Genomic DNA, 55,493 nt, shown 5'->3' with positions numbered 1-55,493 from the left:
ACATCCAGGACCCGAAGCAGCGCCGCTGGATCCAGGACCGCATCGAGCGCCCGCACACCAAGCCGGAGCGCGAGGAGCAGCTGCGCATCCTGCGCCGCCTGAACGCGGCGGAGGCCTTCGAGACCTTCCTGCAGACGAAGTACGTCGGCCAGAAGCGCTTCTCCCTGGAGGGCGGCGAGTCCGTCATCCCGCTGCTCGACGCCGTCATCGACTCGGCCGCCGAGGCCCGCCTCGAAGAGGTCGTCATCGGCATGGCCCACCGCGGCCGCCTGAACGTCCTCGCGAACATCGTCGGCAAGTCGTACGCGCAGATCTTCCGCGAGTTCGAGGGCAACCTCGACCCGAAGTCCATGCACGGCTCCGGCGACGTCAAGTACCACCTGGGCGCCGAGGGCACCTTCACGGGCCTCGACGGGGAGCAGATCAAGGTCTCGCTCGTCGCGAACCCCTCCCACCTGGAGGCCGTCGACCCGGTCCTGGAGGGTGTCGCCCGCGCCAAGCAGGACGTCATCAACAAGGGCGGCACGGACTTCACGGTCCTGCCCCTCGCGCTCCACGGCGACGCGGCCTTCGCCGGCCAGGGCGTCGTCGCCGAGACGCTGAACATGTCGCAGCTGCGCGGCTACCGCACCGGCGGCACGGTCCACGTCGTCATCAACAACCAGGTCGGCTTCACGGCGGCGCCGGAGTCCTCGCGTTCGTCCATGTACGCGACCGACGTGGCCCGCATGATCGAGGCGCCGATCTTCCACGTGAACGGCGACGACCCGGAAGCGGTCGTCCGCGTTGCCCGCCTGGCCTTCGAATTCCGCCAGGCGTTCAACAAGGACGTGGTCATCGACCTCATCTGCTACCGCCGCCGCGGCCACAACGAGTCCGACAACCCGGCCTTCACGCAGCCGCTGATGTACGACCTGATCGACAAGAAGCGCTCGGTGCGCAAGCTGTACACCGAGTCCCTCATCGGTCGCGGCGACATCACCCTCGAAGAGGCGGAGCAGGCGCTCCAGGACTTCCAGGGCCAGCTGGAGAAGGTCTTCGCGGAGGTCCGCGAGGCCGCCACGCAGCCCGTGATCACCCCGCCGGTGGCCCCGGCCGCGCAGGCCGACTTCCCGGTCGCGGTGAGCACCGCGATCTCCCAGGACGTCGTCAAGCGCATCGCCGAGTCCCAGGTCAACATCCCCGAGGGCGTCACCGTCCACCCGCGTCTGCTGCCGCAGCTGCAGCGCCGCGCGGCGATGATCGACGAGGGCACCATCGACTGGGGCATGGGCGAGACCCTCGCCTTCGGCTCGCTGCTGATGGAGGGCACCCCGGTCCGGCTGTCCGGCCAGGACTCCCGCCGCGGCACGTTCGGCCAGCGCCACGCGGTCCTCATCGACCGGGAGACGGGCGAGGACTACACCCCGCTCCTGTACCTGTCGGACGACCAGGCCCGCTACAACGTCTACGACTCGCTGCTCTCCGAGTACGCGGCCATGGGCTTCGAGTACGGCTACTCGCTGGCCCGCCCGGACGCGCTGGTCCTCTGGGAGGCCCAGTTCGGTGACTTCGTCAACGGCGCGCAGACCGTCGTCGACGAGTTCATCTCGTCCGCGGAGCAGAAGTGGGGCCAGACGAGCGGCGTCACCCTCCTCCTCCCCCACGGCTACGAGGGCCAGGGCCCGGACCACTCGTCCGCCCGCCCGGAGCGCTTCCTCCAGCTGTGCGCGCAGAACAACATGACGGTCGCGATGCCGACGCTCCCGTCGAACTACTTCCACCTCCTGCGCTGGCAGGTCCACAACCCGCACCACAAGCCGCTCATCGTCTTCACCCCGAAGTCGATGCTGCGTCTGAAGGCCGCGGCGTCGAAGGCGGAGGAGTTCACGAGCGGCGCGTTCCGCCCGGTCATCGGCGACTCGACGGTGGACCCGAACGCGGTCCGCAAGGTCGTCTTCTGCGCGGGCAAGGTCTACTACGACCTGGAGGCCGAGCGCGAGAAGCGCGGCATCACGGACACCGCGATCATCCGCATCGAGCGCCTCTACCCGCTCCCGGGTGCGGAGCTCCAGGCGGAGATCGCCAAGTTCCCGAACGCGGCGAAGTACATCTGGGCCCAGGAGGAGCCGGCGAACCAGGGCGCGTGGCCCTTCATCGCCCTCAACCTGATCGACCACCTCGACCTGGCGGTCGGCGCCGACGTCCCGGCCGGCGAGCGCCTGCGCCGCATCTCCCGCCCGCACGGCTCGTCCCCGGCGGTCGGCTCGGCCAAGCGCCACCAGGCGGAGCAGCAGCTCCTCCTGAACGAGGTCTTCGAGGCCTGACCGCTGCGCTGACCTGACGCCGAGAGGCCCGGGCCCCGAAGGGGTTCGGGCCTCTCGGCATGTACGAAGCTTCGCGCGGGCGGCGTATTCCCCCCTCGCACCCCACCGGGACGCGGCGGTTGCCCACCCACCCCCACGGCGGTGCGGTGGCTGCGGGACAGTCGGCAGCAGCAGGTTGTCCGTTCTGCTTTCGCGGCCGGTGAGGGGCTGCGAAACCCATTGGCAAGTGGGATCAACCCTCAGGCGGGCAACACGCACCACACTGGATGTTTCGAGGTGTACGCGTTTCCAGATCGACCATGAGGGTCACGCCGGACCCGTGGGGGCAGACTCGGCGGGGTCGCTTCCCTGGGTGGCGCTCAACTCGAATCTTGTCCCAACTCGCCGCTACGTCGCGGAACCGAGGGTCGATCCACACTCCTCGCGCTTCTTCGCTCACTGCAACCCCTTCCTCGCGGAACGTAGCCGACTGTAGTAGAGCGGAAGGGGCGTGAAAGCTGGTCTGACCGAATGGCGTCAGACGGACGGCGGGGCGGCGCACCCTGACCCGCCCTCCGTGCACTCGCTGTGCATGCAATCCCCAGCGTGAACCTCCGTATCCGCCAGCGGTCCCCATAGGTAGGCGTCCGGCTCGTACCCGGCCTCCCGGATCGCCTCCATCGTGAGGTTCAGTGTGTCGGCGTCACGTCGCAACGACTCCGGGCCCTCCGGTCGGTGGTCGACGAACCTACCTCGACCGGTGCACAGCTCCCGGTACAGGGCCGTGTGCAGGATGAGGGCGTGCCAGCCCAGGTCCACGGCCTTGGAGGGGCGCAGGTGCCTGCCCCTGGCCTGGGTCGCGGCAGCGACGAACTTGAGGGCCTCGTCGACGATCCGGACTGCAAGCGCCTCCTCCACGCCGTCGTTGTCGCGCTGCACGAGGTGCACGACTCGGGTAAACCCCTCATCGGACAGTAGGTGTCGGGCGGAGGTCTTCAGAGCGGTGGGAGTTGCCATCTCGTCTTTCCTTTCGGTTGGGAAGGTACGGTGCCCAGAGCTGGGGTCAGTGGGCACTCGGTCACCGGATCGCCGCGATGTTTGCTACGGCGGTTGTGAGCTCCAGACCGGACGGCATCCGAATGTGCGCGATGGGGGCGTAGGTGCGGACCCCGTTCATGCGACCTACCTCGGCGTGCACGACGGCCGTGAGTTCGCCCTCGGCGCCGGAGGCGATGTCGCGTACCTGCTTCCGCAACAGCGGGTGGGCGAGGTGCTCGAACGGCTCAGGCATCGGGCTGGTCCCAGGCCGAGCGCATGAACCTCGCCCACCCGGCCGCCGCGCGGGCGAGGAGTTCGGGGCTTGGTCCCGCAGGCGGCGCGGGCAACTCAGCACGTCCCTGGTCTCGTTCATCTGCGCTGGTCGTCGTCATAGGAGGATGATGGGCTGGCCCGCAGATGGCCGGATAGGCCATCACGTGGCCATCGGTGGCCACGTAGCGGCCACGGCCGGAGACAGACGCGATGACAGCTCACACTGGGGCAATGGGCCACCGCAATGACGCTCTCAGGGCCGCCCGCATCAAGGCGGGCTGGCGCAGCATGGACCAGGCCGCCCGCGCGCTACAGGCCCACGGGCAACGATTCCTCGATGACCCCCACTTCACCGTAAGCGCGCGCACTTGGCGCCGGTGGGAGGGCACCGAGCCCGGCTGGCCACCGGAGGAAACCGCAACCGTGCTGCACGATGCGCTCGGCCGGTACCCCGAAGAGCTTGGGTTCACGGTGCCCGCCGGTTGGATCCGACCTGAGGCACACCAAGAGGGAGACGTGAAGCGCCGCACCTTCGTATCTGTCACCGTGGCCGCCCTCATGCCCGGCCCCGTCGCTCGTCAGCATGTCGACCCAGCGCTCATCGACTACTTTCAGCAGCAGCTGGAGGGCCATTACAGGGCCGATATGCTCCTCGGCCCGCACGACCTCATCGGCACGGTGTCCGCTCAGTACCAGCTCATCGACAAGCTCCTCCGCTCCGCGAAGGGCGAGACCCGACGCAGCCTGCTGCGCGTCGGGGCCGCATACGCCGCGCTCGTCGGCTGGCTCTACCAGGATGCTGGAGACGTCGGTGCCGCCAGTTTCTGGAGGGGGGTGACGCAGGAGATCGCGGTACGGTCCCGCGACCCGCACCTCATCGGCTACTCACTCGTCAATCAGGCCCAGGTCCGCACCGACCTCGGTGACGGGTACGGCGTCATCGACCTGTGCGAGGCCGCCCTCGACGACGACCGGATCTTCCCGAAGGTGAGGGTCATGGCCATGCAGCAGCACGCCCACGGAGCCAGCCTCACCGGGGACCGGGCCACCGTCGACCGGCTCATCGATGCGGCGGGCGGGCTCATCTCCCGGGTCGATGATGACCTGCCCTGGGGCAACGCCTGCCGCAGGACCCCGGGCTACCTGGAGGTACAGCGGGCCACCTGCTACGGGCGGCTCGGCCTCGGCCGGGAAGCCGAGAACCTGTGGTCGCAGGTCCTCGACGCCGTGCCCGCGACCGCCCGCCGGGACCGCGGGGTCTACCTCGCCCGGCACGCCACCGCCGCGGCCGGCGCGCGGGAACCGGAGCAGGCCGTCGAGATCGCCCGTGCGGCTGCGGAGATCGCGGCAGAAACCCGCTCAGCGCGCATGCTCCGTGAACTGCGCGGCCTGGAGCGGGCCATGCGGCCGTGGCAGGATGCGCCCGTAGGCCGGGACCTCGTCGAGATCCTGGCGCCCGTGACCGAGGGGAGCTGACATGGGCGTACCGCACCCGCTGACGCATGAGCAGATCGCCGAACATCTGGCGAAGCTGCCCGGCTGGGAGCAGAGCGGAAACGCGATCACCCGCACCTACCCGATCCGCTACCACGCGGCGGTGGCTGCCATCGTGACAATCGCCGACCGGTCCCGGCGGATCCAGCACCACGCCGACCTCGACCTGCGCATCGACCACCTGCGCGCCTCCATCACCACCCACGACGCGGGCAACCGGCTGACCGCCGCCGACTTCGACCTCGCTGAACGCATCGACGCGATCGTCGCCGCGCACCAGGCCCTCCCGCTCGGCTGACCCCGGACACCCGACTGTGCCCCCTCCCAGCCCGCGGGCTGGGAGGGGGCACAGTGCCGTTGAGCCGCTCAACCTCACACTCCGCCAGACCCCTAGACCACACCCATCTTCCGCCAAATAGGCATAAACCGGCCGCTGTCGCCGCCGTAGGGTCGCTTGTAGCGATCTTGGGCGGCCTATGTCCAGCCCTAAACGGCCGCCGGACGCCGAGACATGCGAAGCGCGTAGCTATCTGCCGCGTCTGGCGGCTCCCGATGGGCCCCTAGCCGCTGTCTCGTGCGGGTAGGGCCGCCCCGGCCCGGGATCTGATGCCCATGCGCCCCGGCTGGGTGTCTCCCTTGTGCCCGGGCCCCCGGCGCCGCCCGGGCTGGCGGGTGTGGCTTGGCTGACCCAGAGAACGGGCCCGCGCCTCCCTGGCCTCCCCATGCCCGTGTCTCTGACCCGTGACCGTTCTTTTGGGGGCTTCCCGTCGGTCTTCGGATTTCCGGTTCGGGACGGCCTGTCAAGGGGGGCCGAAGGCCATCGCGTAAGCGACGCGACGAAGGAGCGCCCTTTACAGGACGGCCCGAACCGGAGAGACGATGAGACTGACGGGAAACCCCCAAACCCTCCCTGATACAGAGTCGGTGGGCCCCGAACCCCGAAGCTGCCGACTCACTGGTCGACTTGCCCGAGCGAAATACCGATGGGGCCGACCCCGATCACCGGATTGCCGAGTCTCGGTCTCGCTACCGAGGGGGGGCGGGTGGGCAACCGCCGCCCCGCTGCGGAGGTGAGAGGGGGGCGAAGGCCCCGACCGAGCGCACAATCCACCGCGCCCCCACCAAACGCACCTGCGCCGAAGCCCCGTAAGCCTCGTAAGCCCCCGCCCCCACCCCTACGGCTGCGGTTCGAAGTCCCAGTACGGCCTCGTCTGTTGTTTCGCCGCGATCGTGTGGACGTGCTGCGGGCCCAGTGTGCGGGTCAGGGACCTGATGCCCGCGTCCTCGTGTTTGCCCGCCTCCACGTCCTCCCGTACGGAACGCAGGTCCGCCGCCAGGGCGATCTGGGCGCTCAGTGTCATCGGGTGGTCCGGGCCCAGTACCTGCTCGCAGGCGCGCAGGGTCTCCCGGCTCAGGTCCAGCGCGTCCTCCAGGCGTCCGGTGATGTTCCGGTGCCCGGTGGCGTTCAGGGCGCAGCCCAGGGTCCAGGGGTGGCGGTTGCCGAGGGCGCCCCGCATGCCGACGAGGGCCTGCTCGGCCAGGTTCAGCGCCTCCACCCGCTCGCCCTGGGCGCGCAGCACCAGGCCGAGGTTGCCGACCGTGCCGATGCTGTACGGGTGGGCGAGGCCGAGTTGCGACTGGTAGCCGCGGACCACGTCCTCGGAGATCCGGCGAGCCTCGCCGATGTCCCCGTACTCCCTGAGGTAGGTGGCGTAGTCCGAGGCCACCATCAAGGTCCACGGGTAGTCGACCCCGAGCACCCGGGTGGCCCGCTCCCACACGCTCCGCAGCCGCTGCCCCGCACCGGGGATGTCCCCGGAGCGGCGCAGGCACATCCCGAGGTTGTGCTCGGCGCGCAGGGTCTGCGGGTGGCTGGGGCCCAGCACCTGGGTGTTGAGTTTGACGCCCTGCTCCTGCCGGGTCTGGGCCTCCCGGTAGCGGCCCATGAGCCGCAGCCCCATCGCGCAGGCGATCCCCGACGAGAGGGTGGAGATGTGCTGGGCGCGCAGGACGCGCTCGCGGCGGCGCAGGGTGTCCAGGTCGAGGTCGTAGGAGTCCTGGTAGCGGCCGAGGAGGCGGTAGGTGGCGGCCAGGTTGTTCTGGGCGCCGAGGGTGGTGGAGTCGTCCTCGCCGAGGAGTTCGCGGTACGTGGCGAGGCAGTGCTCGAAGATCTCGCGGGCCGGCTCGAACTTGGCGATGCACAGCAGGACCCCGCCGTACGCGCTGGTGGCGCGCAGGGTCTCCAGGTCGCGCTCGCCCCGCTCCCGGACGATCTGGTCGGCGACGGCCTTCGTCAGGGTCTCGGCGCGGCGGAAGATCCCGAGGTTGCGCAGGGCGCTGCCGTACTGGTAGCTGAGCTCCCGCAGTTTGGGGTGGTCCTCGCCCAGCATTCCGCGCCAGGCCTGGTCGGTTTCCTCGCTGAGCCGCAGGCAGGTGCGGTACTCCCCGGCGAGGATCAGGTAGCGCAGGCAGTGCAGCAGGAAGGTCTGGATCCGCGGGTTGCCACTGGTCAGCACCCCGGAGGTGGTGAGGTGCGGGATGAGTTCGGCGTACCGGGGCCAGAGCCGGGAGTCGGAGGGCCGGCCGGGGTCTGCGGCGGCCAGCACCTGGCGGACGGCGCGGGCGAGCGGTTCGGCCTCGTCCTCGGAGAGGTTCTCGCGGACGATGCCGTGGACCATGCGGTGCAGCTGTACGGTCTCCAGCCCGCCGCCGCCCTCCTCCACGGGCAGGTCGGAGTACTCCAGGCGGACGACGGAGAACTGGACGAGCTTGTTGAGGGCGGCGTTCCAGCGGATCTGGTCGTTGATGAGCCCGGCGAGCTGTTCGGGCACGTCGTCGACGGGGAATTCGCGCAGCAGCCGCAGCGGCACGGGACCCGGGGCGAAGAAGACGAACAGCCGCAGCAGGGCGAGGGCGTCGGGGAAGTTCTCCCGGACGTTGTTGAGCAGTATCGCCAGGGCGGTCGGGAAGGGCAGCGGGTAGTCGTCGGAGACGGTGACGGCCTCGCGGGAGTCCAGCCGGCGCTGGAGCAGCGCCAGGTAGTCGCCGACGGTCAGCGGCGAGTCGGCGAGCCAGCCGGCGGTCTGGTCGAGGGCGAGCGGGTAGTCCTCCAGGGCCTCGGCGAGCTGGTCGGCCTCATCGGAGGTGAGCCGCAGGGCCCGGCGGCGGATGAAGGTGATGGACTCGGGCCTGGCGTAGAGGGGGACCTCCACGAGGCTGGTGTGCCGGGAGGCCCATTCGCGGTTGCGCGAGGTGATGATGACGTCGCCCGCGCCCGAGGGCAGCAGGTCGGTGAGGTCGTCGGGGTTGTCGCAGCCGTCGAAGACCATCAGCCAGCGGTTGTACGGGGTTCCGCGCCGCAGCGCTTCGAGGACGGCCCGGATCTGCTCGCCGTAGCTGCCCGCGCCGCGCGGCAGTCCGAGGGCGGGGGCCAGGTCGGCGAGGCGTTCGCGCAGGGTGGGCCGGTCCTCGGCGGGGACCCACCACACGACGTCGTACTCGGAGGCGAAGCGGTAGGCGTACTCGGTGGCGACCTGGGTCTTGCCGACGCCCGAAAGCCCCAGCAGGGTGACGGTGGAGGCGCCGGGCGGGGCCTCGGCCAGGGCGGCGCGCAGGGTGCCGATGACGTCGTTGCGGCCGGTGAAGCGGGGGTTGCGGCGCGGGACGCGGCCCCAGATCTCGGGCGGGTCGTTGGGGAAGCGGGGGCCGCGCCGGCCGGTCTCGGTGCCGATGCGGTCGGTGGGCAGCTCCAGGCGGCGCAGCACGCGGTATTCCGCCTCGTACGCGTCCAGCCCCCACAGGTCGGTCTTCTCCAGGACGGCGACGGCGCTGGGCAGCGGGGCGTCGGTGAGGCAGACGGCGGCGAACCGGTCGGGGTGGCGGTCGGTGACCGTGCGCAGGGCGGTGTTCCACTCCTCGTCGCTGTGGGTGCCGGCGGAGAAGTAGCGTTCGCTGAGGATGAGCAGGACCCGGCTGCCGGAGCGGGCGAGGTCGTCGAGGGCCTGGCCGAGGCCGGGGCTGTTCTGCGGGTCCCAGCGTTGGAGGGCGACGCGGTGGCCGTGCTCCTCCAGGCGGTGGGCGATCCACACGGCCCAGGGGCGGTTGAACCCCGCGAAGCTGATGACGAAGCGCTGCGGCTGGGCGGTGCCGTCGCGGTCCTGCCGACTACCGGTGGTCATGCGGCCGTCTCCCTGAATCCGGGCGGTGGACGGGTTTGAAAAGGTACCGCAGCGGACGCCCCGTCAGACTGCCGCGAACGGCGCGAGTTCGGGGTGTTCCTCGCACCAGGCGCGGCGCTCGCGGTCGACGGCCCGGCGGGCGGTGGCGTGCTGGTCGCCGGGGGGCGGGAGGTCGTCCATGGCCCGCTCGGCGGCGCTCATGGCGTCGGTGAACTCCCGGCCCGCCGCGGTCAGTCGGTCGTGTGCGCGCAGGACGGGCAGGACGGCCGCCACCTGGGCCCGGATCCGGGCGTGCTGGGCCCAGGCGCCGCGGGCCCCGTAGAGGGCGGCGCGCTGCCAGTACCCGGCCAGGGCCAGGTGGGCGTAGGCGCCGTGCAGGAGTCCCTCCAGGGGGCGGGGGTCGCTGCGCCAGGGGGCCCAGTGGCGGGGGGTGCGGTCGGCGGTGTGCAGGGTCAGGACGTCGGCGAGGGCGGTGAGTTTGCCGTGCTGGACCTCGTGGACGAGGGTGGCGGCGAGCGCGGGCGGGGCCTGTGCGCGGGCCAGGACGGAGCCGGCGGCCGCGGGCAGGGTGGCGCCGCTGGAGCGGGAGCCGCCGGCCAGGGGGACGACGGAGCGCAGCAGTTGGACGGTCTCCTCCGCGCGGGCGGTGTCGTACCGCTGGAGCAGGGTGAGCGCGCCGGTCCACTGGGTGTCCCAGCGCTTGTGCCCCTTGGCGGTGAGCCGGCGGGCGGGGCGTACGGGTGCCGGCCGGTCGGGGCCGGGTGCCCGGTAGGGGTCGAGGTCGTCGAGGGCGGTCCTGCCTCCGGGGAGGGTGTGCAGGGGCAGGGTGGCGGGGTCCTGGGGGTCCCAGGAGCGTTCGGTGACGGCGAGCCGGCCGGGGCGTTCGGGGCGCAGCAGTCCGAGGGTGGGCAGGACGAGCCGGCCGTGCAGGGGCCGCAGGGTGTGGGTGAAGGCGATCCCGGCGCGCAGGGCGGCGGCGACGGCGAGGGCGCCGAGGTGGCCGAGGTCGGGCGGGGGCCCGTACGGGGCGTGCAGTCGGCGCAGGGTCTCCTCGGCCCAGACCCCGGTGGCGGGGTAGTGCAGTACGTCGCGCACGGCGCCGGGGGCGTGCCGTTCGGCCTCCTCCAGCAGGGCCCAGTGGTCGGCGGTCTCGCCGGACCGGCCGCCGGGGGCGGCGTCGAGTACGGCGCGCAGCAGGACCAGGCGCTTGGAGCGGCGTACGGCGCGCACGAGGCGGGTGCCGTCGGCGGAGGGCTCGGTGGAGGCGAGGGCGCGCAGGGTCGGGGAGTCGACGCTGAAGGCGGCGAGGGCGACGGCGGTCACGAGGCGACCGCCGGGTGGGCGGGACCCCCGCCCGCGGCCGCGGGGCAGGCCGGGGCGGGAACGGCGGCGGACGGGTGGGCCGGGGCCGCAGAGGCGGCGGACGGGTGGGCCAGGGCGGCAGAGGCGGCCGACGGGTGGGCCAGGGCCGCAGAGGCGGCCGACGGGTGGGCCAGGGCCGCAGAGGCGGCCGACGGGCGGGCCAGGGCGACCGGGACGGCCGACGGATGGGCCAGGGCCGCAGGGACGGCCGACGGGTGGGTCGAGGCGGTGGGGGCGGCGGACGGCAGGGCCTCGGGCGGCGGGCCCGGGTGCCGGGTCGCCGTGGCGAGGGCCGCTGCGATGTGGCGGATCAGGGCCTGGAGGTCGGCGCAGTAGACGGAGGGTCGGTGGAAGCCCTCGGCGGCGCGGTAGCGGTGCGGGTAGTGGCCGCCGCCGCACACCTCCACCAGCTCGCAGGCCCGGCAGCCGGCGGCGAGCGCGTCGCGCCCGAGCTGGCGGGCGGCGAGCCCGGGGTGGTCGAGGAGCTGGTCGAAGCTGTGGGTGGCCACGGTCATCCCGGTGGCGGCGGCGCCCTCGTAGGCGGACTTGAGCGAGTCGGCCTGTTCGAGGGAGCCGTCGGTCTCGATGACGGCGGTGGCGGCGGGTGCGAGCCCGAGGGTCTCGGTGGCGGCGGGCAGGCCGAGCAGCAGGGCGATGATCTCCTCGAAGGTGCGGATCCGGGTGCGCCGCACCCCGTCGTGCCACCAGCGTTCGAAGACGGCGAGGAGCCAGTCGGCGTACGGGGTCGCACCGGGCCGGTGGCCGGCCGGCGGGGAGCTCCAGTTGGCCAGCGGCAGGAGCAGGCCGACGCTGGGCGGGGCGAAGGCGAGCAGGGACTCGTACGTCTCCAGGGGGTCCTGGTCGAGGTCGATGACGCACAGGACCCCGGCGTAGCTGTCGGGATGCCGGGCCAGGAGGCGCAGGCCGCGGGCGGCGGCGCCGAATCCGGGGCGTCCGGCGTGGTCGACGCGCCGGGTGTTGTGCGCGGGCAGGCCCCCGTCGAGGCTGACGCCGACGCGGATCCCGGCGGCGGCGAGCGCGGCGAGGCGGCCGCGGGTGAGCAGGGTGCCGTTGGTCTGGACGGTGGCGGTGACCCGGGTGCGCGGGGCGGCGGCGGCCACGGCGGCCCGTACGGCGTCGACGGGTTCGGCCAGCCGGGCGGGCGCGGTGAGCAGGGGTTCGCCGCCGTGCAGGACGAGGTCGACGCGGGGCAGTGCGTGGGCGGCGGCGTGCTCGGCGATCCGCTCGGCGGCGCGGGCGGCGGTGGCCTCGGCCATGGCGGCGGGCTGGTCGCGCCAGCCCTGGTCGGCCATCTCGTAGACGTAGCAGTAGGTGCAGGCGAGGTTGCAGCGGCTGCGGGTCTTGAGCACGAACTGGCGTATCGGATGGGGCCGGTGTCCGGCGGCGCGCAAGGCGGGGACGTCGAGCCGGGTGTAGGGCCAGGGGGCGTGGCGGGCGTGGCGGTCCTGGACGGAGCGCGGCGGCGCCGTCCGGTGCGCGGGCAGCACGGCGTCACTCGTGTGCGTGTGCCTCATCGCTCCACCTCCACCCTCCCCTGCGGACGGTCCATCCCTGCCCTCCGGACGGTCCCGGCTAACGGCGGAAAGTGGTCAACTCCGGCCGCACCGCGTGTGGTCAGGCGACTCCCGAGTCGAAGGCGTTGAGGATCTCGGCGGGGTGGGTGACCCGCTCCACCATGTTCTCGATCACCTGGGCCAGCACGGGATGGTCGATCCCGCGCAGCGCGGCCAGGTCGAGCCCGGAGAGGTCCGGGAGCCGGCCGGGGCACGCGGGGGCCTCCGCCGCCACTTCCTGATGTTTCGTCACCATGAGCCGCCCGTCCCCCCGTTGCTTCGCGAGTTCGATGGTCCACTGCCCTTTCCCTCCGGCCGGTACGCGGAAACAAGACCGGCGCCGCCGTCAGAGTCCCGCTTCCAGGGCCCGGACCCGCTCGCGGAGCGCTTCGGACCGCTCGCCCGAGCCCGCGTCGAGCCGCGCCCACAGTTCCAGCGCCGAGCGGTACGCGTCCAGGGCCGCCCGGGGCCGGGCCAGGCGCTCCAGCACCTCCCCGCGCAATTCCTGTACGCGGGCGGCCAGTTCGACAGCGGTGCCCTGCCGCTCCTCGCGGTCGGCCTCCAGGGCGGACCGCCAGGCCCGCCGGTAGGAGTCCGCCGCCCGGTCGAGGCGGTCGGCGGCCCGGGTGTGGCCGTGGATCTCCTGCTGTACGTCGCCGTGGTCCCGCCAGGCGCGGGCCCGCTCCAGCGGGTCCCGGCTGTGCCGGACGGCCAGCTCCAGCAGGTACTCCGCCTCCCGCAGGTCCACCGGGTCCCCCTCGTAGGCGTGCCGCAGCCGCAGCCCGGTGGCCAGCCGCAGCAGCCGGCGCGCCGCGTCGGGGTCGGACTGCGGGACCGCGGCCCGGCTCTCGCGCAGGACGCGGACGGCGGTTCCGGTGAACCGCCGTCCGTCGGCGGCCCGCGCCCGGTCCAGGAGTACGTCGCCCCACTCGGGCAGCAGTTCCCCGAAGGCCTCCCCGTCCCGGGGGATCAGCCGCCGGGCCCGCCCGTAGGCCTCGGCGGCGTCCTCCAGGGCCGCCGGGTCGGCGTCCCGCCCGTGGCGGGCCCGGTGCACCCGGGCCAGGCACAGCAGGGCGGCCACCCGCAGTTCGGGGTCCCCGCCGGCCTCGGTGAGGGCCTCCTCCAGCTGGGCGGCGGCTTCCTCCAGCCGCCCGGGCAGGTGGCGCAGGGCGCCGGCGAGTTCCACCCGGGCCCGGGCGCGGGCCCCGCGTCCGGCGGCGGGGTCCAGGGCGAGGCGGGCCGCGGCCTGTTCGGCCAGGGCGGTGCGCTCGGCCGGGTCGGGGGTGCGGGGCAGCAGGGCCAGCAGGACACGGCCGAGGGCCCGCCCGGGCTCCGGGTGGGGCGCCGTCCCGTCGGCGGGGCCGGCCAGGGGTTCCAGGGCGGCGCGCGCCTCGCGCAGCGGGCCCGGGTCGTCGCGCAGGGCGCTCAGCCGGATCAGGGTCTCGGCCCGCCGCACGGCGCAGTCCCGCCGCACAGCGGGGTCCGAGGCTGCGGCGCCCGCCGTGGCGAACTCCCGGTCCGCGGCGGCGAGCAGCTCTGCGTCGGGCTCCGCGACCAGGGCCCGCTCGTGGTACACCCGGCCGAGCAAGGCCCGCGCCGGGGCCGTGCCCAGGCCGGTGAGGGCCCGCTCGGCCTCGGCGAGGAGTTCGGGGTCGTGCTGTGCCGCCCACAGCCGCAGCAGCGCGCCCGCCAGCTCGGTCTCGGCCTCCTCCGGGGGGTCGCCGGGCCCGGCGGGGGCCGCCACGGCCCGGCGCAGCACCGCCACGGCCTCGTACAGGGCCCGGGCGTCGCCGTCCCCGTCCCCGTCGGCGAGCCGGTCGCGGGCGGCCTGGACCGCTCCGGCCCGGCCGGGCACCGGGGGTGCGGGCTCCCGGACGGCCGGGCCCTCGTCCGGCATCCCGGGCAGGTAGCGCCGTACGACTTTGGCCGAGACCTGCGCGAAGGCCTGCGGGAGCCGCCCGGCGGGGGCCCGTTCGGGATCGCCGGGCCCGGGGCCGGCCGCCGTCGGGGGCGTCCCGGTCAGCTGCGAGACGGCGAGTGCCGGGAAGTTGCGCACGCCCCGGCCGAAGTGGGCCAGTACGTATTCGGAGCAGTGCTTGAGCACCAGCGCGGCCTCGTCCCGCCCCAGCGGCCCCAGCAGTACGTCCTGCACCCCGGGCACGAACTCGTACCACTGCCCGGGCACTTCGGCGCTGCGCCGCAGCAGCCCGCCGAGCAGGACCTCCGCCAGGTCCGAGGGCTCGGAGTCCGGCAGCATCGTGCGCTGGACGAGCCGCATCACGGGCAGGGTCAGCGGGGCGGCCGACAGGTACACCGCGAGCTGTACGGCCCGGGGCGCGGCCTGGGAGCGGAACCGGGCCACCAGTTCGCGCGGCGGCCGTACGGCGCGCGGCGGGGGCGGCGGCGCGGCCGGGTGGGCGGCCAGGACCCGGCCCACCTCGGCCGGTACCGGCCCGGTGCCGAGTCCGGCGACGAGCCGGGCCCAGGCCCCGAGCGCGGTGGCGTTCGGCGGCAGCACCGGCACGGTCAGCCCGCCGGTGGGCCGCCCGGGCAACGGCGGCCGGTCGGACCGGAACTTCAGCTTCACCCCGCTTCCGCCGATGCCCCCCTCGGCCCGGGAGAGCGTGCCCCGCTCGGTCGGCAGCCAGCTGCGCCCCCACAGCCGCTGCGGCAGCGGCTGGACGACCACGCACGGGGTGCACTCGACCCACCGGTGCAGCAGCCGCTGGGCGGTGCCCTCGCGCCACAGCGGTCCGGCGCAGTCGGAGACCACCATGGTCAGGGCCCGGCCGGTGGGGTCGCGCAGCTGGTCCCCGGAGCGCAGTCCGGGCCCGGGGACGGGGCTGCGCCCGAGGGCGGCCGTGCCGTCGGCGAGCCGGTGCAGGTAGTGCACCTGGACGTCCCGGAAGGCACCGAGCCGCTCGCACACGGACCGCAGTTCCTCGAACATGTCCTGCCACACCGCCATCGACGGCGACGCGTCCATCACCAGGCGTACGGTCGCCTCGCGCCGGCTCTCCGGCCGGAGCACCGGGATGACCGGTCCCAGGGCCCGGGCGGTGGCCTCGGCGGTGGCCTCCTCGTCGAGCACCATGCGGGTGGGCGGGCCGGGCGGCCGGTGCCGCTGGAGGGCGCGCAGGGCCCGCTGGATCTCCAGGATGCGGGGCAGCGCGGCCGCCCCGGGGACCCGTACGGGCACGGCGCGCTCCCCGGGCGGCTCCCCGGACGGTTCGGCCTCGGTCCCGTCGGCGCGGCGCGCCCCGGGAACGTGCAGCCTGACCGGGTCCTCGGGCTCCGCCTCCGGCCGTACTGGCTCCTCGGGCGGGCCGGCCCGCTCCTCGGTCTCCCGCTCCGGCTCCGGGGCCTGCTCGCGCGTACCCGGCTCGGCCGGTCCGGGGCGGCGGATCCGCCCGGCCAGCCACAGGGCGTCGGCGAGCTCCTCGGCGGACGGGTCGAGCCCGGCGCGGCGCAGCAGCGCGGCCAGTTCCCGGATGCCGGGCGGCAGTGCGGGGGGCAGGTCGGGCGGTTCGGCGCGTGGTGGCACGGTCCGTCACCTCGGGCGGTCGAGGCGCTGGATGAGCAGGTCCGCGAGGTCCTCCCGGGTGGGCGGCGCGGCGTAGTGGGTCAGGTAGACGGCGTTGAGCAGCTGGTCGGCGGCGACCAGTTCGGACTGGGAGCGGCTGAGGAACTCCCGGATCAGGTCGGCCCCGAGCTGGGCGGCCTCCTCGCCGAGGTGGGCGCGGACCATGGTGGCGAGCCGTTTCTCGCCGGGCTGGCCCAGCTTGAGCTGGATGCAGCGGCGCAGCAGGGCGGCGGGGAAGTCCCGTTCGCCGTTGCTGGTCAGGATGATGAAGGGGAAGGCCCGGCAGCGCACCCGGCCGCCCCGGACGGTCACCTTCGTGCCGTCGTCGGTGAGGACCTGCACCTCGGGCTCGGTGTCGGCGACCCGCTCCAGCTCGGGGAGGGTGAACTCCCCTTCCTCCAGTACGTTCAGCAGGTCGTTGGGCAGGTCGATGTCGCTCTTGTCGAGCTCGTCGATGAGCAGGACGCGGGGCCGCCCGGTGGGCAGCAGGGCGGTGCCGAGCGGCCCGAGCCGGATGTACTTCCCGATGCCGGGCACCCCGCCGGCGGCCTCGGCCCGCGCCCCGCCGCTCGCCGCGAGCTGCACGTCCTGCAGCCGGGCCAGGGCGTCGTAGCGGTACAGCCCGTCCTGGAGCACGGTCCGCGAGACCACCGGCCAGCGCAGCACCCGCCCGAGCTTGAGCTCGTGGGCGACGGCGTGCGCGAGCGTGGACTTCCCCGTCCCCGGGAAGCCCGTCACCAGCAGCGGCCGCCGCAGGTACAGCGCGGCGTTGATGGCCTCCAGTTCCTCCGGCTCGGGGCGGTGCAGCTCCGCGGCCTGGCGGTGCGCGCCGAGCCGCCGGGCGATGTTGCCGTCGGCGGGGCCCGCGGCCGCGGCCGGGCCGCCCTCCTCCCCCACCGGACCGCCGTCGAAGTCCCGCCACGGCGGCGGGTCGGGCAGGGCGTCGATCCCGTCGTGGGGTTCGCCGACACCCCGGTAGATGAGCCATTCGTCGTTCACGGTTGCTGCTCCCTCCTGCCGGTCACAGGTCCCCCTGCAGCGGCTCTTCCTCGGGCAGGGCCCGTGCGGGGTCGTCCCAGACGAGCGCGATCCCCGCAGCCCAGTACGCGTCCGGGTCCGCCCCGTACGCCCGCCCCCGCAGGGCCTGGAACCGCAGGGGCAGCGCCTCCCCCCGGCCGGCCTCGACCAGCTCCTCCCGCAGCCCGCGGTGGAAGGGCGCGCAGGACACCCCCGGATCCGCCGGGGGCCGCCTGCACACCACCACCCCGAACCCGGCGTCCCGTACGGCGTGCAGCGCTCCGCGCGTCGGCTCGTGCCCGGGGGCCCGGCAGTGCACCGGGACGGTGGTGTCCGGGAGCCCGGCCAGCCAGGGCGCCGCCGGACTGCGCGGGCGCCCGCGGATGCAGTCGGACCGTTCGTCCAGCAGGGGTCCCGCCTGGACGCGGGCCCACCGGGCGGCCGCGGCGGGGCTCGCGGTGCCGCGGGCGTGACGCAGCACCACCGGCCGCTGCACCCCCAGCGGCACGCCGCCCGCCATCACCCACTCGTCCACCGCGAGTCCGAACAGCTCGGGGTCGACGGCCACTTCGAGCAGGGCCGCCGCCTCGTGGGTGTCGCAGCGCCGGAAGCCCTCGGCGAGCGGGGCCCGCAGCGCTTCGCGCAGGGCGCGCGGGGGGACCCGTACGCCCGAGTCCACGGGCGTCAGCCGGCCGGGGTGCGCCGGGCCGGCCAGGACGGACACCGCCCAGTCGTAGACGTCCTCCCAGCCGTGGGGCCATAACTCCAGCAGGACCGACGCCCCGTTCGGCAGGCCGCCCGCCGGCCGGACGGGGCCGCGCACCGCCCGCACGGCCGAGGCCCGCCGGCGGCGCTCGCGCTCGGCCAGGCCCCGCTCGTGGCGCTCGCCGAGCTCGCGGCGCAGCGGCCGCCACAGCCGTTCGGCCGTGGCCCGTACCCAGTCCCACAGTTCCTCGTCGGCGCCCGGGGTGGGCGGCTCGCGGTAGTCGGCCACGCTCACGTCCGTCGCGTAGCGGAGCATGGCCGCGGCCTCGCCCGTGCCGCCGGGCGGGTCGTGCAGCAGCCCGAGCCCGTCGCGCCAGCTCAGCGGGGCGAGCGGATGGGGATCCGGCTCCTCGCCGCGCGCGGCTTCGACGAGGCCCCGTACGACCTCCGAGGAGCCGGGCGGGGGCAGTTCGGCGAGCAGGCCGTACAGGGTGGTGCGCTCGCCGGGGGTGAGGCGCCCGCGTCCCTCGTGCGGGTCGGTGTCCGCGGGCAGTTCGCCGTGCACGTCCGTCCAGGTCCGTCGGCTGTTGAGGTCGCTGAGGTGCTGGTCGTAGTGGTGCCGGTCGTGGGCCTGCATGACCCGGCGGTAGAGCCCGATCTGCCCCCGGGCGGGCATGGGCAGGGTGCGCAGCTGCACGACGGAGACGGCGAGCCCGCCGCCGCCGGTGTGCCGGCGGGCCTTGACGACTCCGACGACCTCGCCGCGGGCCAGGTCGACCACGGGTCCGCCGGACATTCCGGGCTCGATCTCGTCGTCGTCGCCGAGCCGGATGGCGGCGCCGTTGCCGGCGGTGCCGCGCAGCCGGGTGGTGCGGCCGGTGATCTCGGGGGTGCCGAGGTCCTCGGTGCAGCCGAAGTAGGCGACCTCGTCGAAGCGGGGTCTGGAGCGGTCGGTCAGCCAGGCGCAGGCGTGCGAGACAGGGGCGAGGACCCGTATGAGCGCCAGGTCGGGCAGGTCCCACAGGGCCCGCCGGCCGGGCCGCCGCTCCTCCAGCCGCTCGGGCAGTACGCATTCCACGCGCCCGGTGACGGTCCCCGTGCCGCCGTTGCCCCCGGAGGAGAAGGTGATGCCGACCTCGCGCCCCGTCAGACGCACCGCAGCACCCCCTTCACCGACCACGTGCGCGCACGTCAGGACCCAGCCGGGGGCGATGAAGAAACCGCTGCCCCAGGTGGGTCCGGTCCCGGAGGTGTCATACCCGGCGGAGGGGGCGTGAACGCGTACGGTCGCCGCCTGGACGAGGGGCTCAAGGAGCTCGAAGGCGCGCGCGGAGCCGACCGTGCGCCCGTCCGTCATCCGCGGCCCCCCACTCGTGAGGCGACCAGGCTACTGCCGGGTCACCTCGGGCGGGAGGTGTCTTCGCGTCCGCGGATTATCCTGGCGGGAAACGCCCCCTGAACACCCTCATCACGGCACGGAGCCCGACTTGTACTTCACCGATCGCGGCATCGAGGAGCTGGAGAAGCGGCGCGGCGAGGAGGAGGTCACCTTCGAGTGGCTCGCCGAGCAGCTGCGCACCTTCGTCGACCTGAACCCGGACTTCGAGGTCCCGGTGGAACGCCTGGCCACCTGGCTGGCCCGGCTGGACGACGAGGACGACGAGGACGAGTAGTCCGCCCCCGGCGACCTGGGCCGCAGGCCCGGGCCGCGGTGACGGTGCGGCATGAGGACGGCCCGGCTGCGCGAAGCAGTCGGGCCGTTCTCGTGTGCGCTCTGACCAGCGCGGTGGGGTGCACGAGGCGCCGGATCAGGCGGCCTTGGTCTCCCAGAAGATGCGGTCGATCTCGGCGATGAGCTCAAGGGCCTTCGCGCCGGTCGCCGGGTCGTTCGACGCCTTGGCGGCCGAGAGGGCCTTCAGGGTGTCGTTGACCAGAGTGTGCAGCTGGGGGTACTTCTCGAAGTGCGGGGGCTTGAAGTAGTCGCTCCACAGCACCGAGACGTGGTGCTTGGCGAGCTCGGCGCGCTGCTCCTTGATGGTGATGGCGCGCGCGCGGAAGTCGGCGTCGTCGTTGGCCTGGTACTTCTCCTGCACGGCCTTGACGGACTCGGCCTCGATGCGGGCCTGGGCAGGGTCGTACACGCCGCACGGAAGATCGCAGTGGGCGGAGACCTTCGCCTTGGGGGCGAAGAGGCGGGAAAGCATGGAGTGATTCCTCCTCGTGATCGTCTTCTCAAGGGGGAGATTACTCGCTCGGAAACCGGATTTCGCGGGCGCCCCCGTGGGCTTAGGACAAAAGTCCAGGGTCGCGCGGGGACCGGTGAGCGAATGTACGGAGCCGTACGGCAGCATGCGGGGGTGACGAGGAGGACGCGCATGGTGGACAACGGGCGCCCGCGGAAGCAGTTCGGGGTGGTGGAGGTGACGGGGCCGTCGATGGCGCCGACGCTGAGCCACGGGGACCAGGTGCTGGTCCGGTACGGGGCCGCCGTCCGCCCCGGCGGCGTGGTGGTGCTGCGCCACCCGTTCCAGCAGGACCTGCTGCTGATCAAGCGGGCGGTGGAGCGGCGCCCCGGCCGCAGCTGGTGGGTGCTCGGCGACAACCCGTACAACGAGGCCCCCGGCGACAGCACCGTCTACGGCCCGGTCCCCGATGAGCTGGTGCTGGCGACGGCGGTCCTGCGCTTTCGGCCGCGCGGGGGGCATCAGCGCTCGCTGAGGGCCCGGCTTTCCTGGGCGCTCTCGGCGCTGCGCCCGCTGCGGGCGGACTCCTCGGCCTCCAGCCGCTTGCGGGCGCGGTAGGCCGCGACGTTCGCCCGGGTGGCGCAGCGGTCGGAGCAGTAGCGCCGGGAGCGGTTGGTGGAGGTGTCGAGGTAGGCGTTGCGGCAGGGCGCGGCCTGGCACAGGCCGAGGCGGTCGGGGCCGTGCTCGGTGAGCGCGAAGGCCAGGCCCATGGAGGCCATGGCGGCGTAGCCCGCGGAGGCGTTCGAGGGGTGCTCGGCGAGGTGGATGTGCCAGTCGGGGGCGCCGTCCGGGCCGAGGGTCTCGTGGCCGGAGACCTGGGGGCTGACGGGGAACTCCATCAGGAGCGAGTTCAGCAGGTCGACGGCGAGTACGTGGTCCCCGCCGTCGGCGGCCTCGAAGACGGCGCGCAGCCGCCCGCGGACGTTGCGGAAGCGGGTGACGTCGGTGTCGGTGACGCGGCGCGCCATCTGCACGCTGGCGCCGAACAGGGCGCGGACGGCGTCCACCGAGGTGAGGGCGTCCTTGTTGCGGGCCGGCTCCTCGGTGTTGACCAGGCGCACGGCGAAGTCCGAGTAATGGGCCAGTTCCACTTGTAGTCCTTACGGCTGCGGATTATCGTCTCCGGTAACGGATGAGGTGTCTTCGAGGGTATTACGTACTGAGGGGGTTCGTGATGGCGAATACGACGGAAACAGAGACGGACACGGCGACCGGAGCGGGGTACTGGCAGTCCTGGCAGGACAGCTGGGACCGCCAGCAGGAGTGGTACATGCCCGACCGCGAGGAGCGGTTCCGGGTGATGCTCGACATGGTCGAGGCCCTGGTCGGCCCCGCCCCCCGGGTGCTGGATCTCGCGTGCGGTACGGGAAGTATCACGGACCGCGTCCTGAAGAGGTTCCCGGAAGCCACCAGTACGGGCGTCGACCTCGATCCCGCGCTGTTGACCATCGCCGAGGGCTACTTCGCCGGGGACGAGCGGGTCGCCTTCGTCACCGCCGACCTCAAGGACCCGGACTGGCGCGCGGCCCTCCCGTACGACTCCTTCGACGCGGTGTTGACCGCCACCGCCCTGCACTGGCTGCCCAGCGAGGACCTCGCCGTCCTGTACGGGCAGCTCGCACCGCTGGTGGCCCCCGGCGGGGTGTTCATGAACGCCGACCACATGCCCGATCCGGCTACCCCGCGCATCGGCGCCGCCGAGCGCGCCCACCGGCACGCACAGATGGACCGGGCCAAGGCCGCGGGGGCGGTGGACTGGCGCGAGTGGTGGGCCCTGGCGGCGGCGGACCCGCTGCTGGCCGAGCCGGTGAAGCGGCGCTTCGAGATCTACGGGGAGCACGCCGACGGCGACACCCCCACCGAGGCCTGGCACGCCCGCACCCTGCTCGAAGCGGGCTTCGCGGAGGCCCGTACGGTCTGGCGCTCCCCCTCGGACGCGCTGGTCCTAGGACTCAAGTAGGGACCTGGACCGCATGCGAGAGGGGCGGTACGGGAACCCGTACCGCCCCTCACCCGTCCGCGGCCGCGACTACAGCACCTTGGACAGGAACGCCTTCGTGCGGTCGTGCTGGGGGTTGCCCAGGACCTCGCGGGGGTGGCCCGATTCGACGACGACACCGCCGTCCATGAAGACGAGGTTGTCGCCGACCTCGCGGGCGAAGCCCATCTCGTGCGTGACCACGATCATGGTCATGCCCGATTCGGCGAGGTCCCGCATGACGTCCAGGACGTCGCCCACCAGCTCGGGGTCGAGCGCCGAGGTGGGCTCGTCGAAGAGCATCAGCTTCGGCTCCATGGCGAGCGCGCGGGCGATGGCCACGCGCTGCTGCTGGCCGCCGGAGAGCTGGGTGGGGTAGTTCCCGCCCTTGTCGCCGAGGCCGACGCGGTCCAGGAGGCGTACGGCGCGCTCGCGCGCCACCGCCTTGGACTCGCCCTTGACCATGACCGGGGCTTCCATGACGTTCTCTACGGCCGTCATGTGCGGGAAGAGGTTGAAGCGCTGGAAGACCATGCCGATGTCCCGGCGCTGGGCCGCGACCTCGCTGTCCTTCAGCTCGTAGAGCTTGTCGCCCTTCTGCCGGTACCCCACCAGCTGGCCGTCGACCGAGAGCCGGCCGGCGTTGATGCGCTCCAGGTGGTTGATGCACCGCAGGAAGGTCGACTTGCCGGAGCCGGACGGGCCTACCAGGCAGAAGACCTCACGGGGGGCGACCTCCAGGTCGATCCCGCGGAGGATGTGGGCGGCGCCGTACGACTTGTGGACGCCTTCTGCCTTGACCATCGGCTGGGCGGTCACTTCGCCACCTCCGTACGGCGGAACATGTTCAGGTTGGCCTTCAGCCGCTGGAACGGCGTGGGCGGCAGGCTGCGCAGCGAACCGCGGGCGAAGCGGCGCTCCAGGTAGTACTGGCCGACGCTGAAGATGCTGGTCAGCGTCAGGTACCAGATGGACGCCACGAAGAGCATCTCCATGATGGCGCCGGCCGTGGTGCCGATGTTGGAGCTGGCCCGCAGGAGTTCGGTGTACTGCACCGCCGAGACCAGGGAGGAGGTCTTCAGCATGTTGATGAACTCGTTGCCCGTGGGCGGGATGATCACGCGCATCGCCTGCGGGAGCACCACGCGGCGCATGGTCTGCGTCCGGGTCATGCCGAGCGCGTGCGAGGCCTCGCTCTGGCCCTCGTCGACGGACTGGATGCCGGAGCGGACGATCTCCGCCATGTAGGCGCCCTCGTTCAGGCCGAGGCCCAGCAGGGCGACCATGAACGGCGTCATGACGTCGACGGTCTCGTTCTTGTAGATCGGTCCCAGGTTGATGTACTGGAAGATCAGCGACAGGTTGAACCACACCAGCAGCTGCACGTACACCGGGGTACCGCGGAAGAACCAGATGTAGAGCCAGGACACGAAGCTCGTGACCGGGTTGTGCGAGAGCCGCATCACGGCGAAGAGGATGCCGAGCACCAGGCCCAGCGCCATCGCCGAGACGCTGATGACCACGGTGTTGCCGAGGCCGCTGATGACCGAGGGGTCGAACAGCTTGTCGCCGACCGTGCCCCAGATGACCTTGCCCTGGTAGAAGGCGTAGACGAGCCACGCCAGCAGGACGGCCACCACCACGGCGCTGATCCAGCGTCCGTAGTGCCGTACGGGGATGGCCTTGATGGCCTCGTAGGGGGTACCCGAGGCGCCGGGCCCGGCCGGCGGAGTCGCGGCCGGGTCCTTGTCGATCTTGTCAGTCACAATGACTGCCCTTCAGTGGAGCGCTCGGATCACTTGCCTGCGTTGACCGTGGCGGACGGCACGGCGCTGTCCTTCACGTTCCACTTCTCCAGGACCTTGGCGTAGGAGCCGTCCTTGATGATGGCGTCGAGGGCTTCCTTGAGGGCGTCGCGCAGCTGGGTGTTGTCCTTGGAGACGGCGATGCCGAAGAGGCCGACGTCGGCCTGCTGGCCGCCGACCTCGAAGTCGTTGCCGCCGCCGGAGGTCTTCGCGGTGTACGCGGTGACCGGGAAGTCGTTCAGGTCGGCCACGGCGCCGCCGGCCTTGACGCGGGTCTGGGCCTCGGCGTCGGTGTCGAAGGCCTCGATGGTGAGCTTCTTGTCACCGCACTTCTCGGCCTGGGCCTTGAAGGTGTCCTCGTACGTGGTGCCGCGCTGGACGGCGACCGTCTTGCCGCACAGGTCGTCGAGGGACTTGATGTTCTCCGGGTTGCCCTTCTTGACCAGGAGGGAGACGCCGGAGGAGAAGTAGTCGACGAAGTCGACGCCCTTGCCGATCTTGGCGCCCTTGTCGTCGAGGCCCTCCTGGCGCTTCTTGTTGTCGGTGATCGACGACATGGCGACGTCCTGGCGGCCGGTCTCCAGCGAGGTGATCAGGCCGTCGAAGGTGCCGGAGGTGAACTGGAACTTCACACCAAGCTGCTTGCCGAGCGCTTCGGCGATGTCGGGGTCGACACCGACGATCTTGGAGCCCTCGGTGAACTCCATCGGGGCGTAGGCGGCGTCGGTGCCGACCTTGATGACGCCGGCGTCCTGGATCTTCTTCGGCAGCTTGGAGAACAGCGGGGCGTCGCTGGTCTTCTCCTTGGTCGCAGCGCCGTCGGTCTGGTCGCCACAGCCGGTCAGGATCAGGGCGCCGGCGACCGCGATCGCGCCGACCGCGGCGATCCGGGACCGGGCGGCGGTCGTACGACGGGTGATGCTTGCGGTCATGAGCTGGTTCCTCCGGCTGGTGGAAAAGCACCGAAACGTGATCGGACACGCACCTTCGAGTGTCGCGACCTTGTGTGATTACGGCATCTTGCCATTCGGACTGGCGCATTCAGGCTGCTCGTCAGGTCAAAATCAGATAACGGACAACCTGGATCACCCAACAGGACTGCGGGCGAGAGCCATCGGGACCGCAGGAACCATCGCGACCAGCCCTTTCTGGCTCATTTCTTGCGGTGCGTCTCGCCCATTGGACAGAGAGGCTTGGACTTTTAGCCAAAACCAGGACAAGCAGCCTATGGTCGAGCAGGAATCGACTCGTCTGGGTGAGCGTTCTTCGGGTAGAACAGATCCTTACACCCCTCATCCGGGGCTCAGGGCGCGCGTGCGGCGCGCCCGCGCGTACGAACCTCCCCTTCGCGGAGACGGGCCAACCGTCGATGCGGAGTACGGACGCGGTGCCCGCCCACCCCTTAACCAGGAGTGGCCACCCTCAATGAAACAAAGGACCTAAGGGGTCACACGAAGTGGCAGCGGAGATCGTCAACCCTCGCAGTGACAGTGCGACGGACAACAACCCGGACGCGGTGTTCGCACTGCACCGAGGCGGCAAGATGGCCATCCAGGCCACGGTGCCGGTGAACGACAAGGACGACCTGTCCCTGGCGTACACCCCCGGCGTGGCGAAGGTGTGCACCGCCATCGCCGAGCAGCCCGAGCTGGTGAACGAGTACACCTGGAAGTCGAACGTGGTCGCCGTCGTCACCGACGGTACGGCCGTGCTCGGACTCGGTGACATCGGTCCCGAGGCCTCCCTCCCCGTGATGGAGGGCAAGGCCATCCTCTTCAAGCAGTTCGGCGGTGTCGACGCGGTCCCGATCGCGCTCGCCACCAAGGACACGGACGAGATCGTCGAGACGGTCATCCGTCTGGCGCCGTCCTTCGGCGGGGTGAACCTGGAGGACATCTCCGCCCCCCGCTGCTTCGAGATCGAGCGGCGCCTCCAGGAGGCGCTCGACATCCCGATCTTCCACGACGACCAGCACGGCACGGCCATCGTGACGCTGGCCGCCCTGCGCAACGCCGCGAAGCTGACCGGGCGCACGCTCGGCGACCTGCGCGCCGTCATCGCGGGCGCGGGCGCGGCGGGCATCGCCATCGCCAAGATCCTGGTGGACGCGGGCATCGGCGACGTCTGCGTGACGGACCGCAAGGGCGTCGTCTCTGCGGACCGGACCGACCTGACGGACGTCAAGGCGGAGATCGCGGGTCTGACCAACAAGACCAACCAGACCGGCACGCTGGAGGAGGCCCTGGCGGGCGCGGACGTCTTCATCGGCGTCTCCGGCGGCACGGTGGCCGAGGAGGCCGTCGCCACCATGGCGAAGGACGCCTTCGTCTTCGCCATGGCCAACCCGAACCCGGAGGTCCACCCGGACGTCGCGCACAAGTACGCGGCGGTCGTGGCCACGGGTCGCTCGGACTTCCCGAACCAGATCAACAACGTTCTGGCGTTCCCGGGCATCTTCGCGGGTGCCTTCAAGGTCCGGGCCTCCCGGATCACCGAGAACATGAAGATCGCGGCTGCCGACGCCATCGCCGGTGTCGTCGGGGACGACGAGCTCACCGCCGACTACGTGATCCCGTCGCCGTTCGACGTGCGCGTCGCCGAGGCCGTCGCCACGGCCGTCGCCGCCGCCGCCAAGGCCGACGGCGTGGCCCGCCTGGCCTGACGGCCGCGCCGATCTGTACGGGTAGAGGCCCGGCCGGAGCTTTCCGGCCGGGCCTCCGCGTTTCCCGGCCCCGGGCGGGGGTGTGACGGGAACGGGGGTGGTTCCGGGGGCTACCCGGCGGTAGCGTCGCGGCATGTTCGCTGCCTATGCCGCCCGAATCGACCGTGACCAGCCCCTGAACGGCCTTGTGCTGGGCGAGCGCCCAGCGCCCGAGGCCCGCCCCGGCTGGGTGACCGTGAACGTCAAGGCCGCCTCCCTCAACCACCACGACCTGTGGTCGCTGCGCGGGGTCGGCCTCGGGGAGGACAAACTCCCGATGATCCTCGGCTGCGACGCCGCCGGGATCGACCAGGACGGCAACGAGGTCGTCCTGCACTCCGTCATCGGCCAGAGCGGCCACGGGGTGGGCCCCGACGAGCCCCGCTCGATCCTGACCGAGCGCTACCAGGGGACCTTCGCGGAGCAGGTGACCGTCCCCGCCTGGAACGTCCTGCGCAAGCCCGCCGAGCTCTCCTTCGAGCAGGCCGCCTGCCTGCCGACCGCCTGGCTGACCGCGTACCGGATGCTGTTCACCAACGCCGGGGTGCGCCCCGGGGACTCCGTCCTGGTCCAGGGCGCCGGCGGCGGGGTCGCGACCGCCGCCATCGTCCTCGGCAAGGCGGCGGGGCTGCGGGTCTTCGCGACCAGCCGGGACGAGGCCAAGCGCAAGCGGGCCGTGGAGCTGGGCGCCGTGGAGGCGTACGAGCCGGGCGCGCGGCTGCCGCAGCGCGTGGACGCGGTGATCGAGACGGTGGGCGCGGCCACCTGGTCGCACTCGGTGAAGTCCCTGCGCCCGGGCGGGACCCTGGTCATCTCCGGCGCCACCAGCGGGGACCGCCCGGCGCACGCCGAGCTGACCCGGATCTTCTTCCTGGAGCTGAAGGTGGTCGGCTCGACCATGGGCTCGAAGGACGAGCTGGAGGACCTGCTGTCCTTCTGCGCGGCGACCGGGGTGCGTCCGGTGATCGACGAGGTCCTGCCGCTGGACCGGGCCCGCGAGGGCTTCGAGAAGCTCCAGTCGGGCGACCTCTTCGGGAAGGTCGTCCTGACGGTCTGACACGTGATGTCAATCGTGGTTGACACCCCTCCCTTGTCAACCTACATTGACATGCATGACGGAAGCGACCGATCTCGCCGAGCGGGCCGGTGACCGCGACCCGCGCGTGGGCCTGCGTGCCGTGGCGGCCCTCCGGAGGCTGCTGGAGCAGCTGGAGGCCGTACAGGTACGCAGTGCCCGCGCGCGGGGGTGGTCCTGGCAGGAGATCGCGGCCGAGCTGGGCGTCAGCCGGCAGGCCGTGCACAAGAAGTACGGGAGGCTCTGATGTTCGAACGCTTCACCATCGACGCCCGCGCCGCGGTGACGGGTGCGGTACGCGAGGCCCGGCAGGCCGGCGCCACCACCGTGACCGAGGAACACCTGCTGCTGTCCCTGCTCGCGCTGGGCGCCCTGGACCCACTCTGCGTCGAGCGGGCCACGGTGGCCGCGGACCTCGCCGCCTCCCGCCGCCGGGGCGGGATGTCCAGGGCCGACGAGGAGGCCCTCGCCGGACTCGGCATCGACCTGGACGAGATCGTCTCGCGGATCGAGGAAACCCACCGCGAGGGCGCCCTCTCGGCCCCGGAGCCCCGCAGGCGCACCCTGGCCGCCTCGCTGCGCTCGGCCCTCGGCCGCCCGGACCCGGATCAGCGCCACTTCCCGTTCACCCAGGGCGCGAAGAAGACCCTGGAGCAGTCCCTCCGCATCGCGCTGGGCCGCAAGGACCGCCACATCGGCACCCTGCACCTGCTCCTGGCCCTGCTCTCCCGCCCCGGCACGGTCGCCGAGGTCCTGACGGACCACGGCATCACCTACACGACGGCCGAAACGACCCTGGCGGCCTGACGATCCCGTGGCCGCATCCGAAGGCCTACGCCAGGCGAACCCAGCCCCGCCGGCGCTTGAGGCGCAGGGTCCGGGGCGGAGCCCCGATCTTGTGCCCGCACCCGAAGGCCTACGCCAGGCGAACCCAGCCCCGCCGGCGCTTGAGGCGCAGGGTCCGGGGCGGAGCCCCGGCAGCGGCGCTGCAGCCGGTCTATCGCCCGGCCCGCAGGGTCGCGCTCAGCCGGGCGGCCGCAGCCGCGAGCTCCGCACGGGCCTCGGCCAGTTGGGCCACGGTGACGCCATGGTCGCGGGCCGCATCGCGAACGTCGTCACGGAAGCGGTCCAACAACCGGTCCAGGTCACGGGCCGGGTCACCGGTGGGCGTGAGGTCCCCGGCCCAGTCCGTGTCCGCCTGCGGCGGCGTGGTGGTGGCGGACGGGCCGCCACCGAGCCAGGCCCCCGCCAGGCTGCCCAGCACCCCGCCCGACTTGGCGAACTGCTCCTGCAGCTGGCTCGCGATCCGCTGCACCTCCTCGCGCGCCCGCTCCTGCGCCTCCTTGGCCTGGCGGCGGGCCGCCTGCGCCTCCTCGCGGGCCCGGCGGCTCTCGTCCTTCGCCCGGCGCGCCTGCTCCTTCCACTCCTGCCTGGCCTTGCGCAGCTCCTCCTTGGCCGCCTTCCAGGACTCGTCCTCCACCCGCGTCGCCGACGCGGAGGCCGCCGCCCTCATCTCGCGCCGCAGGTCACCCGCCGCGCCCCGGACGTCGTCGCGGATCTCGGCGGCGAGCTCGCTCACCGAGTCGCGGATCTCCAGCTCCAGGTCGGCGAGTTCGCCACCGCGGTCGGCCAGTTCGGCCCGGCCCGCCTCGGTGATCGAGTACACCTTGCGCCCGCCCTCGGTGGCATGCGTGACCAGGCCCTCGGCCTCCAGCTTGGCCAGGCGCGGGTACACCGTGCCCGCGGACGGCGCGTAGAGGCCCTGGAAGCGCTCCTCCAGCAGGCGGATCACCTCGTACCCGTGGCGCGGGGCCTCGTCCAGCAGCTTCAGGAGGTAGAGGCGGAGGCGGCCGTGGGCGAAGACGGGCGGCATGTCAGAGCACCTTCTTGTCGAGCACGAGCGGGGCGGCGGCGGGGGTGTCGGCGTCGGCCTGCGGGCGGCGCAGCAGCGCGATCGAGCCGGAGACCGTGGTGGCCCGCAGGGTGCCCGTACCGGAGCCGAGGGTCCCGGTGATCCGCTTGGAGCCCAGCTGGCCGGAGACCCGCAGGTCCTCGAAGGCGTTGGAGACGCCGCCGGTGGCGGTGTTGGCCTCCACACGGGCGTCGGCGGGGTGCGGGAGGCGGATGGCGACCTGGCCGGAGACGGAGTTCAGGGCGATGTCCACGGGGCGCGGGGCGGCCGGGTCGAGGTCCAGGTCGATGAGCATGTCGCCGCTGACGGAGTCGGCCCGTACGCTCACCCCCGCGCCGTCGACCACGGTCAGGCCACCGGAGACCGAGTGGAAGCCGAGGTCGCCGGTGACGGACTGGGCCTCGACGCTGCCGGACACGGTGTGCGCCTTGACCCGGCCGGACAGGCCGACGAGCGTGGCGTCGCCGGAGACGCCGTTGACGTCGGTGCCGCCGGAGACGCCGGAGACGAAGGAGACGGCGTCGACGGCGGCCAGCTGGACCCGGGTGGCGGCGGGGACGGTGAGGGTGACGGCGGCGCTGCGCTCCCAGGCCTTGCGGCCGGAGCCCGAGCTGCCGGACCAGGCCTTCCACGGCTTGGCCTCCCACCACTTCCTGAAGCCCTGGGCGCCGTTCCAGGGCAGGTCCTCGTAGGAGACGGTGAGGGTGCCGCCCTCCTGCACCACGTACAGGGGCGGTCCGTCGACCTCGGTCACCTCCAGGCGGGCCGGGCCCTCCTCGGCGGCCACGACGTTCACCGTGCCGCTGACGACGCGGACGCGGAGCTCGGTCAGCGGCTCCTCGAAGGTGAGCTTCTGCGGTTCGGCGATGTGCCACGTCGACGGTGACGACTGCTCGGCCATGGGGCTGTTCCTCTCCTTGCGCGTTCACGGGCGGGATGGGACGACGCACGCAACATATCGCGTCTTCTGAGTAACACGATATATCGCGGTCGGGTGAAGTCAAGCGCGTGGCCGGGATCCGCCATTTGAGGTGATTTGCGGAGACTTGCCTTAGCGTGTGGGCATGTCGATCTCCCAGCCCCAGGCCGGCGGACTGCTGCTCTGCCGGGCCGAACCCCTCGCCGCCCGTCCCGCCGCGCACCTGTTGCGCGTACGTCTGCTGCTGGCCCCGGCGGGCGAATGGAGCGTGCTCGTGCCGGAGACCAAGCCGTGGCAGGGCGGCGAGGAGGGCGTGGCGGATGTGCTGGCCGGGTGGGGCTCGGCGATCGCGCTCGGGACGAGCTGGCCCGTGCTGAGCCTGTGGTGGGAGGGCGGGCGGACCGGGTTCGCCCTGGCGAGCGGGTTCCGGCGGACCGCCGCCTACGAGTGGGAGCGGGACGGGCGGCCGGTCGGCGAGCCGGACGCGATGCGGATGCTGGCGGCGCGGCTGGGGCTGGATCCCGTCCTGGACCTGGAGGAACTGGAGCGCCTCACCCGCCCCGACACCGACCCGGCGGTGGACGGCGAGGCCCGCGTCCTCGGGCTGATCGCGCTGCTGGCCCGCGCCGGACTGGCCCTGCCGGCCGGACTGGGCCCGGGCGAACCGGCCGACCGGCTGCGGGAGGCGGCCCGTGTCGCGCCGGGTGCGGAGGCGGTGGTGTGGTCGGGGTGGCGGGACGCGGTGCGGGCGGAACTGGACGCGGTGGAGGAGGGGCCGCTGGGCCCGTGGGTACGCGGCCCCCGGGCCCGCCTGCTGGGCGCGGCCCAGCTGTCGGCGGGCGCGCCGCTGCTGCTGTGGGCCGCCCGGCGGCGCAGCCCCGGCTGGCTGGCGGCCGGCACCCTCCTGACGGCACACGGCGCCCTCTCCCTGGCCTACGACCGGGCCCGCAGCCGGCACTAGCCGCCGGGCAATTCAGCCCCGCCGGCGATTGAGGCGGACGAGGTCAGGCGGCCAGCAAGGGGCTCGCGTGGTGGCGGAGCCACGCTCGGTACGGCGGGGTGCGCAAGGCCGCCTCGCGGTAGGCCGCGCGGAGGTCCGTGTAGACCTCCGCGTGGGCGCCCGGGCGCGTCGCCAGCAGGAGCCGCACGGCCAGCGGGTCCCCCGACAGCGGGCGGATCGCCATGTCGTCCCGCGGCCCGGACGTCGGCTGACAGGGAGCGACCGCCTCGCCGGAGACGATCAGCGAGGTCGCCGTGTGGTAGTCGGCGTGCAGCACCGGCGGATCCAGCCCGGCCCCCGCGAAGACCCTCCGCAGGCCGTCCCATTCGCCGTCGACCGAGGGGTCCACCATCCACCGGTCGGCGGCCAGGTCCCGTAAGGAGACGATGTCCTGGCCCGCGGCCGGATGGTCCCGGGACATGGACACGAACTGCGGCTCCCGCTCCATCAGCACGTGCAGCTGCAGCCCCGCGGGAACCCGCAGCGGGCTGCCCTCCACCTCGTGCACGAACGCCACGTCCAGCTGCCCCGAATCCACCATCCGCAGCAGCGCGTTGGCCGAAACGTCCACCACCAGCGAGGTCTCGGTGTCCGGCAGCCGCCGGTGCAGCCGCCGCAGCCACCCCGGCAGGGCCCGGCTGGCCGTGGAGCCGATTCTCAGCCGCGGACCGTTGGCCAGCGCCCGCGCCTCCGCCACCAGCGCGGCCATCTCGGCGAGCAGCGGCCGGGCCCGGCCCAGTACCGTACGACCGAAGGGGGTGGGCCGGCAGCCGGTGCGTTCGCGCAGGAACAGCTCGCCGTCCAGGGCCCGTTCGATGCGGCGCAGCTGTGTCGTCAAGGAGGGCTGGCTCACGCCGAGTTGCCGGGCCGCCTTGTGCAGGCTCCCGGCGTCGGCGATGGCGCACAGGGCGCGCAGGTGCCTGACCTCAAGCTCCATGCCCTGAGGGTAGGCCGGGCCCGGCTGACCGCACCAGCCACCGATAGCCCCCCGAATCCCGCCATTCTCACACCAGTTGATCTGTCGAAATCTTCCCAATAGGCCCGCGCTATCGGCCAGTGACATCATCCGCCGGGCCACCGCGCTCCCTCAGACTCCGGTACCGAACCACCACCCCCCACCGCACCGGACGAGTAGGAGCTCCCCCACATGCGCCACTCCCGTAAGGCCGTTCTGGCCACCTCGATCGGCCTCGGCCTGGCCGCCGCGCTCGGCGGCGTCGTCCCCACCGCCAGCGCCGCCACCGCCCCCGCCGGCAATGCCGCGAGCTATGCCGCGTACGAGCGCTCCCAGGAGAACCAGGCCGCCAACCAGGCGTTCTTCGAGGCCGTGCAGCGCTCGGTCGCCGAGCAGCGTGCCGCGAACCCGGGCGCCGCGGCCGTGACGGTCACCTACAACACCCGCAACGCCCCGAGCTTCCGCACCCAGATATCCCGTTCCACGCAGATCTGGAACAGCTCGGTGTCCAACGTCAAGCTGCAGGAAGTGTCCTCGGGCGGGAACTTCTCGTACTACGAGGGCAACGACTCGCGCGGTTCGTACGCGAGCACGGACGGCCACGGCCGGGGCTACATCTTCCTCGACTACCGGCAGAACCAGCAGTACAACTCCACCCGGGTGACGGCGCACGAGACGGGCCACGTGCTCGGGCTGCCGGACCACTACTCGGGCCCGTGCAGCGAGCTGATGTCGGGCGGCGGCCCGGGCACCTCGTGCCAGAACGCCACCCCGAACTCCGCCGAGCGGGCGCGCGTGAACCAGCTGTGGGCCAACGGCCTCGTCGCCTCCGGGATGGGGACGAAGGGCTGACCCGCTAACCCTCCGGGGGAACGTATTGCGGACACTCCGGGTTCCGACAGGGACCCGGAACCCACTCCGGAATGAAGATCCCCAGGGACTTGCGCCGTCTGACCACCGTGTCGACGGGGCTCCCGCAGGCCGGGCACGTCTGCTGCGCGTGCCCGGCCTTCGGGGCCACCGTCCCGTGCGCGTGCTGTTCCCGCTGTTCGCCGGCCATACCTCTACGGTAGGCCGGTTCCGCGCGTTGTGGCGGCGCGGGCGTCAGCGCTTGACGGCGTACGTGGTGACGAGCTGGCCGCCGCCGAGGGTCTTGGCCCCGGTGAGCTCCAGGGGGCGCACCCCGAAGCCGGCCCGCGACATCGGCATGCCGGTGCCGACGAATACCGGGTACGTCTTGACGACGAACTCGTCGATCTCGTCGATGAGCTGCGTGGCCAGGTCCGCGCCGCCGCACAGCCAGATGTCGAGCCCGTCCTCGGCCTTGAGCTCGCGGACCCGGGCCGCCAGGTCCCCGCTGATGAGCCGCACCTGCGGGTCCGGCGGGGTGGTGAGGGAGCGCGAGACGACGTACTGCTCGCGCATGTGGCCGTAGGGGCTGGTCATGCCCTGCTTGAGGCCCGGCTCGTAGGTGCCCCGCCCCATGATCACCGTGTCGAAGCGCCGGGGCGCGGCGTCCGCGAACCCGAGGTGGGCGCGGCCCGCGGCGGAGACGGTCTCCGGGTACTCGGTCTTGAGGAATTCGACGAAGTCGGCGTCGAGGTAGCTGTAGAAGAATTCGCCGTCGCCGTCCGGGGCCCCGATGAAGCCGTCGACCGACGTGGCGATGAAGTACGTGAGCTTGCGCAAGCGATTCTCTTCCGTTCGACAGTGCCACCGCACCGGGGCACGTCACATAAAGTACTTCAGATGGAGTGGTTACGCAACAGCGTTCGGCGCCCACGCCCGCGGCTTGCGCCACATCGGCCACATCGGCGGACCCTCCGGCAGTCGCACGACCTCGCCCGTGAACTCCCAGCCCAGCCGCTCGTACAGCCCCTTGCTGCGCTCGCTGCTGGCCTCCAGGTACGCCGGCAGGCCCTCGCGGTCGCAGCGCTCCAGCACCGGGCGCATCAGCTCGGTGCCCAGCCCCTCGCCCTGCCGGCCCGGGGCGACCGCGATCATCAGCAGGTACTCGTGCTCCTCCGCGGTCGGGTGGACCGCGCCCGTCAGCCGGCCGACCAGTTCGCACCGCTCGTTGTCCGGGTCGGCGACGGCCCGCATCTTCGCCGGGATCTCGTCCTCGCCCTCCGGCTCCCCGGCCGGGATCCGCAGCCACAGCGCCGCCGCCGAGCCGTCCGCCGCGTAGTCGATCCGGCCCTCGGCCAGCGCCACGTCCACGAAGACCCCCAGGAACCTGCCGTGCACCGCGGCCCGGTGCTCCGGGTCCGGGAAGACCCAGCTGCTCACCGGGTCGGTGTGGAAGGCCTCGTCGAGGAGGCGCGCCACCGCGTCCCGGTCCGACTCCTCCGCCTGACGTATCTCCAGCGCCACCGGCCACACCTCTCGCTCAATCGTCAACGACCTTGAGCGATCCTAGAGTTGGGCCCCACACGCAGAAAGGCCCGTTCCGGCACCATGCGGTTGCCGGAACAGGCCGTGCGCGCCCCACCGCCGCGGGGTCACCTCGTACGGCGCGTCACGAACTCCGCGAGCGCCAGCAGCCCGCCCGCCGCCGCGAGGTCCGGCACGGCCCGGGACAGCTGCTGCACCGCCCGGCCCATCCGGTCCGCGGCGTGGGCCTGCGCCCAGTCGCGCCCGCCGGCCCGGTCGACCGCGTCGGCCGCCCTGTGCACGTCGTCCCCGGTCATGGGACCGGCGTACAGGGCGGCCAGCTCCTCCCCCGCCGCGGTGCCCGAGGTGAGGGCGGCCACGACCGGGAGGGACTTCTTGCGGGCGATCAGATCGGCCCCGGCGGGTTTGCCGGTGTGCCCCGGGTCCCCCCAGATGCCGATCAGGTCGTCGATGAGCTGGAAGGCCAGTCCGGCCTCCCGCCCGAAGGCGTCCATGGCGTCGACCTCGTCCGGCCCGGCCCCCGCGTACAGCGCGCCCAGGGCGCACGCGCAGCCGAGCAGGGCCCCGGTCTTGGCGGTCGCCATGGTCAGGCACTCGTCCAAGGAGACGTCGGGGCGCCGCTCGAAGGCACAGTCCGCCTGCTGGCCGGCGCACAGCTCGATGACGCAGGCCGAGAGCCGGGCGGAGGCCGCCGCCGAGGCCGGGTGGGGATCCTCGGCGAGCAGCGCCAGCGCGAGCGCCATCATCGCGTCGCCCGTGATGATCGCGTCCGGTATCCCGAAGACGGTCCAGGCGGTGGCGCGGCCGCGCCGCCGGACGTCCTTGTCGATGACGTCGTCGTGCAGCAGCGTGAAGTTGTGCGCCAGTTCCACGGCCGCCGCCGCGCGTACGGCCTCGTCCGGGTGCCCGCCCGGCCCTTGCAGGGCCTGGGCCGCCGCGAGGACCAGGGCCGGCCGGATGGCCTTCCCGGCGTTGCCCTCGGCCGGGGTGCCGTCGGCGCGCTCCCAGCCGAAGTGGTACATCGCGACGCGCCGCATCGAGCCGGGCAGGCTCTCGACCGTCCTGCGCAGTTCCGGGTTGACCGTTTCTCTCGTCCGTTCCAGGAGGGCCGCCGCCTCCTGGCCCTCGCCGGTCGCTACGGCGTTCAGCGCCAACGGCCGATCTCGACGTTCTCCAGCACGCCGAGCGCGTCCGGCACCAGCACGGCGGCGGAGAAGTAGGCGGTGACCAGGTAGGAGATGATCGCCTGCTCGCTGATCCCCATGAAGCGGACCGACAGGCTCGGCTCGATCTCGTCGGGGATGCCCGGCTGGTGCAGGCCGATCACGCCCTGGTCGTCCTCGCCCGTGCGCATGCACAGGATGGAGGTGGTGCGCGCGTCGCTGATCGGGATCTTGTTGGACGGGAAGATCGGCACCCCGCGCCAGGACGGCACGCGGTGGCCGTCGATCTCGATGGACTCCGGGTACAGGCCGCGCTTGTTGCACTCGCGGCCGAAGGCGGCGATGGCCTTGGGGTGGGCGAGGAAGAGCTTGGAGCCGCGCCGCATGCTGAGCAGCTGGTCCATGTCGTCGGGGCTGGGCGCGCCGTCGTGGGGCTGGATGCGCTGGTCGTAGTCGGCGTTGTGGAGCAGGCCGAAATCGGGGTTGTTGAGCATCTCGTGCTCCTGGCGCTCGCGCAGCGCCTCGACCGTGAGCCGCAACTGCTGCTCGGTCTGGTTCATCGGGTGGTTGTACAGGTCGGCGACGCGGGTGTGGACGCGCAGGACCGTTTGTGCAATCGAGAGTTCGTACTCGCGCGGGCGGGCCTCGTAGTCCACGAAGGTGCCGGGGAGCACGGCTTCGCCCTGGTGGCCGGCGGAGAGCTCGATGGCGGCCTCGCCGTACTTGTTGGTCCGCTGTTCGGGCAGGGACCGTACGGCGTCGACGTGTGCGCGCAGCGAGTCGACCCGGTCGGCGAGCAGCTGGAAGTCCTGGCGGGTCAGGACGAGCGCGGTGCCCGCGGTGGCGGCGCGGGCGGTGTACTCCCAGATCGCCTCCTCGTCGACGAGGGAGTCCTCGCCGAAGAAGGCGCCGTCGGCGACGGTCCGCAGGACGGCGTCCTCGCCGTAGGGGCCGGGGCCGACGTGGTCGATGCGGCCGTGGGCGAGCAGGAAGACCTGGTCGGAGGCGTTGCCGAAGGAGGTGAGCTCCTGGCCGGGCTCGAAGTCGATCTGGCGGCAGCGCTGGGCGAGTTCGCCGAGGACGTCGAGGTCCTCGTAGTCGCGCAGGAGCGGGAGCTCACCGAGCTCGGCGGGGATCACCTGGACCTGGGTCCCGGTCTTGATGAATTCCACGATGCCGTTGCCGACGGAGTAGCTCAGCCGGCGGTTGACGCGGTAGGTGCCGCCCTGCACCGAGACCCACGGGAGCATCTTCAGGAGCCACCGCGAGGTGATCTCCTGCATCTGCGGCGCGGACTTGGTCGTGGTTGCCAAGTTCCGCGCGGCCGATGTCCCCAGACTGCGCTGCTGTGTCCGGGTCTCGGATTCGGAACCCGCCTGGACCGACATGTCTTTCCCTTTCGATCACTCCATGGATCTGCGGGATGCAGCCTTCCAGTACGGAACGTGGTGGGACCATTACACAAAAGGGTGGGACTACCGCGTCCGGGTGCGGGGCACTGTCTGGGGTTCAACTCCTCCCCCACGGACCCCTGCGGACGCACCTCTTTCAGCCATCGCACCCTCGTTTAATTTGCAACACGGATGCAAGTTTTCTACGGTGAAGGCATGCGCCTGACCCGATTCACCGACCTGGCCCTGCGCGTCCTGATGCGCCTGGCCGTCGCGGAGGCGGACCTCCCGACCACCCGCGACGTCGCGGCGACGATGCGGGTTCCGTACACCCACACCGCCAAGGTGGTCGCCAGGCTGCAGCACCTGGGCCTGGTCGAGGCGCGACGCGGCCGTGGCGGCGGGCTCGCCCTGACCTCCGCGGGCCGGGCGGCCTCGGTGGGCGGGGTGGTGCGCGAACTGGAGGGCGCGGGCGATGTCGTGGACTGCGAGGGCAGCACTCCCTGCCCGCTGCAGAGCGCCTGCATCCTGCGCGGCGCGCTGCGCCGGGCCCAGGAGGCCTTCTTCTCCGCGCTCGACCCGCTGACGGTGAACGACCTGGTGGCGACCCCGACCGGGCCGCTGCTCCTGGGCATCTCGGGCGGGGCGCCGGCCGGGGCCGAAAGACCCTGACCGCCCGGCCGGATGGCCGATACGCACCGTACACCGGCCCGCCCAGGCTGAACCGACGGAGAGATCGAACAAAGGTCCGCACCGCGGCGGACCTCCCGTCACCCAAAAATACGCATCTCAGATGCCAATTACGCGAGGAGTTCCGCATGCTGTCCAAGACGTCGACCGAGACCGTACGAGCCACCCTGCCCGCCGTCGGCGCGGCCATCGGCGACATCACGGACCTCTTCTACCGGAAGCTGTTCGCGGCCCATCCGGAGCTCCTGCGCGACCTCTTCAACCGCGGCAACCAGAACGCGGGCCTGCAGAAGCAGGCCCTGGCCGGCTCCATAGCCGCCTTCGCGACCCACCTCGTCGAGCACCCGGACACCCGGCCCGACGTGATGCTGAATCGCATCGCCCACAAGCACGCCTCGCTCGGCGTGACCCGCGGGCAGTACCCGGTCGTCCACCGGCACCTCTTCGAGGCGATCGCCGAGATCCTCGGCGAGGCCGTCACCCCCGAGGTCGCCGAGGCCTGGGACGAGGTCTACTGGCTGATGGCGAACGCCCTCATCACCATCGAGGAACGCCTCTACGCCGAGCAGCAGGTGCTCGCCGGCGACGTCTGGCGGACCTGGACGGTCGCCGCCCGCGTCGAGGAGACGGCGGACTGCACCACTTTCCGGCTCGTCCCCACGGACGGCGCGCCCGCGCCCGGCTTCAAGCCCGGCCAGTACGTCTCGGTCCGGGTCGAACTCCCGGACGGCGCCCGCCAGATCCGCCAGTACAGCCTCTCCAGCGCCCCCGGCTCCCCGGTCCGTGCGATCACCGTCAAGCGCGTCCACGGCCCGGCCGCCGCGGGCCCCGACGGCGAGGTCTCCAACCACCTGCACGCCCACGTCCGCGTCGGCGACACCCTGCGCGTCTCGGCCCCGTACGGCGACCTGGTCCTCCAGGACACCGCCGCGCCGGTCCTGCTCGCCTCGGCCGGCATCGGCTGCACCCCGATGCTCTCGATGCTGGAGCACCTGGCCGACACCGGGCACACCGCCCCGGTCACCGTCCTGCACGCCGACCGCTCCCCCGCCGACCACCCGCTGCGCGGCGACCACCGGGCGCTGACGCTCAAGCTCTCGGACGCCTCGGCCCGGTTCTGGTACGAGTCGCAGGCCGAGCCCGGCGACGGCGAAGGCCGCATCGACCTGACGGCCGTCCCGGTCGCGCCCGGCACCAGGGCGTACCTGTGCGGCCCGCTCCCCTTCATGCGGGCGGTGCGCGAGCAGCTGCTGGCCAAGGGCGTGCCGGCCGCCGACATCCACTACGAGGTGTTCGGCCCGGACCTGTGGCTGGCTTCGGCCTGATCCCTGTCCGGATCACGCCCTAGCGGCGGAAGGGTCGCCTCCACTACACCGGAACGTGACGAACCGCGCACGTACCGTAAAGGAGGCGGCCATGGCCGCACCCATGTCCGCAGACCGCTTCATCCACGCCCTGCGCGCCGAGGGGCTGACCGTCGTCGAGGTCGGCGCCTGGCGCACCCACAACCGCAACCACAAGGGCCCCTGGGGGCCGGTGCACGGAGTGGTGATCCACCACACCGTCAGCAACGGCACCGCCTTCACCGTCGACCTCTGCCGCGAGGGCGACGACGATCTGCCGGGCCCCCTGTGCCACGGGGTGATCACCAAGGACGGCCGCGTCCACCTGGTCGGCTACGGCCGCGCCAACCACGCGGGGTCGGGCGACTCCGACGTCCTGGCGGCGGTGATCGCGGAGAAGCGGCTGCCGCCGGACAACGAGGCGGACACCGACGGCAACCGCCACTTCTACGGCTTCGAGTGCGAGAACCTCGGCGACGGCGAGGACCCCTGGCCGGCGGTCCAACTGGACGCCATGGCCCGCGCGGCGGCCGCGGTCTGCCGGGTCCACGGCTGGACCTCACGCTCGGTGATCGGCCACCTCGAATGGCAGCCCGGCAAGATCGACCCCAAGGGCTTCACGATGGACTGGATGCGCGAACGCGTCGCCGAACACCTGAAGTAGCCGAACCCGCCGGGATCAGGACCGGTCACACCAGGCGAAGGCCGCGATCCGCCAGCCTTCCGGGGTGCGGACGAACTGGATGGTCTTGGTCCCGGCACCCTCGAACGGCTCGCCGTCCAGGATCCCGGACTTGCGGTACTCGCCGAACCGCGAAGCGATGCCGTCCGCGATCTCGGTCCGCTCGGAGGTCTCCCACTCGCAGAACTCCACCAACCGCCCACCGCCGAGCAGCCTCTCCCGCGGCCCGACGAACTCCTCCACGGTGTAAACGGTGGTCACCTCCGGCCCCGCATGAACAATCACGCCACCCGGAAGGACCAGCCGACGGATCCGGGCCACGTCGGCGGCCTTGCCGCCGCGATTGTCGAAGGCTCCGAAGAACTCGGCGGTCACCCGGTCGATCTCGACCTTGGAGATGGTCATGGACATGGCGCGACCGTAGCAGGACACCACATCCGGCGGGACCGGGCGGCGACAATGGACGGGTGAACCCCGCCGACCTCCTCGAACAGCGCCCGCCGTCCCCCCTCCTGGAGGCCCACGACGAGCGGTTCGCACGGCACGGCGTAAGGCTGCTGCTGAAACGGGATGATCTGGTGCACCCGGTGATTCCGGGGAACAAGTGGCGCAAGCTCGCCCCGAACCTCCGGGCGGCGCTCGCCCGGGGGCACGACACCCTGGTCACCTTCGGCGGCGCGTACTCCAACCACCTGCGGGCCACCGCCGCGGCCGGGCGGCTGCTCGGGCTGCGGACGGTCGGCGTCGTACGCGGGGACGAGCTGGCGGGGCGGCCGCTGAACGACTCCCTGGCCCGGTGCGCGGCGGACGGCATGCGGCTGCACTTCGTCTCCCGCGCGGACTACCGCCGCAAGGCGGAGCCGGCGACGCTGGAGCGACTGCTGGCCGGGGCCGACGCCCGGGGCGCGTACGTGGTCCCGGAGGGGGGCAGCAACGCGTTGGCCCTGGCGGGCTGTGCGGAACTGGGGCGCGAGCTGCGCGGGTTCACCGATGTGGCGGCGGTCGCCTGCGGCACGGGCGGCACCCTCGCCGGCCTCGCGGCCGGACTCGCCCCCGGCCAGCGGGCGCTGGGCGTCCCGGTGCTGGCGGGCGGCTTCTTGGAGGCGGAGATACGTTCCCTCCAGTCCCAGGCCTTCGACGGCCCGGCGGGATCCTGGACCCTGGCGGACGATTTCCACCACGGGGGTTACGCCCGCGTCCCGGCGGAACTGGACTCCTTCGCCGCCGACTTCGAGTCCCGCCACGGCCTCCCGGTGGAACGGGTCTACGTGGCGAAGCTCCTGTTCGCACTGACCGCCCTCACCGCGTCGGGAACGTTCCCCCCGAACACGACCCTGACGGCCGTCATCACGGGCCACCCGTAGCCCGCCCGCACCCGTGAAAGACCCGGGGCTCCGCCCCGGACCCCGCTCCTCAAACGCCGGAGGGGCTGGATGATGCCCGGCCGGGGCTGAGTTGGGCGCGGGTCAAAGATCGGGGCTCTGCCCCGGCCCCCGCGCCTCAAACGCCGGCGAGGCTGAGATTGCCCGCCGGGGCTCGAAGGTGCCAGGTGGGCTGGCTGGTGCTGCGGGGCTCGATGCACCTGCCCGGGGTCGGGGACGGGGTGGGGTGTCGGCCGGGACTAAAACGAGATGAATTCGGCGCGCTGCCCCGCCCGACAGAGCCGACCCGGAACAGGCGCCGAACATCGAAGCCCGTCCCGGACGACACCCCACCCCCGGCCCCGACCCCCGCGAAACCCCATCCCGGCACCGGCCCCAACAAAGCACCCCGCCAGGGGAACCACCCCGACCCCGCGAAACCCCCGTCACAGGACCGGCCCCAACCCCCACAACGCACCCCGCCAGGGAAACCGCCCCGACCCCGCGAAACCCCCGTCACGGGACCGGCCCGGCCCCCACGAAGCCCCCGTCACGGGACCGGCCGAGCCCCCGGCCAGGGGGCCGGCCCCGCGAAGCCCCCGCCAGGGGAAGGGTCAGGCGGTCTCCTCGCGGTACGCCGCCGCCTCCTCCAGGTCCAGCCTCCGCAGCAGCCCCCGCAGCATTTCGTCGTCGATCCGCCGAAGGTCCCGCAGCGACACGAACACCTCCCGCTCCGCCTCGATCATCTCCCGCGCCAGCCGCCGGTAGACGTCGTCCGCCGACTCCCCCGTCTCCGGATTGATCTCACCCAGCCGCTCCCACACCGCGTTCCGCCGCCGCTCCAGCACCGTCCGCAGCCGATCCGCCAGCGGCGGCGGCAGCGTGCTGTTCTCCGGCTCCTCCAGCAGCTCCGCCAGCCGCTCCTCCGCCGCCCGCGAGGCCTCGCTCTGCGCCTGCGCCTCCGCCAGCGTCTCCGCCTGCAGATCCCTCGGCGGCAGTTTCAGCATCCGGATCAGCGGCGGCAGCGTCAGCCCCTGCACCACCAGCGTCCCGATGACCGTCGTGAAGGTCAGGAACAGAATGAGATTCCGGTGCGGCACGGACATCGGCACCGAGAAGGCGATCGCCAGCGACACCACCCCCCGCATCCCCGCCCACCCCACGATCACCGGCGCCCGCCAGTCGGTGTCCGGCTCCCGCATGCGGATCCGCTCCGACACCCACCGCGGCACGAAGGTCGCCGGGAAGACCCACAGGTACCGGGCCACCACCACCGCGAGGAACACCACGCTCGCGTACCAGGCCGCGGCCATGCCCTCGTACTCCCCCAGCCCCTTCAGGACCACCGGCAGCTGCAGTCCGATCAGCGCGAAGACCACCGACTCCAGGACGAAGGCGATCATCTTCCACACGGCCTCCTCCTGGAGCCGCGTGGCGAAGTCGACCTGCCAGTTCCGGTGCCCGAGGTACAGCGCGACCACGACCACCGCCAGCACGCCCGACGCGTGCACCCGCTCGGCCGCCGCGTACGCCACGAAGGGGATCAGCAGCGACAGCGTGTTCTGCAGCAGCGGCTCCCTCAGCCGTTTGCGCAGCTGGTGGATCGGCACCATCAGCAGCAGGCCCACGCCGACCCCGCCCACCGAGGCCACCAGGAACTCCACGACCCCGTCCGCCCAGCTGGCGCCCACCCCGAGCGCCGCCGCCAGCGCCACCTTGAAGGCGGTGATCGCCGTGGCGTCGTTCACCAGCGACTCGCCCTGGAGGATGGTCGTCATCCGGTTCGGCAGCCCCAGCTTGCGGGCGATCGCCGTCGCCGCCACCGCGTCGGGCGGCGCGACCACCGCCCCCAGCACCAGCGCCACCGGCAGCGACAGCCCCGGCACCGCCAGGTACGCCACGTACCCCACGGCGAGCGTCGCGAAGAGCACGTACCCGACGGACAGCAGCGCGACGGGCCGCACGTTCGCGCGCAGGTCGAGGTACGAGCTGTCCACGGCGGCCGTGTGCAGCAGCGGCGGGAGCAGCAGCGGCAGAATGATGTACGGGTCGAGGACGTACGCGGGGACGCCCGGAACGTACGACGCCAGCAGACCGGCGGCGACCAGCAGCAGCGGCGCCGGCACCCGGGTCCTGCGGGCCACGCCCGCGACGGCCGCGCTCGCCGCGACCAACGCCACCAGCGGCAATACCTCCATCGATGATCCATCCTCATCCGTCGCGCGCCCGCACCCTGGCCGTACGCTGGCCATCATGAGCGAGTGCACCCACGTTGCCGAACTGCCGCGCCCCGAGCCCATCCCGTCTGCCCAGACCTGCCCCGAATGTCTGGAGCTCGGCAGCCATCCGGTGCAACTGCGGATGTGCCTGGGGTGCGGGTACGTCGCCTGCTGCGATTCCTCGCCCTACCGGCACGCCACGGCGCACCACCGGGCGACCGGCCATCCGGTCATGCGGAGCTTCGAGCCGGGCGAGATCTGGCGCTGGTGTTTCGTCGACGGTTCGATCGTCTGAGGCGGGGTAGGTCAACCCTCCGCCGGTTCCCCTGATTTGGGCCCGCAGACCTCTAGCCACTGTGCGTACCCATGGGCTTACCATCAGTCACTGACCGTGGGAAGGGGTGCCACCCAAGCGGGCGCCTTCAGGGGTGCCGCGACACGATCGCCCGGATCGCGGTAGCGTCACCGGCGAACAGAGCTCGTACCACCTTGGAGGTGAGGGGTTGTCCCAGATCGCAGGCGAGCCCGGGACGCAGGACTTCGTGGAAGTCCGGCTGCCCGCTGCGGGTGCCTACCTGTCGGTGCTGCGGACGGCCACGGCCGGCCTCGCCGCACGTTTGGACTTCACCCTCGACGAGATCGAGGACCTCCGCATCGCGGTGGACGAGGCCTGCGCGATCCTGCTCCAGCAGGCCGTGCCCGGCTCCGTCCTCAGCTGCGTCTTCCGTCTGATCGAGGATTCGCTGGAGGTCACGGTTTCCGCGCCGACCACCGACGGGCGCGCGCCGGAGCGCGATACCTTCGCGTGGACGGTGCTGTCGGCGCTGGCCGGCAAGGTCGAGGCCACGGTCGAGGAGAACCGGACGGTGAGCATCAGCCTCTACAAACAGCGCGGCGCGGGACCAGGCCCGGCGTGAGCGGCGGGGAGATCCCGGTGCGGGGCGGGGATCGGCCCCGGGTACGGCACGAGGTCGACGGCGGCATCCCGGAGCAGCAGCACGCCCGGCCGCACCCGGCTGACGCGGATGCGGAATACGGCTTTTTGGACTCGGCGGAGCGACGGGCGGGCCCTATGAGCGAGAACCAGCACGAACAAGCACAGCCATCGGAGACGTCACAGCCGTCCGAGGCCGCTGCCACGGCCCCGGTGGTGCCCGACGTCCCCGATGTCTCCGATCTCCCGGTGATCCCCGCGGTGCCGCTGTTCCCGGTGTCGGCGGGACTGCCGGATCCGCGCGACCGCAGCGGCGCGCGGGCCCTGTTCATCGAGCTGCGGGCGCTGCCCGAGGGCTCGGCGGAGCGGGCGGAGCTGCGCAATCGCCTCGTACGGATGCACCTGCCGCTGGTCGAACACCTGGCACGGCGCTTCCGCAACCGCGGCGAGCCGCTCGACGACCTGACACAGGTGGCGACGATCGGCCTGATCAAGTCGGTGGACCGGTTCGACCCGGACCGCGGGGTCGAGTTCTCCACGTACGCCACGCCCACGGTGGTCGGCGAGATCAAGCGCCACTTCCGTGACAAGGGCTGGGCGGTGCGGGTGCCCCGGCGCCTTCAGGAGCTGCGGCTCTCGCTGACGACGGCCACAGCGGAACTGTCCCAGCAGCACGGCCGCTCTCCCACGGTGCACGAGCTGGCCGAGCGGCTGGGGATCTCCGAGGAGGAGGTGCTGGAGGGGCTGGAATCGGCCAACGCCTACAGCACGCTCTCGCTGGACGTCCCGGACACCGACGACGAGTCGCCGGCGGTGGCGGACACCCTGGGCGCGGAGGACGAGGCCCTGGAGGGCGTCGAGTACCGCGAGTCGCTCAAGCCGCTGCTGGAGGGGCTGCCGCCGCGGGAGAAGCGGATCCTGTTGCTTCGGTTCTTCGGCAACATGACCCAGTCGCAGATCGCGCAGGAGGTCGGCATCTCCCAGATGCACGTCTCGCGCCTGCTGGCCCGCACCCTGGCCCAGCTCCGCGACAAGCTCCTCGTCGAGGAGTAGAGGAGTACAGGAGCGGAGGAACGGGTTATCGGGCCTCTTCGCGGGGGCCGATGCCCAGCGCCTCGGTCGCCGTCGGGTTCACCAGGAGTGCCACGACGGCCACCGCGGCCACGGCCAGCGCCGCGGCGGCGGCGATCATCGCGCCGCCCGTGGTGTAGAGGGTCCAGGCCACCGGCAGCGCCATCAGCTGGGTGATCAGCGCCGGGCCGCGGCTCCAGCGGCGGCCCAGGCGCAGCCCGCGGGCCGCGATCAGCGGCAGCGCGGCGAGCACGAGCAGGGTGACCCCGCCGGTCTCGGCCTGCTGCGGGGAGTCGGGGTCACCTGCGATGCCCACGAACAGCATGTAGACGCCGAGGCCGGCCAGCGCCAGGCCCTCCAGGGCGGTGAGCGCCGCGGCGGCGGTCAGCCGGCCGGGCAGCGCTGCGGTCTCGGTGGCGGCGGGGGTGACGGCGTGCGGGGGCTGCTTATTGCTCACCCCAGCAGGGTAGCCGCGCGCCCCGGGCCGGGAGGGGACGGGCAGTAGGGTCGGCGGTCGTAGCTCATGGACGGGCTGGGTAGTCTGGCGCTCATGCGTGCACTTCTCGTGGCCAACCCAGCAGCGACGACCACCAGTGCGCGCACGCGCGACGTCCTGACCCACGCCCTGGCCAGCGAGATGAAGCTGGAGGCGGTGACCACCGAGTACCGGGGGCACGCCCGGGACCTGGGCCGCAAGGCCGCGCACGAGGGGCTGGATCTCGTCGTCGCCCTGGGCGGGGACGGCACCGTCAACGAGGTCGTCAACGGGCTGCTGCACAACGGCCCCGATCCGGATCGGCTGCCGCGGCTGGCGGTGGTTCCCGGTGGTTCCACCAATGTCTTCGCCCGCGCGCTCGGGCTGCCCAACGACTCGGTCGAGGCGACCGGGGCCCTGCTGGACGCGCTGCGGGAGCGGCGCGAGCGGACGGTGGGGCTGGGGCTGGCGGCCGGCACCCCGGGTACGGAGGACGAGTCGGTTCCGGCGCGCTGGTTCACCTTCTGCGCGGGCTTCGGTTTCGACGCGGGTGTGGTGGGGCGGGTCGAGCAGCAGCGCGAGCGCGGCAAGCGTTCGACGCACGCCCTGTACGTACGACAGCTCGTACGACAGTTCTGGGAGGAGCCGAACCGGCGGCACGGCACGGTGACGCTGGAGCGTCCCGGCGCGGATCCGGTGACGGATCTGGTGCTGTCGATAGTCTGCAACACCTCGCCCTGGACATACCTGGGCAATCGGCCGCTGTACGCCTCACCGGAGGCGTCGTTCGATACCGCACTTGACGTATTGGCGCTGGACCGTTTGTCAACTCCGGCGGTCGCGCGGTACGCGACACAGCTCCTGACCTCGACTCCTGAGCGGGGTCCGCACGGCAAGCACGCGGTGTCTCTGCACGATCTGACCGACTTCACCTTGCATTCGAAGGTGCCACTTCCCTTCCAGATGGACGGTGACCACCTCGGTCTGCGCACCAGCGTTCGGTTCACAGGCGTACGCCGTGCACTGCGTGTGATTGTGTGAGTGGAAGGGGCGAAAGTCCTTTCACTCGAACGTTTACACGCCGGTCCACCCTCACGATGTAGGGCTGTGACCTAGTAGACACCGACGAATCAAAAAAAACTTTCCGGAAGGGGTTGTATCCCCGTCCGAGGTTTGCGAATCTCTACATGGCGATCGGGACAGCCCGCAGAACCCGGCACCCACGAAGAACGCCAGAACCCCTCCACGAATCACCGACCTCCCCCGGGAAACTGGGCGGTCACCCTTCCCTCACGAAGGGATTCGTGAAAGCGTTCACATTCACAAGCAACCTGCCCGCAATACAAGGAGATGGAGCAGCCATGGACTGGCGTCACAACGCCGTTTGCCGCGAGGAAGACCCGGAACTCTTCTTCCCCATCGGCAACACCGGTCCTGCGCTGCTGCAGATCGAGGAAGCCAAGGCCGTCTGCCGCCGTTGCCCCGTCATGGAGCAGTGCCTGCAGTGGGCGCTCGAGTCCGGTCAGGACTCCGGTGTCTGGGGCGGTCTCAGCGAGGACGAGCGCCGCGCCATGAAGCGCCGCGCCGCTCGCAACCGGGCGCGCAACGCCAGCGCCTGACAACGACTTTCGAGCCTCGACGCGCAGCGCGTAGTAACCGAATAAGCGCTCAGCAACGTGCTCTTGAGCCCCGGACCGAGAACCTTCGGTCCGGGGCTCAGTGCTGTTCGGGGTGCGGTCCGGCCACCGGGCCGTCACGCTGAGTGAGGCTACTTCTGCGGGCTCGACGGGATGTCGAGGACGACCTTGGTGCCGCGCGGCTCCGCCCGGACCATGTCGAAGGTGCCGCCGAGCTCGCCCTCCACGAGGGTCCGTACGATCTGCAGTCCGAGATTGCCGGCCCGCTGGGGGTCGAACCCCTCGGGCAGTCCCTTGCCGTCGTCGACCACAGTGATCAGCAGCCGCCCGTCCGCGCGGCCGGTGCCGGAGCGGACCGCGGCGACCTCCACGGCGCCCCGCTGCCCCTCGGTGAAGGCGTGCTCCAGGGCGTTCTGCAGGATCTCGGTCAGCACCATCGACAGCGGGGTGGCGACCTCGGCGTCCAGGATGCCGAACCGGCCGGTGCGCCGGCAGTCGACCTTCCCCGGGGAGATCTCCGAGACCATCGCGATCACGCGGTCGGCGATCTCGTCGAACTCGACGCGCTCATCCAGGTTCTGAGACAGCGTCTCGTGCACGATCGCGATCGAACCGACTCGGCGCACGGCCTCGTTGAGCGCCTCACGGCCCTGCGGCGAATCCATGCGGCGGGACTGGAGCCGCAGCAGGGCGGCCACGGTCTGGAGGTTGTTCTTCACCCGGTGGTGGATCTCCCGGATGGTCGCGTCCTTGGTGATCAGTTCGCGTTCGCGACGCCGCAGTTCGGTGACGTCGCGGCAGAGCACCAGGGAGCCGATCCGGGTCCCCTTGGGCTTGAGCGGGATGGCGCGCAGCTGGATGACCCCGCCGTTGCCCTCGACCTCGGTCTCCCTCGGGGCCCAGCCGCTGGCGAGCTTGACCAGGGCCTCGTCCACCGGGCCGCGGGAGGGCGCGAGCTCGGCGGTGGTGGCGCCCAGGTCCTGGCCGACCAGGTCGGAGGCGAGGCCGAGCCGGTGGTAGGCGGAGAGCGCGTTCGGGGAGGCGTAGGTGACCACGCCGTCGGCGTCGAGCCGGATCAGGCCGTCGCCGACGCGCGGGGAGGCGTCCATGTCGACCTGCTGGCCGGGGAACGGGAAGGCGCCCGCGGCGATCATCTGGGCCAGGTCGGAGGCCGACTGGAGGTAGGTCAGCTCCAGCCGGCTCGGTGTACGCACAGTGAGCAGGTTGGTGTTGCGGGCGATCACGCCCAGGACCCGGCCCTCGCGGCGGACGGGGATCGACTCGACGCGGACCGGCACCTCCTCGCGCCACTCGGGGTCACCCTCGCGCACGATCCGGCCCTCGTCGAGGGCGGCGTCGAGCAGCGGGCGCCGGCCGCGCGGCACGAGGTGGCCGACCATGTCGTCCTGGTACGAGGTGGGGCCGGTGTTCGGGCGCATCTGGGCGACCGAGACGTACCGGGTGCCGTCGAGGGTGGGCACCCACAGCACGAGGTCGGCGAAGGACAGGTCGGAGAGCAGCTGCCACTCCGAGACCAGCAGGTGGAGCCACTCCAGGTCGGTTTCACTGAGAGCGGTGTGCTGGCGTACGAGGTCGTTCATGGAGGGCACGTTGCGAGCGTACCCCGGGTACGCGCCATGACTTTCCCCACGGGAATACCCAGGAGTACACAAGAGGCCCCGAGGCCGCGTACTGTTGGAGGAACCGACGGGTTTTCGCACCCTGTCGTTGGATGGACAGAACAGAATGGTCTAGTCCACAATTGACTGAAGCTTCCGCCCTCCCCGCACAGGAGGACGGATCGAGGTAAGCCGCGCACTCTGCCCTGACTGCGCCGGCACCTCCCACCGGCCGCGGGAACCGCACACCCGTCGGCCGTAAGTACTCCGGGCTACGGTGCCGGACGGGTTGAGGGTCCCGTCAGGCACCGTGGCCCAGAGGAAATCTTGCGGATCTACGCGGGCCAGGCCAGCAGCGCCCGGGACGCGACCGCCTCCAGCTCCTCCCGCGTCGCGCCGTCGCGCGACTGCTGGGACATCCCCTGCAGCACCGCGCCGGCATACCGGGCCAGCGCCCGCGCGTCCGTGTCGGCGGGCAGGACGCCGGTGGCCATGTCCGCCCGGATCCGGCTCTCGAACAATGTCAGGTTGGCGTTGCGCCGCTCGCGCAGGGCCTCGGCCACCTCCTCCGAGGTGGTGTTGATGGCGGCGCTGATCACCATGCAGCCAGGCGGGTGGCCGGGGTCGGTGTAGACCTCGGCGGCCTCGTGCAGGATGCGCCCCACGGCCGCGCGGGCCGTGGGCTCCTCGGCCAGCGCCACGGCCGCGAAGTCCGCGTAGCGGCCGCCGTAGACCACCACGACCTCGTCGAAGAGCTTGCGCTTGTCACCGAAGGCCGCGTAGAGGCTGGGCGCGCTGATGCCCAGGCTCGTGGTCAGGTCGGAGATGGACGTCGCCTCGTAGCCGCGCTCCCAGAAGGCGAACATCGCCTTGTGCAGAGCGGCGTCACGGTCGAAGGAGCGGGGCCTGCCGCGCTGTCCGGTCACCATGGGCACATTCTATAGCGGCCGCTAGGGAATCTGATACGGTCCTTTCTGTAGCGACCACTATTGATTTCTGAAGGGGGGCGCGTCATGGGCGTGCTCAAGGGGAAGACGGCACTGGTCACGGGCGGTAGCCGGGGCATCGGACGGGCCGTCGCGGAGCGGCTGGCGCGGGACGGGGCGCTGGTCGCGGTGCACTACGGCCGCGACGGGCAGGCGGCGAAGGAGACGGTGGCCGCGATCGAGGCGGCCGGCGGAGCGGCTTTCGCGATCCGGGCCGAGCTCGGGGTCCCGGGCGACGCGCAGGCCCTCTGGGCGGCGTACGAGGCCCACCCGGCGCACACCGAACAGGTCGACATCCTGGTCAACAACGCGGGCGGGGCCCTCTTCGCCGGCATCGCGGACACCGACGAGGAGGCGTACGACCGGACGCACGCGCTCAACGCCAAGGCGCCGTTCTTCGTGATCAAGCACGGGCTGCGGCGACTGCGGGACGGGGGCCGGATCGTGAACGTGACCGGCACCCCGGAACTCTCCCTGCCGGCCATCCTGGCCACGTCGATGGCGAAGGGCGCCGCGAACGCGCTGACCCGGTCGCTGGCCGCCGAGCTCGCCCCGCGCGGGATCACCGTGAACTCGGTCGCCCCCGGCATCATCGACACCGACCTGAACGCGGGCCTGCTCGCGGACCCCGGGACCCGGGCCCACCTGGCCTCCCGCTCGGTCTTCCACCGGGTCGGCACGGCGGAGGAGGTCGCGGACGTGGTGGCCTTCCTGGCCTCCGCGGACTCCCGCTGGATGACCGGCCAGCACCTGGACGCCACGGGAGGCCTGCAGCTGGCGCTGATCTGACGCGGGGCCCGGCCTGCCCGAGAGGCCGGGCGCGTGCGTGCGGACCACCATGGAACGGTGTGCGGAACCGGGGCGCCGGGGGCCCGATTCTGCTAGATTGGTCTATACCACACCACCTCTCCAGATCGGCAGGCCCCGCGTGGAAGTTGTCATCGTCCCGAACGCCAAGGCAGGCGGCGAGCTCATCGCGGAGGCCATGGCCGCACTGGTCCGCCGCAAGCCCGACGCCCTGCTCGGCGTGGCGACCGGCTCTACCCCGCTGCCCATCTACGAGGCCCTGGCCGCCAAGGTGAAGGCGGGGGAGGTCGACGCCTCCAAGGCCCGTATCTGCCAGCTCGACGAGTACGTCGGCCTGCCGGCCGGACACCCCGAGTCCTACCGGGCCGTGGTGCTCCGGGAGGTCGTCGAGCCGCTCGGCCTGTCCGAGGCCTCCTTCATGGGCCCCGACGGCTCGGCCGAGGACATCCTCGGCGCCTGCGAGGCCTACGACCGCGCGCTCGCCGAGGCCGGCGGCGTCGACCTCCAGCTGCTGGGCATCGGCACGGACGGCCACATCGGCTTCAACGAGCCGTGCTCCTCCCTGGCCTCCCGCACCCGTATCAAGACGCTGACGGAGCAGACCCGCGTCGACAACGCGCGCTTCTTCGACAACGACATAGACCAGGTGCCGCACCACGTCATCACCCAGGGCATCGGCACCATCCTCGACGCCCGCCACCTGGTGCTCCTGGCCACGGGCGAGGGCAAGGCCGAGGCCGTCGCGCAGACGGTCGAGGGGCCGCTGTCCGCCCTCGTCCCGGCCTCCGCACTGCAGATGCACCGGCACGCCACGGTCGTGGTGGACGAGGCGGCCGCCTCGAAGCTGAAGCTGGCGGACTACTTCCGCCACACGTACGCCAACAAGCCGGCCTGGCAGGGCCTGTAGCCTCCGCGCCCCCGACGCCGAAGGGCCGGACCCCCCTCCTCGGGGGTCCGGCCCTTCGCCGTACCTGTGCGCCGCCGCCGCGCAAGCAGCCCCGGGCTGCGCCACATCCAGCCCCGCCGGCGTTTGAGGCGCGGGGGCTCGGGGGCAGCGCCCCCGCAACGGCGCCGCACCCGGAGGCTCAGCGACTACGCCCCGGCGATGACCTCCGCGGCGGCGCGGCCGCAGACGCGGGAGGCGCCGTGCGTGGCGATGTACAGGGCACCCCGCGGATCGGCCTGCGGGACGCCCATCTCGACGACCACCGTGTCCGGCCGCGCCGCGACCAGCGCGTCCACGGCCGCCGTCATCCACGGGTGCCGGTGCTCGTCGCGGACCACCGCGACGACCGTCCGGGATCCCGCCGCCGCGAGGACGTCCGCGGCCGAGGCGCCCTCCGGGTAGAGGCCCGCCTCCGTGCCCGGGACCAGCGAGGCCAGCTCCGCGGCCACGCCCCACGGGGTCTCGTCCCCCACCGCGATGTTGGCGACGGGCGCGAGGGTGGCGACGTACGGGGCGGAGAGCGGCCGCGCCGAACCGGTGACGGCGACGGCTCGGCGGGCGGCGGTCAGGCCGATGCCGGACGCGCGGCTCCCCTCCGGCCGCGCGTCCGGTCGGGCCTGGAGGGCCCACTCGGCGAGCGCGCGGACCCGGGCGGCGGCGTCGGCGAGGCGCTCCTCCGGGAGCGTGCCCTCGCGTACGGCCGCGACCAGCGCGTCGCGCAGCCGGAGCACGGTCTCCTCGTCGGCGAGACCACCGCCGACGCAGATGGCGTCGGCGCCGGCCGCGATGGCCAGCACCGAGCCGCGCTCGATGCCGTACGTCCCCGCGATGGCGTTCATTTCCATGCCGTCGGTGACGATCAGGCCCTCGTAGCCGAGCTCCTTGCGCAGCAGACCGGTCAGGATCTGCGGGCTGAGGGTGGCCGGGCGGGTCGGGTCGAGGGAGGGCACGAGGATGTGCGCGCTCATCACGGCCTTGGTGCCGGCCGCGATGGCCGCCTTGAAGGGGACGAGTTCGCGGGCCTGGAGGGTCTCCAGGTCGACGTCGATGCGCGGCAGTGCGTGGTGCGAGTCGACGTTGGTGTCCCCGTGGCCCGGGAAGTGCTTGGTGCACGCGGCGACGCCGGCGGCCTGGAGGCCCTCGACGTAGGCGGCGGTGTGCCGGGCGGTGAGGTGGGTGTCGGCGCCGAAGGACCGTACGCCGATGACCGGGTTGCCCGGGTTGGAGTTGACGTCGGCGGACGGGGCCCAGTTGAGGTTGACCCCGCATACGGCGAGGCGGCGGCCCAGCTCGCGGGCGACGTCGCGGGTGAGGGCGGTGTCGTCGACGGCGCCGAGGGCCAGGTTGCCGGGGAAGGAGGAACCGCCCCGGACCTCCAGGCGGGTGACGTCGCCGCCTTCCTCGTCGATGGCGACCAGGACGTCGTCGCGTTCGGTACGGAGCTGCGCGGTGAGCGCGGCGAGCTGCTCGGCCGAGGCGATGTTGCGGCCGAACAGGCCGACGGCGGTGAGGCCTTCGTGGACCTGGCGCAGCAGCCAGGCGGGGGCGGTGGTGCCCTCGAAGCCGGGCTGGAGGACCGCGAGGGCGTCGCGGGTCACCGTATCGGGGCGGTGCGCAAGGACAGTCATCGTGCCGTTATCCCTTCACGGCGCCGGCGGTCATGCCGCCGACGGCCTTGCGCTGGAGGAAGATGAAGATCAGCAGGACCGGGACCGCGAAGAGCGAGGACGCGGCCATGGTGGCGCCCCAGTCGTTGCCGAAGGCGGTCATGAACTCGGTCAGCCACAGCGGGAGGGTCTGCGCGGTCTTGTCCTTGTTCAGGATCAGGACCATCGCGAACTCGTTCCAGGCGGTGATGAAGCCGAAGAGCGAGGTGGACATCAGGCCGGGGGCCAGCAGGGGGAAGATCACCTTGCGGAAGGCCTGGCCGCGGGTGCAGCCGTCGATCTGGGCGGCCTCCTCCAGGGTCACCGGGACGGCGGCGATGAAGCCGCGCAGGGTCCAGATGGTGAAGGGGAGGATCATCACGAAGTAGATCGCGGTGAGGAGCGGGAGGCTGTTCAGCATCTCGCCGTCGCGGGCGATCATGTACATCGCGATGACCATGACCTCCCAGGGGGCCATCTGGGCCATCATCACGGTGAGGACGAGGCCCTTGCGGCCCTTGAACTTCATGCGGGCGATGGCGAAGCTCGCGGCGAGGGCGACGAGCAGGGCCAGGACGACGGCGCCGGCGGTGACCAGGACGCTGTTGGTGACGTACGTCCAGAAGTTGGTGACCCCGGTGGCCTTGGTGAAGTTGTCCAGCGTCGGGGTGAAGACGAAGACGGGGTCCTTGGTGAGGATCTGGCTCGACGGCTTGAGGGCCGAGGAGAACATCCAGTAGACCGGGAAGACGAAGACGGCGGCCAGCAGGAGCGCGCCGAGGTTCTTGGCGACGGTCCCGGGGCGCAGCGGCCGGCGGGTGCGCAGCTGCTGCGCGGGCTTGGGGGCGGAGGTCGTGCTCACTGCTCCTCCTCCTGCTTCAGGATCAGGCGGAAGTAGAAGGACATGACGATCACGAGGATCAGGATCGTCAGGACGGAGATCGCGGCGGCGAGGCCGTAGTGGGCCTGGCTCTGGCCCTCGACGTAGGCGAAGACCGGGAGGATCTCGGAGGCGCGGTCGGGGCCGCCCTTGTTCATCGCGTAGACCTGGGTGAAGGCCTTGAAGACCCAGATCACCTCGAGGAACGTGGTGATGAGGAAGAAGGGCTTGAGGTTCGGGAAGACGATCTTCCAGAAGGTCTGCCAGCCGTTGGCGCCGTCCATGCGGGCGGCCTCGTACAGCTCGGCGCCGACGGTGGTGAGGCCGGCGTACATGTTGAGGGCGACGAAGGGGATGGAGCCCCAGACCACCAGGATCGTGACGATCACGAGGGTGGAGAGGCCGGTCTCCATCCAGTTGTGCTGCTCGTAGCCGGAGAAGCCGGCGGTGCGCATCACCCAGTTCATGACGCCGAACTGCTCGTCGAACAGCCAGCGGAAGACCTGTACGGAGGCGACGATCGGCATGGCCCAGGCCATCACGAGCGCCATCGACAGGACCAGGCGCATCTTCTTGCCGAGCCGGTTGAGCAGGATGCCGATGAGGCTGCCGAGCACCATGATCAGCGCGACGTTGGCGGCGGTGAAGGCGAAGCTGCGGACGACGACGGTCCAGAACCGGGAGTCGGCCAGCAGTTCGGTGTAGTTGGCGAACCCCGCGAACGGGTACTTCCGCTGGATGAACTCGATCTTGTTGATGTCCTGGAAGGACAGGATCACGTTCTTGATCAGCGGGTACAGCAGGAGGGTCGCGAGGCTGAGCACCGCGGGCCCGACCAGCAGGTAGGGCAACCACCCCGAGGGGAGCGACTTTCTGCCCCCGCGAGGAGACGTATCACTGGGGCCGGTCCGGGTGGCGGATACCTGCGGCCGTCCGGCGGACTTGCGTGGTGCGTCCTGTGGAGCGCTGGTCGTCGCTCCCTGGGAGTGCACGGTCATGGGTTGGCTTCCTCGCGGTTGACTGTGGAGTCAAATGCGCGACCGGGGGCGGGGGGGGGGGCGGGGGGCCCCCCCCCCCCCCCCCCCGGGGGGCCCCCCCGGGGGGGGGGGGGGCCGGGGGGGGGGGGGGGGGGGGGGTGTGGGGGGGGGGGGG

General features: G+C 72.2%; 51 protein-coding genes and 1 pseudogene (1 of these 52 running past the window's edge). 23 read left to right on the top strand and 29 right to left on the bottom strand.

Annotation, left to right across the window (positions count from 1 at the left end):
- Positions 1-2,306 carry the 3' portion of a multifunctional oxoglutarate decarboxylase/oxoglutarate dehydrogenase thiamine pyrophosphate-binding subunit/dihydrolipoyllysine-residue succinyltransferase subunit gene (locus tag ACGFYU_RS34860; RefSeq protein WP_393831310.1) on the top strand. 1,606 nt of this gene lie to the left of the window's left edge, so 2,306 of the gene's 3,912 nt are visible here — the last part of the coding sequence; its start codon lies off the left edge, out of view; its stop codon occupies positions 2,304-2,306.
- Positions 2,307-2,822: 516 nt separating this feature from the next.
- Here ACGFYU_RS34860 and ACGFYU_RS34855 read toward each other — a convergent pair.
- Both ACGFYU_RS34855 and ACGFYU_RS34850 read right to left on the bottom strand, forming a co-directional pair.
- Positions 2,823-3,302: a glycine-rich domain-containing protein gene (locus ACGFYU_RS34855; RefSeq protein WP_393831309.1), complete on the bottom strand. Its 480-nt coding sequence runs from the start codon at positions 3,300-3,302 to the stop codon at positions 2,823-2,825.
- Between the two features lie 61 nt (positions 3,303-3,363).
- The gene (locus tag ACGFYU_RS34850; RefSeq protein ID WP_393831308.1) at positions 3,364-3,576 is read right to left on the bottom strand and encodes a hypothetical protein; all 213 of its coding nucleotides are present in this window, start codon (positions 3,574-3,576) and stop codon (positions 3,364-3,366) included.
- Between the two features lie 536 nt (positions 3,577-4,112).
- Between ACGFYU_RS34850 and ACGFYU_RS34845 the strand changes: the two genes are divergently transcribed.
- Entirely contained in the window at positions 4,113-5,072 is a 960-nt protein-coding gene (locus tag ACGFYU_RS34845; protein WP_393831307.1) for a Twin-arginine translocation pathway signal, read from the top strand.
- A 1-nt stretch (position 5,073) separates the two neighbouring features.
- On the top strand, positions 5,074-5,388 hold the full coding sequence (locus ACGFYU_RS34840; RefSeq protein ID WP_393831306.1) for a 4a-hydroxytetrahydrobiopterin dehydratase: 315 nt from the start codon (positions 5,074-5,076) through the stop codon (positions 5,386-5,388).
- 877 nt (positions 5,389-6,265) lie between these two features.
- On the opposite strand, the gene fxsT is transcribed toward ACGFYU_RS34840, so the two are convergent.
- The 7 genes and pseudogenes from fxsT to ACGFYU_RS34805 all read right to left on the bottom strand — a co-directional run bounded on the left by fxsT (position 6,266) and on the right by ACGFYU_RS34805 (position 18,866).
- A complete protein-coding gene (gene fxsT / locus ACGFYU_RS34835) occupies positions 6,266-9,268 on the bottom strand; it encodes an FxSxx-COOH system tetratricopeptide repeat protein (RefSeq protein WP_393831305.1) in 3,003 nt (1,000 codons plus the stop codon).
- Between the two features lie 63 nt (positions 9,269-9,331).
- A complete protein-coding gene (locus ACGFYU_RS34830) occupies positions 9,332-10,591 on the bottom strand; it encodes an HEXXH motif domain-containing protein (RefSeq protein WP_393831304.1) in 1,260 nt (419 codons plus the stop codon).
- A 293-nt stretch (positions 10,592-10,884) separates the two neighbouring features.
- Positions 10,885-12,165 (bottom strand): annotated as a pseudogene (locus tag ACGFYU_RS34825) (FxsB family cyclophane-forming radical SAM/SPASM peptide maturase); the annotation flags it as partial.
- Between the two features lie 100 nt (positions 12,166-12,265).
- Positions 12,266-12,460, bottom strand: coding sequence for an FxSxx-COOH cyclophane-containing RiPP peptide (gene fxsA / locus ACGFYU_RS34820; protein ID WP_382647176.1), 195 nt, complete (start codon positions 12,458-12,460; stop codon positions 12,266-12,268).
- 90 nt (positions 12,461-12,550) lie between these two features.
- A complete protein-coding gene (locus ACGFYU_RS34815; protein ID WP_393831303.1) occupies positions 12,551-15,748 on the bottom strand; it encodes an SAV_2336 N-terminal domain-related protein in 3,198 nt (1,065 codons plus the stop codon).
- A 6-nt stretch (positions 15,749-15,754) separates the two neighbouring features.
- Complete coding sequence (locus tag ACGFYU_RS34810; RefSeq protein WP_393831302.1) at positions 15,755-16,786, bottom strand: AAA family ATPase; 1,032 nt, start codon at positions 16,784-16,786, stop codon at positions 15,755-15,757.
- A 22-nt stretch (positions 16,787-16,808) separates the two neighbouring features.
- Positions 16,809-18,866 (bottom strand): trypsin-like peptidase domain-containing protein, encoded by a 2,058-nt coding sequence (locus ACGFYU_RS34805; RefSeq protein ID WP_393831301.1) that lies wholly within the window; start codon positions 18,864-18,866, stop codon positions 16,809-16,811.
- Positions 18,867-18,996: 130 nt separating this feature from the next.
- On the opposite strand from ACGFYU_RS34805, the gene ACGFYU_RS34800 reads away from it, so the two are divergent.
- Positions 18,997-19,182, top strand: a complete 186-nt coding sequence (locus tag ACGFYU_RS34800; protein WP_010061466.1) for a DUF6104 family protein — start codon at positions 18,997-18,999, stop codon at positions 19,180-19,182.
- A gap of 135 nt (positions 19,183-19,317) precedes the next feature.
- Here ACGFYU_RS34800 and sodN read toward each other — a convergent pair whose 3' ends face one another.
- Positions 19,318-19,713, bottom strand: coding sequence for a superoxide dismutase, Ni (gene sodN / locus ACGFYU_RS34795; RefSeq protein ID WP_030709803.1), 396 nt, complete (start codon positions 19,711-19,713; stop codon positions 19,318-19,320).
- 171 nt (positions 19,714-19,884) lie between these two features.
- On the opposite strand from sodN, the gene sodX reads away from it, so the two are divergent.
- Positions 19,885-20,310, top strand: coding sequence for a nickel-type superoxide dismutase maturation protease (sodX, locus tag ACGFYU_RS34790; protein WP_393831300.1), 426 nt, complete (start codon positions 19,885-19,887; stop codon positions 20,308-20,310).
- Here sodX and ACGFYU_RS34785 read toward each other — a convergent pair.
- Complete coding sequence (locus ACGFYU_RS34785) at positions 20,214-20,843, bottom strand: CGNR zinc finger domain-containing protein (RefSeq protein WP_393831299.1); 630 nt, start codon at positions 20,841-20,843, stop codon at positions 20,214-20,216. The two genes, sodX and ACGFYU_RS34785, sit on opposite strands and share 97 nt — an antisense overlap.
- A gap of 83 nt (positions 20,844-20,926) precedes the next feature.
- Between ACGFYU_RS34785 and ACGFYU_RS34780 the strand changes: the two genes are divergently transcribed.
- Entirely contained in the window at positions 20,927-21,712 is a 786-nt protein-coding gene (locus ACGFYU_RS34780; protein ID WP_393831298.1) for a class I SAM-dependent methyltransferase, read from the top strand.
- 69 nt (positions 21,713-21,781) lie between these two features.
- Here the strand turns inward: ACGFYU_RS34780 and ACGFYU_RS34775 are convergent, their stop codons facing one another.
- The 3 genes from ACGFYU_RS34775 to ACGFYU_RS34765 are packed head-to-tail and all read right to left on the bottom strand — an operon-like array spanning position 21,782 to position 24,467.
- On the bottom strand, positions 21,782-22,534 hold the full coding sequence (locus ACGFYU_RS34775) for an amino acid ABC transporter ATP-binding protein (RefSeq protein WP_393831319.1): 753 nt from the start codon (positions 22,532-22,534) through the stop codon (positions 21,782-21,784).
- A gap of 11 nt (positions 22,535-22,545) precedes the next feature.
- Positions 22,546-23,496, bottom strand: a complete 951-nt coding sequence (locus ACGFYU_RS34770) for an amino acid ABC transporter permease (protein ID WP_393831297.1) — start codon at positions 23,494-23,496, stop codon at positions 22,546-22,548.
- Between the two features lie 29 nt (positions 23,497-23,525).
- Positions 23,526-24,467, bottom strand: coding sequence for an ABC transporter substrate-binding protein (locus tag ACGFYU_RS34765; protein ID WP_393831296.1), 942 nt, complete (start codon positions 24,465-24,467; stop codon positions 23,526-23,528).
- Positions 24,468-24,991: 524 nt separating this feature from the next.
- Between ACGFYU_RS34765 and ACGFYU_RS34760 the strand changes: the two genes are divergently transcribed.
- From ACGFYU_RS34760 to ACGFYU_RS34745, 4 genes are all read left to right on the top strand, one after another.
- Positions 24,992-26,197, top strand: coding sequence for an NADP-dependent malic enzyme (locus tag ACGFYU_RS34760; protein ID WP_393831295.1), 1,206 nt, complete (start codon positions 24,992-24,994; stop codon positions 26,195-26,197).
- Positions 26,198-26,330: 133 nt separating this feature from the next.
- The gene (locus ACGFYU_RS34755) at positions 26,331-27,293 is read left to right on the top strand and encodes a zinc-binding dehydrogenase (protein WP_393831294.1); all 963 of its coding nucleotides are present in this window, start codon (positions 26,331-26,333) and stop codon (positions 27,291-27,293) included.
- 55 nt (positions 27,294-27,348) lie between these two features.
- Entirely contained in the window at positions 27,349-27,558 is a 210-nt protein-coding gene (locus ACGFYU_RS34750; protein ID WP_393831293.1) for a helix-turn-helix domain-containing protein, read from the top strand.
- A complete protein-coding gene (locus tag ACGFYU_RS34745; protein ID WP_393831292.1) occupies positions 27,558-28,118 on the top strand; it encodes a Clp protease N-terminal domain-containing protein in 561 nt (186 codons plus the stop codon). The genes ACGFYU_RS34750 and ACGFYU_RS34745 overlap by 1 nt, the downstream gene beginning before the upstream one ends.
- A gap of 190 nt (positions 28,119-28,308) precedes the next feature.
- Here the strand turns inward: ACGFYU_RS34745 and ACGFYU_RS34740 are convergent, their stop codons facing one another.
- The gene (locus ACGFYU_RS34740; protein WP_393831291.1) at positions 28,309-29,184 is read right to left on the bottom strand and encodes a helix-turn-helix transcriptional regulator; all 876 of its coding nucleotides are present in this window, start codon (positions 29,182-29,184) and stop codon (positions 28,309-28,311) included.
- Position 29,185: 1 nt separating this feature from the next.
- The gene (locus tag ACGFYU_RS34735) at positions 29,186-30,124 is read right to left on the bottom strand and encodes a DUF4097 domain-containing protein (RefSeq protein ID WP_393831290.1); all 939 of its coding nucleotides are present in this window, start codon (positions 30,122-30,124) and stop codon (positions 29,186-29,188) included.
- Between the two features lie 163 nt (positions 30,125-30,287).
- Here ACGFYU_RS34735 and ACGFYU_RS34730 point away from each other — a divergent pair, with 163 nt between their 5' ends.
- Positions 30,288-31,103, top strand: coding sequence for a hypothetical protein (locus ACGFYU_RS34730; RefSeq protein WP_393831289.1), 816 nt, complete (start codon positions 30,288-30,290; stop codon positions 31,101-31,103).
- A gap of 43 nt (positions 31,104-31,146) precedes the next feature.
- Here the strand turns inward: ACGFYU_RS34730 and ACGFYU_RS34725 are convergent, their stop codons facing one another.
- Positions 31,147-32,079 carry a LysR family transcriptional regulator gene (locus ACGFYU_RS34725; protein ID WP_393831288.1) on the bottom strand — a complete coding sequence of 311 codons (933 nt, stop codon included), beginning with the start codon at positions 32,077-32,079 and terminating at the stop codon, positions 31,147-31,149.
- Between the two features lie 210 nt (positions 32,080-32,289).
- Between ACGFYU_RS34725 and snpA the strand changes: the two genes are divergently transcribed.
- Entirely contained in the window at positions 32,290-32,949 is a 660-nt protein-coding gene (gene snpA / locus ACGFYU_RS34720) for a snapalysin (protein ID WP_393831287.1), read from the top strand.
- A 252-nt stretch (positions 32,950-33,201) separates the two neighbouring features.
- Here snpA and ACGFYU_RS34715 read toward each other — a convergent pair whose 3' ends face one another.
- From ACGFYU_RS34715 to ACGFYU_RS34700, 4 genes are all read right to left on the bottom strand, one after another.
- A complete protein-coding gene (locus tag ACGFYU_RS34715) occupies positions 33,202-33,786 on the bottom strand; it encodes a dihydrofolate reductase family protein (protein WP_393831286.1) in 585 nt (194 codons plus the stop codon).
- Between the two features lie 69 nt (positions 33,787-33,855).
- Positions 33,856-34,470: a GNAT family N-acetyltransferase gene (locus ACGFYU_RS34710; protein WP_393831318.1), complete on the bottom strand. Its 615-nt coding sequence runs from the start codon at positions 34,468-34,470 to the stop codon at positions 33,856-33,858.
- Between the two features lie 128 nt (positions 34,471-34,598).
- The gene (locus tag ACGFYU_RS34705) at positions 34,599-35,645 is read right to left on the bottom strand and encodes a family 2 encapsulin nanocompartment cargo protein polyprenyl transferase (protein ID WP_393831285.1); all 1,047 of its coding nucleotides are present in this window, start codon (positions 35,643-35,645) and stop codon (positions 34,599-34,601) included.
- Positions 35,636-37,042, bottom strand: coding sequence for a family 2B encapsulin nanocompartment shell protein (locus ACGFYU_RS34700; RefSeq protein WP_393831284.1), 1,407 nt, complete (start codon positions 37,040-37,042; stop codon positions 35,636-35,638). Before ACGFYU_RS34700 ends, ACGFYU_RS34705 begins: the two co-directional genes overlap by 10 nt.
- A gap of 219 nt (positions 37,043-37,261) precedes the next feature.
- On the opposite strand from ACGFYU_RS34700, the gene ACGFYU_RS34695 reads away from it, so the two are divergent.
- The 3 genes from ACGFYU_RS34695 to ACGFYU_RS34685 all read left to right on the top strand — a co-directional run bounded on the left by ACGFYU_RS34695 (position 37,262) and on the right by ACGFYU_RS34685 (position 39,742).
- On the top strand, positions 37,262-37,717 hold the full coding sequence (locus ACGFYU_RS34695; protein ID WP_393831283.1) for an RrF2 family transcriptional regulator: 456 nt from the start codon (positions 37,262-37,264) through the stop codon (positions 37,715-37,717).
- 146 nt (positions 37,718-37,863) lie between these two features.
- Complete coding sequence (locus ACGFYU_RS34690) at positions 37,864-39,060, top strand: globin domain-containing protein (RefSeq protein ID WP_393831282.1); 1,197 nt, start codon at positions 37,864-37,866, stop codon at positions 39,058-39,060.
- 91 nt (positions 39,061-39,151) lie between these two features.
- Complete coding sequence (locus ACGFYU_RS34685) at positions 39,152-39,742, top strand: N-acetylmuramoyl-L-alanine amidase (protein WP_393831281.1); 591 nt, start codon at positions 39,152-39,154, stop codon at positions 39,740-39,742.
- A gap of 15 nt (positions 39,743-39,757) precedes the next feature.
- On the opposite strand, the gene ACGFYU_RS34680 is transcribed toward ACGFYU_RS34685, so the two are convergent.
- Positions 39,758-40,159 carry a DUF4440 domain-containing protein gene (locus tag ACGFYU_RS34680; protein ID WP_393831317.1) on the bottom strand — a complete coding sequence of 134 codons (402 nt, stop codon included), beginning with the start codon at positions 40,157-40,159 and terminating at the stop codon, positions 39,758-39,760.
- 68 nt (positions 40,160-40,227) lie between these two features.
- Here ACGFYU_RS34680 and ACGFYU_RS34675 point away from each other — a divergent pair, with 68 nt between their 5' ends.
- On the top strand, positions 40,228-41,124 hold the full coding sequence (locus ACGFYU_RS34675) for a 1-aminocyclopropane-1-carboxylate deaminase/D-cysteine desulfhydrase (protein ID WP_393831280.1): 897 nt from the start codon (positions 40,228-40,230) through the stop codon (positions 41,122-41,124).
- 611 nt (positions 41,125-41,735) lie between these two features.
- On the opposite strand, the gene ACGFYU_RS34670 is transcribed toward ACGFYU_RS34675, so the two are convergent.
- Complete coding sequence (locus tag ACGFYU_RS34670) at positions 41,736-43,319, bottom strand: Na+/H+ antiporter (protein WP_393831279.1); 1,584 nt, start codon at positions 43,317-43,319, stop codon at positions 41,736-41,738.
- 55 nt (positions 43,320-43,374) lie between these two features.
- On the opposite strand from ACGFYU_RS34670, the gene ACGFYU_RS34665 reads away from it, so the two are divergent.
- The 3 genes from ACGFYU_RS34665 to ACGFYU_RS34655 all read left to right on the top strand — a co-directional run bounded on the left by ACGFYU_RS34665 (position 43,375) and on the right by ACGFYU_RS34655 (position 45,327).
- Positions 43,375-43,635, top strand: a complete 261-nt coding sequence (locus tag ACGFYU_RS34665; RefSeq protein WP_393831278.1) for a UBP-type zinc finger domain-containing protein — start codon at positions 43,375-43,377, stop codon at positions 43,633-43,635.
- A 208-nt stretch (positions 43,636-43,843) separates the two neighbouring features.
- The gene (locus ACGFYU_RS34660) at positions 43,844-44,257 is read left to right on the top strand and encodes an anti-sigma regulatory factor (RefSeq protein ID WP_215015185.1); all 414 of its coding nucleotides are present in this window, start codon (positions 43,844-43,846) and stop codon (positions 44,255-44,257) included.
- The gene (locus ACGFYU_RS34655; RefSeq protein ID WP_393831277.1) at positions 44,254-45,327 is read left to right on the top strand and encodes an RNA polymerase sigma factor SigF; all 1,074 of its coding nucleotides are present in this window, start codon (positions 44,254-44,256) and stop codon (positions 45,325-45,327) included. Before ACGFYU_RS34660 ends, ACGFYU_RS34655 begins: the two co-directional genes overlap by 4 nt.
- A gap of 25 nt (positions 45,328-45,352) precedes the next feature.
- Here ACGFYU_RS34655 and ACGFYU_RS34650 read toward each other — a convergent pair whose 3' ends face one another.
- Positions 45,353-45,802, bottom strand: coding sequence for a hypothetical protein (locus ACGFYU_RS34650; RefSeq protein WP_393831276.1), 450 nt, complete (start codon positions 45,800-45,802; stop codon positions 45,353-45,355).
- Between the two features lie 93 nt (positions 45,803-45,895).
- On the opposite strand from ACGFYU_RS34650, the gene ACGFYU_RS34645 reads away from it, so the two are divergent.
- Both ACGFYU_RS34645 and ACGFYU_RS34640 read left to right on the top strand, forming a co-directional pair.
- Complete coding sequence (locus tag ACGFYU_RS34645) at positions 45,896-46,861, top strand: diacylglycerol/lipid kinase family protein (RefSeq protein ID WP_393831275.1); 966 nt, start codon at positions 45,896-45,898, stop codon at positions 46,859-46,861.
- 320 nt (positions 46,862-47,181) lie between these two features.
- On the top strand, positions 47,182-47,439 hold the full coding sequence (locus tag ACGFYU_RS34640) for a WhiB family transcriptional regulator (RefSeq protein ID WP_003953983.1): 258 nt from the start codon (positions 47,182-47,184) through the stop codon (positions 47,437-47,439).
- A gap of 149 nt (positions 47,440-47,588) precedes the next feature.
- Here ACGFYU_RS34640 and ACGFYU_RS34635 read toward each other — a convergent pair whose 3' ends face one another.
- Positions 47,589-49,058 carry a sensor histidine kinase gene (locus tag ACGFYU_RS34635; RefSeq protein WP_393831316.1) on the bottom strand — a complete coding sequence of 490 codons (1,470 nt, stop codon included), beginning with the start codon at positions 49,056-49,058 and terminating at the stop codon, positions 47,589-47,591.
- Positions 49,059-49,411: 353 nt separating this feature from the next.
- Positions 49,412-50,005: a TetR/AcrR family transcriptional regulator gene (locus ACGFYU_RS34630; protein ID WP_393831274.1), complete on the bottom strand. Its 594-nt coding sequence runs from the start codon at positions 50,003-50,005 to the stop codon at positions 49,412-49,414.
- Positions 50,006-50,089: 84 nt separating this feature from the next.
- Between ACGFYU_RS34630 and ACGFYU_RS34625 the strand changes: the two genes are divergently transcribed.
- Both ACGFYU_RS34625 and nagB read left to right on the top strand, forming a co-directional pair.
- Positions 50,090-50,851 carry an SDR family oxidoreductase gene (locus tag ACGFYU_RS34625; RefSeq protein WP_393831273.1) on the top strand — a complete coding sequence of 254 codons (762 nt, stop codon included), beginning with the start codon at positions 50,090-50,092 and terminating at the stop codon, positions 50,849-50,851.
- Positions 50,852-50,990: 139 nt separating this feature from the next.
- On the top strand, positions 50,991-51,776 hold the full coding sequence (gene nagB, locus ACGFYU_RS34620) for a glucosamine-6-phosphate deaminase (RefSeq protein WP_393831272.1): 786 nt from the start codon (positions 50,991-50,993) through the stop codon (positions 51,774-51,776).
- A gap of 185 nt (positions 51,777-51,961) precedes the next feature.
- Here the strand turns inward: nagB and ACGFYU_RS34615 are convergent, their stop codons facing one another.
- From ACGFYU_RS34615 to ACGFYU_RS34605, 3 genes are read right to left on the bottom strand one after another with little or no spacing between them, the layout of a single operon-like run.
- Positions 51,962-53,443, bottom strand: a complete 1,482-nt coding sequence (locus tag ACGFYU_RS34615) for a glycoside hydrolase family 3 protein (protein WP_393831271.1) — start codon at positions 53,441-53,443, stop codon at positions 51,962-51,964.
- A 7-nt stretch (positions 53,444-53,450) separates the two neighbouring features.
- Entirely contained in the window at positions 53,451-54,323 is an 873-nt protein-coding gene (locus ACGFYU_RS34610) for a carbohydrate ABC transporter permease (RefSeq protein WP_393831270.1), read from the bottom strand.
- A complete protein-coding gene (locus ACGFYU_RS34605) occupies positions 54,320-55,339 on the bottom strand; it encodes a carbohydrate ABC transporter permease (protein ID WP_393831269.1) in 1,020 nt (339 codons plus the stop codon). Before ACGFYU_RS34605 ends, ACGFYU_RS34610 begins: the two co-directional genes overlap by 4 nt.
- Between the last annotated feature and the right edge of the window lie 154 nt (positions 55,340-55,493).

The organism is Streptomyces sp. NPDC048337 (assembly GCF_043201175.1).
In the GTDB taxonomy this organism is placed as follows: Bacteria; Actinomycetota; Actinomycetes; order Streptomycetales; family Streptomycetaceae; genus Streptomyces.
Note: the sequence above shows the minus strand (reverse complement) of the source record. Positions and strands in the feature narration are given on the sequence as shown.

What these genes read in the sequence shown, in the direction of transcription:
- ACGFYU_RS34855 (WP_393831309.1), bottom strand. Translation starts at nt 3,302, where the DNA reads ATGGCAACTCCCACCGCTCTGAAGACCTCCGCCCGACACCTACTGTCC.
- ACGFYU_RS34850 (WP_393831308.1), bottom strand. Translation starts at nt 3,576, where the DNA reads ATGCCTGAGCCGTTCGAGCACCTCGCCCACCCGCTGTTGCGGAAGCAG.
- ACGFYU_RS34840 (WP_393831306.1), top strand. Translation starts at nt 5,074, where the DNA reads ATGGGCGTACCGCACCCGCTGACGCATGAGCAGATCGCCGAACATCTG.
- fxsT (WP_393831305.1), bottom strand. Translation starts at nt 9,268, where the DNA reads ATGACCACCGGTAGTCGGCAGGACCGCGACGGCACCGCCCAGCCGCAG.
- fxsA (WP_382647176.1), bottom strand. Translation starts at nt 12,460, where the DNA reads ATGGTGACGAAACATCAGGAAGTGGCGGCGGAGGCCCCCGCGTGCCCC.
- ACGFYU_RS34805 (WP_393831301.1), bottom strand. Translation starts at nt 18,866, where the DNA reads ATGACGGACGGGCGCACGGTCGGCTCCGCGCGCGCCTTCGAGCTCCTT.
- sodN (WP_030709803.1), bottom strand. Translation starts at nt 19,713, where the DNA reads ATGCTTTCCCGCCTCTTCGCCCCCAAGGCGAAGGTCTCCGCCCACTGC.
- sodX (WP_393831300.1), top strand. Translation starts at nt 19,885, where the DNA reads ATGGTGGACAACGGGCGCCCGCGGAAGCAGTTCGGGGTGGTGGAGGTG.
- ACGFYU_RS34780 (WP_393831298.1), top strand. Translation starts at nt 20,927, where the DNA reads ATGGCGAATACGACGGAAACAGAGACGGACACGGCGACCGGAGCGGGG.
- ACGFYU_RS34775 (WP_393831319.1), bottom strand. Translation starts at nt 22,534, where the DNA reads ATGGTCAAGGCAGAAGGCGTCCACAAGTCGTACGGCGCCGCCCACATC.
- ACGFYU_RS34765 (WP_393831296.1), bottom strand. Translation starts at nt 24,467, where the DNA reads ATGACCGCAAGCATCACCCGTCGTACGACCGCCGCCCGGTCCCGGATC.
- ACGFYU_RS34755 (WP_393831294.1), top strand. Translation starts at nt 26,331, where the DNA reads ATGTTCGCTGCCTATGCCGCCCGAATCGACCGTGACCAGCCCCTGAAC.
- ACGFYU_RS34750 (WP_393831293.1), top strand. Translation starts at nt 27,349, where the DNA reads ATGACGGAAGCGACCGATCTCGCCGAGCGGGCCGGTGACCGCGACCCG.
- ACGFYU_RS34745 (WP_393831292.1), top strand. Translation starts at nt 27,558, where the DNA reads ATGTTCGAACGCTTCACCATCGACGCCCGCGCCGCGGTGACGGGTGCG.
- ACGFYU_RS34740 (WP_393831291.1), bottom strand. Translation starts at nt 29,184, where the DNA reads ATGCCGCCCGTCTTCGCCCACGGCCGCCTCCGCCTCTACCTCCTGAAG.
- ACGFYU_RS34735 (WP_393831290.1), bottom strand. Translation starts at nt 30,124, where the DNA reads ATGGCCGAGCAGTCGTCACCGTCGACGTGGCACATCGCCGAACCGCAG.
- ACGFYU_RS34730 (WP_393831289.1), top strand. Translation starts at nt 30,288, where the DNA reads ATGTCGATCTCCCAGCCCCAGGCCGGCGGACTGCTGCTCTGCCGGGCC.
- ACGFYU_RS34725 (WP_393831288.1), bottom strand. Translation starts at nt 32,079, where the DNA reads ATGGAGCTTGAGGTCAGGCACCTGCGCGCCCTGTGCGCCATCGCCGAC.
- snpA (WP_393831287.1), top strand. Translation starts at nt 32,290, where the DNA reads ATGCGCCACTCCCGTAAGGCCGTTCTGGCCACCTCGATCGGCCTCGGC.
- ACGFYU_RS34700 (WP_393831284.1), bottom strand. Translation starts at nt 37,042, where the DNA reads ATGTCGGTCCAGGCGGGTTCCGAATCCGAGACCCGGACACAGCAGCGC.
- ACGFYU_RS34695 (WP_393831283.1), top strand. Translation starts at nt 37,262, where the DNA reads ATGCGCCTGACCCGATTCACCGACCTGGCCCTGCGCGTCCTGATGCGC.
- ACGFYU_RS34690 (WP_393831282.1), top strand. Translation starts at nt 37,864, where the DNA reads ATGCTGTCCAAGACGTCGACCGAGACCGTACGAGCCACCCTGCCCGCC.
- ACGFYU_RS34685 (WP_393831281.1), top strand. Translation starts at nt 39,152, where the DNA reads ATGGCCGCACCCATGTCCGCAGACCGCTTCATCCACGCCCTGCGCGCC.
- ACGFYU_RS34670 (WP_393831279.1), bottom strand. Translation starts at nt 43,319, where the DNA reads ATGGAGGTATTGCCGCTGGTGGCGTTGGTCGCGGCGAGCGCGGCCGTC.
- ACGFYU_RS34665 (WP_393831278.1), top strand. Translation starts at nt 43,375, where the DNA reads ATGAGCGAGTGCACCCACGTTGCCGAACTGCCGCGCCCCGAGCCCATC.
- ACGFYU_RS34645 (WP_393831275.1), top strand. Translation starts at nt 45,896, where the DNA reads ATGCGTGCACTTCTCGTGGCCAACCCAGCAGCGACGACCACCAGTGCG.
- ACGFYU_RS34640 (WP_003953983.1), top strand. Translation starts at nt 47,182, where the DNA reads ATGGACTGGCGTCACAACGCCGTTTGCCGCGAGGAAGACCCGGAACTC.
- ACGFYU_RS34635 (WP_393831316.1), bottom strand. Translation starts at nt 49,058, where the DNA reads ATGAACGACCTCGTACGCCAGCACACCGCTCTCAGTGAAACCGACCTG.
- ACGFYU_RS34630 (WP_393831274.1), bottom strand. Translation starts at nt 50,005, where the DNA reads ATGGTGACCGGACAGCGCGGCAGGCCCCGCTCCTTCGACCGTGACGCC.
- ACGFYU_RS34625 (WP_393831273.1), top strand. Translation starts at nt 50,090, where the DNA reads ATGGGCGTGCTCAAGGGGAAGACGGCACTGGTCACGGGCGGTAGCCGG.
- ACGFYU_RS34615 (WP_393831271.1), bottom strand. Translation starts at nt 53,443, where the DNA reads ATGACTGTCCTTGCGCACCGCCCCGATACGGTGACCCGCGACGCCCTC.
- ACGFYU_RS34605 (WP_393831269.1), bottom strand. Translation starts at nt 55,339, where the DNA reads ATGACCGTGCACTCCCAGGGAGCGACGACCAGCGCTCCACAGGACGCA.